General features: G+C 71.2%; 49 protein-coding genes and 1 pseudogene. 14 read left to right on the forward strand and 36 right to left on the reverse strand.

Annotated elements, in window-relative coordinates; all coding sequences use genetic code 11:
• Positions 1-446: 446 nt before the first annotated feature.
• From ACFXOA_RS20450 to ACFXOA_RS20475, 6 genes are all read right to left on the reverse strand, one after another.
• Positions 447-1,022, reverse strand: coding sequence for a SigE family RNA polymerase sigma factor (locus ACFXOA_RS20450; protein ID WP_362546175.1), 576 nt, complete (start codon positions 1,020-1,022; stop codon positions 447-449).
• A 359-nt stretch (positions 1,023-1,381) separates the two neighbouring features.
• A complete protein-coding gene (locus ACFXOA_RS20455; protein WP_385030160.1) occupies positions 1,382-2,446 on the reverse strand; it encodes an aspartate-semialdehyde dehydrogenase in 1,065 nt (354 codons plus the stop codon).
• Entirely contained in the window at positions 2,443-3,714 is a 1,272-nt protein-coding gene (locus ACFXOA_RS20460) for an aspartate kinase (RefSeq protein WP_385030163.1), read from the reverse strand. The genes ACFXOA_RS20455 and ACFXOA_RS20460 overlap by 4 nt, the downstream gene beginning before the upstream one ends.
• Before the next feature lie 261 nt (positions 3,715-3,975).
• On the reverse strand, positions 3,976-4,635 hold the full coding sequence (locus ACFXOA_RS20465; RefSeq protein ID WP_385030166.1) for a DUF5063 domain-containing protein: 660 nt from the start codon (positions 4,633-4,635) through the stop codon (positions 3,976-3,978).
• Positions 4,636-4,719: 84 nt separating this feature from the next.
• Complete coding sequence (recR, locus tag ACFXOA_RS20470; RefSeq protein WP_385030169.1) at positions 4,720-5,319, reverse strand: recombination mediator RecR; 600 nt, start codon at positions 5,317-5,319, stop codon at positions 4,720-4,722.
• 60 nt (positions 5,320-5,379) lie between these two features.
• Positions 5,380-5,715 (reverse strand): YbaB/EbfC family nucleoid-associated protein, encoded by a 336-nt coding sequence (locus ACFXOA_RS20475; protein ID WP_385030289.1) that lies wholly within the window; start codon positions 5,713-5,715, stop codon positions 5,380-5,382.
• A 360-nt stretch (positions 5,716-6,075) separates the two neighbouring features.
• Between ACFXOA_RS20475 and ACFXOA_RS20480 the strand changes: the two genes are divergently transcribed.
• Positions 6,076-6,864, forward strand: a complete 789-nt coding sequence (locus ACFXOA_RS20480; protein ID WP_385030172.1) for an SLATT domain-containing protein — start codon at positions 6,076-6,078, stop codon at positions 6,862-6,864.
• Between the two features lie 132 nt (positions 6,865-6,996).
• Here the strand turns inward: ACFXOA_RS20480 and ACFXOA_RS20485 are convergent, their stop codons facing one another.
• The 3 genes from ACFXOA_RS20485 to ACFXOA_RS20495 form a co-directional block, all read right to left on the reverse strand.
• The gene (locus ACFXOA_RS20485) at positions 6,997-7,647 is read right to left on the reverse strand and encodes a hypothetical protein (protein ID WP_385030175.1); all 651 of its coding nucleotides are present in this window, start codon (positions 7,645-7,647) and stop codon (positions 6,997-6,999) included.
• Positions 7,648-7,842: 195 nt separating this feature from the next.
• Complete coding sequence (locus ACFXOA_RS20490; protein WP_385030178.1) at positions 7,843-8,550, reverse strand: GntR family transcriptional regulator; 708 nt, start codon at positions 8,548-8,550, stop codon at positions 7,843-7,845.
• Between the two features lie 87 nt (positions 8,551-8,637).
• A complete protein-coding gene (locus ACFXOA_RS20495; protein ID WP_385030181.1) occupies positions 8,638-10,011 on the reverse strand; it encodes an aspartate aminotransferase family protein in 1,374 nt (457 codons plus the stop codon).
• A 194-nt stretch (positions 10,012-10,205) separates the two neighbouring features.
• Here ACFXOA_RS20495 and ACFXOA_RS20500 point away from each other — a divergent pair, with 194 nt between their 5' ends.
• From ACFXOA_RS20500 to ACFXOA_RS20515, 4 genes and pseudogenes are all read left to right on the forward strand, one after another.
• Positions 10,206-10,817 (forward strand): DJ-1/PfpI family protein, encoded by a 612-nt coding sequence (locus tag ACFXOA_RS20500; protein ID WP_385030184.1) that lies wholly within the window; start codon positions 10,206-10,208, stop codon positions 10,815-10,817.
• Positions 10,814-11,329 (forward strand): annotated as a pseudogene (locus ACFXOA_RS20505) (MarR family winged helix-turn-helix transcriptional regulator); the annotation flags it as partial. The gene ACFXOA_RS20500 and the pseudogene ACFXOA_RS20505, both read left to right, overlap by 4 nt.
• 286 nt (positions 11,330-11,615) lie before the next feature.
• Entirely contained in the window at positions 11,616-13,670 is a 2,055-nt protein-coding gene (locus ACFXOA_RS20510; RefSeq protein ID WP_385030187.1) for a protein kinase, read from the forward strand.
• An 82-nt stretch (positions 13,671-13,752) separates the two neighbouring features.
• Entirely contained in the window at positions 13,753-13,947 is a 195-nt protein-coding gene (locus ACFXOA_RS20515; RefSeq protein ID WP_385030191.1) for a hypothetical protein, read from the forward strand.
• A 33-nt stretch (positions 13,948-13,980) separates the two neighbouring features.
• On the opposite strand, the gene ACFXOA_RS20520 is transcribed toward ACFXOA_RS20515, so the two are convergent.
• The 3 genes from ACFXOA_RS20520 to ACFXOA_RS20530 all read right to left on the reverse strand — a co-directional run bounded on the left by ACFXOA_RS20520 (position 13,981) and on the right by ACFXOA_RS20530 (position 17,733).
• Positions 13,981-15,702, reverse strand: a complete 1,722-nt coding sequence (locus ACFXOA_RS20520) for a helix-turn-helix domain-containing protein (RefSeq protein ID WP_385030194.1) — start codon at positions 15,700-15,702, stop codon at positions 13,981-13,983.
• Between the two features lie 551 nt (positions 15,703-16,253).
• Positions 16,254-16,748 (reverse strand): hypothetical protein, encoded by a 495-nt coding sequence (locus ACFXOA_RS20525; RefSeq protein WP_385030197.1) that lies wholly within the window; start codon positions 16,746-16,748, stop codon positions 16,254-16,256.
• 97 nt (positions 16,749-16,845) lie between these two features.
• On the reverse strand, positions 16,846-17,733 hold the full coding sequence (locus ACFXOA_RS20530; RefSeq protein ID WP_385030200.1) for a glycoside hydrolase family 19 protein: 888 nt from the start codon (positions 17,731-17,733) through the stop codon (positions 16,846-16,848).
• 395 nt (positions 17,734-18,128) lie between these two features.
• Between ACFXOA_RS20530 and ACFXOA_RS20535 the strand changes: the two genes are divergently transcribed.
• Both ACFXOA_RS20535 and ACFXOA_RS20540 read left to right on the forward strand, forming a co-directional pair.
• Positions 18,129-19,673 carry a substrate-binding domain-containing protein gene (locus tag ACFXOA_RS20535; RefSeq protein ID WP_385030203.1) on the forward strand — a complete coding sequence of 515 codons (1,545 nt, stop codon included), beginning with the start codon at positions 18,129-18,131 and terminating at the stop codon, positions 19,671-19,673.
• 63 nt (positions 19,674-19,736) lie between these two features.
• Positions 19,737-20,309, forward strand: a complete 573-nt coding sequence (locus ACFXOA_RS20540; protein ID WP_385030206.1) for an NUDIX hydrolase — start codon at positions 19,737-19,739, stop codon at positions 20,307-20,309.
• A 234-nt stretch (positions 20,310-20,543) separates the two neighbouring features.
• On the opposite strand, the gene ACFXOA_RS20545 is transcribed toward ACFXOA_RS20540, so the two are convergent.
• Positions 20,544-21,827 (reverse strand): adenylosuccinate synthase, encoded by a 1,284-nt coding sequence (locus ACFXOA_RS20545; protein WP_385030209.1) that lies wholly within the window; start codon positions 21,825-21,827, stop codon positions 20,544-20,546.
• 186 nt (positions 21,828-22,013) lie between these two features.
• Here ACFXOA_RS20545 and ACFXOA_RS20550 point away from each other — a divergent pair, with 186 nt between their 5' ends.
• A complete protein-coding gene (locus ACFXOA_RS20550) occupies positions 22,014-22,850 on the forward strand; it encodes a diacylglycerol kinase (protein ID WP_385030212.1) in 837 nt (278 codons plus the stop codon).
• Between the two features lie 148 nt (positions 22,851-22,998).
• Here the strand turns inward: ACFXOA_RS20550 and ACFXOA_RS20555 are convergent, their stop codons facing one another.
• Complete coding sequence (locus ACFXOA_RS20555; RefSeq protein WP_385030292.1) at positions 22,999-23,565, reverse strand: GbsR/MarR family transcriptional regulator; 567 nt, start codon at positions 23,563-23,565, stop codon at positions 22,999-23,001.
• A 92-nt stretch (positions 23,566-23,657) separates the two neighbouring features.
• Between ACFXOA_RS20555 and ACFXOA_RS20560 the strand changes: the two genes are divergently transcribed.
• Genes ACFXOA_RS20560 through ACFXOA_RS20570 form a run of 3 tightly spaced genes read left to right on the forward strand, consistent with a single transcriptional unit; the run spans position 23,658 to position 26,674 of the window.
• Positions 23,658-24,590, forward strand: a complete 933-nt coding sequence (locus ACFXOA_RS20560) for an ABC transporter ATP-binding protein (RefSeq protein ID WP_385030214.1) — start codon at positions 23,658-23,660, stop codon at positions 24,588-24,590.
• Positions 24,587-26,245, forward strand: a complete 1,659-nt coding sequence (locus tag ACFXOA_RS20565; protein ID WP_385030217.1) for an ABC transporter permease — start codon at positions 24,587-24,589, stop codon at positions 26,243-26,245. The genes ACFXOA_RS20560 and ACFXOA_RS20565 overlap by 4 nt, the downstream gene beginning before the upstream one ends.
• Before the next feature lie 42 nt (positions 26,246-26,287).
• Positions 26,288-26,674 carry a hypothetical protein gene (locus ACFXOA_RS20570; protein ID WP_385030220.1) on the forward strand — a complete coding sequence of 129 codons (387 nt, stop codon included), beginning with the start codon at positions 26,288-26,290 and terminating at the stop codon, positions 26,672-26,674.
• Here the strand turns inward: ACFXOA_RS20570 and ACFXOA_RS20575 are convergent.
• The 15 genes from ACFXOA_RS20575 to ACFXOA_RS20645 form a co-directional block, all read right to left on the reverse strand.
• Positions 26,657-27,862 (reverse strand): cytochrome P450, encoded by a 1,206-nt coding sequence (locus tag ACFXOA_RS20575; RefSeq protein WP_385030223.1) that lies wholly within the window; start codon positions 27,860-27,862, stop codon positions 26,657-26,659. The two genes, ACFXOA_RS20570 and ACFXOA_RS20575, sit on opposite strands and share 18 nt — an antisense overlap.
• Before the next feature lie 163 nt (positions 27,863-28,025).
• A complete protein-coding gene (locus ACFXOA_RS20580; protein ID WP_385030226.1) occupies positions 28,026-28,694 on the reverse strand; it encodes a response regulator in 669 nt (222 codons plus the stop codon).
• Positions 28,691-29,983 (reverse strand): sensor histidine kinase, encoded by a 1,293-nt coding sequence (locus tag ACFXOA_RS20585; RefSeq protein WP_385030229.1) that lies wholly within the window; start codon positions 29,981-29,983, stop codon positions 28,691-28,693. Before ACFXOA_RS20585 ends, ACFXOA_RS20580 begins: the two co-directional genes overlap by 4 nt.
• A gap of 74 nt (positions 29,984-30,057) precedes the next feature.
• Complete coding sequence (locus ACFXOA_RS20590; RefSeq protein WP_385030232.1) at positions 30,058-30,933, reverse strand: alpha/beta hydrolase family protein; 876 nt, start codon at positions 30,931-30,933, stop codon at positions 30,058-30,060.
• 117 nt (positions 30,934-31,050) lie between these two features.
• A complete protein-coding gene (kynU, locus tag ACFXOA_RS20595) occupies positions 31,051-32,238 on the reverse strand; it encodes a kynureninase (RefSeq protein ID WP_385030235.1) in 1,188 nt (395 codons plus the stop codon).
• Positions 32,231-33,079 carry a tryptophan 2,3-dioxygenase family protein gene (locus ACFXOA_RS20600; protein ID WP_385030238.1) on the reverse strand — a complete coding sequence of 283 codons (849 nt, stop codon included), beginning with the start codon at positions 33,077-33,079 and terminating at the stop codon, positions 32,231-32,233. The genes kynU and ACFXOA_RS20600 overlap by 8 nt, the downstream gene beginning before the upstream one ends.
• 156 nt (positions 33,080-33,235) lie before the next feature.
• A complete protein-coding gene (locus ACFXOA_RS20605; RefSeq protein WP_362546098.1) occupies positions 33,236-33,649 on the reverse strand; it encodes a DUF3151 domain-containing protein in 414 nt (137 codons plus the stop codon).
• 3 nt (positions 33,650-33,652) lie between these two features.
• Complete coding sequence (locus ACFXOA_RS20610; protein WP_385030241.1) at positions 33,653-35,218, reverse strand: MFS transporter; 1,566 nt, start codon at positions 35,216-35,218, stop codon at positions 33,653-33,655.
• A gap of 84 nt (positions 35,219-35,302) precedes the next feature.
• A complete protein-coding gene (locus ACFXOA_RS20615) occupies positions 35,303-36,478 on the reverse strand; it encodes a MalY/PatB family protein (protein WP_385030244.1) in 1,176 nt (391 codons plus the stop codon).
• A 79-nt stretch (positions 36,479-36,557) separates the two neighbouring features.
• Positions 36,558-37,589 carry a class II fructose-bisphosphate aldolase gene (fbaA, locus tag ACFXOA_RS20620; protein WP_362667638.1) on the reverse strand — a complete coding sequence of 344 codons (1,032 nt, stop codon included), beginning with the start codon at positions 37,587-37,589 and terminating at the stop codon, positions 36,558-36,560.
• A gap of 167 nt (positions 37,590-37,756) precedes the next feature.
• Positions 37,757-38,296 (reverse strand): orotate phosphoribosyltransferase, encoded by a 540-nt coding sequence (gene pyrE / locus ACFXOA_RS20625; RefSeq protein ID WP_385030247.1) that lies wholly within the window; start codon positions 38,294-38,296, stop codon positions 37,757-37,759.
• Positions 38,297-38,328: 32 nt separating this feature from the next.
• Positions 38,329-39,162 carry an aldose 1-epimerase gene (locus tag ACFXOA_RS20630; RefSeq protein ID WP_385030250.1) on the reverse strand — a complete coding sequence of 278 codons (834 nt, stop codon included), beginning with the start codon at positions 39,160-39,162 and terminating at the stop codon, positions 38,329-38,331.
• A gap of 29 nt (positions 39,163-39,191) precedes the next feature.
• Complete coding sequence (locus tag ACFXOA_RS20635) at positions 39,192-40,208, reverse strand: carbon monoxide dehydrogenase (protein ID WP_385030253.1); 1,017 nt, start codon at positions 40,206-40,208, stop codon at positions 39,192-39,194.
• 76 nt (positions 40,209-40,284) lie between these two features.
• Positions 40,285-41,883 (reverse strand): polyamine aminopropyltransferase, encoded by a 1,599-nt coding sequence (locus ACFXOA_RS20640; RefSeq protein ID WP_385030256.1) that lies wholly within the window; start codon positions 41,881-41,883, stop codon positions 40,285-40,287.
• 204 nt (positions 41,884-42,087) lie between these two features.
• Positions 42,088-42,609: a DUF2617 family protein gene (locus tag ACFXOA_RS20645; protein ID WP_385030259.1), complete on the reverse strand. Its 522-nt coding sequence runs from the start codon at positions 42,607-42,609 to the stop codon at positions 42,088-42,090.
• A gap of 695 nt (positions 42,610-43,304) precedes the next feature.
• Here ACFXOA_RS20645 and ACFXOA_RS20650 point away from each other — a divergent pair.
• Positions 43,305-44,486 carry a pyridoxal phosphate-dependent aminotransferase gene (locus ACFXOA_RS20650; RefSeq protein ID WP_385030262.1) on the forward strand — a complete coding sequence of 394 codons (1,182 nt, stop codon included), beginning with the start codon at positions 43,305-43,307 and terminating at the stop codon, positions 44,484-44,486.
• 74 nt (positions 44,487-44,560) lie between these two features.
• Here the strand turns inward: ACFXOA_RS20650 and ACFXOA_RS20655 are convergent, their stop codons facing one another.
• From ACFXOA_RS20655 to clpB, 3 genes are all read right to left on the reverse strand, one after another.
• Positions 44,561-45,115, reverse strand: a complete 555-nt coding sequence (locus ACFXOA_RS20655) for a YbjN domain-containing protein (RefSeq protein WP_385030264.1) — start codon at positions 45,113-45,115, stop codon at positions 44,561-44,563.
• 70 nt (positions 45,116-45,185) lie between these two features.
• Positions 45,186-46,454, reverse strand: a complete 1,269-nt coding sequence (locus ACFXOA_RS20660; RefSeq protein ID WP_385030267.1) for an MFS transporter — start codon at positions 46,452-46,454, stop codon at positions 45,186-45,188.
• Between the two features lie 391 nt (positions 46,455-46,845).
• Complete coding sequence (clpB, locus tag ACFXOA_RS20665) at positions 46,846-49,446, reverse strand: ATP-dependent chaperone ClpB (protein ID WP_385030270.1); 2,601 nt, start codon at positions 49,444-49,446, stop codon at positions 46,846-46,848.
• 138 nt (positions 49,447-49,584) lie between these two features.
• Here clpB and ACFXOA_RS20670 point away from each other — a divergent pair, with 138 nt between their 5' ends.
• Positions 49,585-49,986, forward strand: a complete 402-nt coding sequence (locus tag ACFXOA_RS20670; protein ID WP_362546057.1) for a TIGR03618 family F420-dependent PPOX class oxidoreductase — start codon at positions 49,585-49,587, stop codon at positions 49,984-49,986.
• A 170-nt stretch (positions 49,987-50,156) separates the two neighbouring features.
• On the opposite strand, the gene ACFXOA_RS20675 is transcribed toward ACFXOA_RS20670, so the two are convergent.
• Both ACFXOA_RS20675 and ACFXOA_RS20680 read right to left on the reverse strand, forming a co-directional pair.
• Positions 50,157-50,477 (reverse strand): (2Fe-2S)-binding protein, encoded by a 321-nt coding sequence (locus ACFXOA_RS20675; protein ID WP_362546054.1) that lies wholly within the window; start codon positions 50,475-50,477, stop codon positions 50,157-50,159.
• Complete coding sequence (locus tag ACFXOA_RS20680; protein WP_385030274.1) at positions 50,474-50,842, reverse strand: hypothetical protein; 369 nt, start codon at positions 50,840-50,842, stop codon at positions 50,474-50,476. Before ACFXOA_RS20680 ends, ACFXOA_RS20675 begins: the two co-directional genes overlap by 4 nt.
• Positions 50,843-50,994: 152 nt before the next feature.
• On the opposite strand from ACFXOA_RS20680, the gene ACFXOA_RS20685 reads away from it, so the two are divergent.
• Positions 50,995-51,978: a helix-turn-helix transcriptional regulator gene (locus tag ACFXOA_RS20685; protein ID WP_385030277.1), complete on the forward strand. Its 984-nt coding sequence runs from the start codon at positions 50,995-50,997 to the stop codon at positions 51,976-51,978.
• 100 nt (positions 51,979-52,078) lie between these two features.
• On the opposite strand, the gene ACFXOA_RS20690 is transcribed toward ACFXOA_RS20685, so the two are convergent.
• Positions 52,079-52,525 carry a hypothetical protein gene (locus ACFXOA_RS20690; protein ID WP_385030280.1) on the reverse strand — a complete coding sequence of 149 codons (447 nt, stop codon included), beginning with the start codon at positions 52,523-52,525 and terminating at the stop codon, positions 52,079-52,081.
• Positions 52,526-52,715: 190 nt separating this feature from the next.
• A partial coding sequence (locus ACFXOA_RS20695; protein WP_385030283.1) for a transposase occupies positions 52,716-52,899 on the reverse strand: 184 nt, incomplete at its 5' end.

Genomic DNA, 52,899 nt, shown 5'->3' on the forward strand with positions numbered 1-52,899 from the left:
GACAGCCCGGTCGGACGCGTCAGCCCCGTCGGACACGACATCCCCGTCGACTGCGCCGGTTCGCCCAGCTGTCTCCGCAGGCCCACCGTCGCGACCCACGATCGCCCCGTCCCGCTCCGCGGTTCCGGGTCCCGCTGTGTTCGCTCCTGCCGCATTCGCTCCCGCCACCTCGGGTTCCGATGTGGCCGGCACGGATACCTCGGGTTCCGATGTGGCGGCCTCGGATGCATCCGGTTGCGGTGCGGACGCCCCGGATACCTCGGGTTCCGGTGCCCCGGATGCGGAGGCGTCAGGTTCTGAGGCCGCGTCCGCGGCTGCGGCCGCCTCACCCACCTCGCGCTCGGTTTCAGCCTCCTGCCCCGACTGGGCGTCCGGGGAGGTCTCCGGCCTGTGGTTCACCATTCCGCTTCCAGTCCGGTCATCGTCGTGCCTGCGTTCGGACCCGCTCATGCCTGCGCCTCCATGACAACGCGCAGTGCCGCGATGCCCCGGGAGCCGTACGCCTTCACCGAGCCGAGCGATATCCCCAGGGTCTCCGCGACCTGGGACTCCGTCATGTCCGAGAAGTAGCGAAGCACCAGCACCTCGCGCTGACGGCGCTGCAGCCCCTTCATCGCCCTGATCAAGGCGTCGCGCTCGAGCTGGTCGTAGGCGCCCTCTTCCGCACTCGCCATGTCGGGCATGGGTTTCGAGAGGAGCTTCAGGCCGAGGATGCGGCGCCGGAGCGCGGAGCGCGACAGGTTGACCACGGTCTGCCGGAGATAGGCGAGCGTCTTCTCCGGATCACGCACCCGGTTCCGTGCCGAGTGCACCCGGATGAACGCCTCCTGCACCACGTCCTCGCAGGACGCGGTGTCGTCCAGCAGCAGCGCGGCGAGCCCGAGCAGCGAGCGGTAGTGGGCCCGATAGGTCTCGGTGAGATGGTCGACCGTCGTCCCCGCCGCCACCGCCTCCTCAGCGCCCTCGCGCTGCGAGGGCAGCCTGGCGGGACGCGCAGCGGGCATGGGCGCAATCACCGGCATGCCGCCGGCTGCGCGGGGCCTCCGGAGCGGGCGCACCGAAGCGCCTCGCAACGGGCCCACCACTGTGATGTCGAGAACCTCTGCCACGCCAGTTGGACACGCTTCCCCCCGCCAGGGTTGTACGCGTCAGGCATCCCGTTCGATGCCGTGCGACATGCCCTCATTCGTACCCGCTCTTCCCCAAATGCCCTGAACCCGCATCCAGTCACGCAAGAAGTGACGGCAAAGACGCGCCGCAACCGCCCAGCGGTTGCAAGGAACCAGGAGATCATCGTCGGACATGACAACACCGCAGCTCAAGAGGTTCAGACCGGCGAATCACTCACAGGGTGTGCACAGATCCTACAAAACTGGTTCGATCAGTTACGAGGAAATTCTCCGGCCACCGACTCCGCGATCTGGGCAACATTGAGAGCCGCGCCCTTTCGGAGATTGTCGCCGCAGATGAACATGCTCACGGCATTCGGGTCGTCCATCGACTGCCGTACCCGGCCCACCCAGGTCGGGTCCGTGCCGACCACGTCGGAGGGGGTGGGGAAGTCTCCCGCGGCAGGGTTGTCGAAGAGCACCACGCCGGGCGCGGTCGCCAGTACCTCGTGGGCCCGGTCCACGGGGACCTCGTTCTCGAACCGCGCGTGCACGGACATCGAGTGTGCCGCGACGACGGGCACGTAGACGCAGGTAGCCGTCACCTTCAGGCCCGGCAGCCCCAGGACCTTGCGGCACTCCGCGCGGATCGCCAGTTCCTCGGACGACCAGCCGTCTCCGGCATCGGTACCGGCCCAGGGCACCACGTTCAGTGCCACCGGCGCCGCGAACGGGCTCCCGTCCCCTTCGCCCAGCGCCCGCCGCACGTCTCCCGGCCGCATGCCCAGGTCCGTGCCCGCGACCAGGGACAGCTGCTCCCGGAGCACGCCGACACCGTCCCGTCCCGCCTCGCTCACCGCCTGGTAGGACGAGATGATCAGTTCTCGCAGCCCGAACTCGGCGTGCAGCGCCCCTACGGCGACGATCAGCGACAGCGTGGTGCAGTGCGGGGACGCGACGATGCCGCGTGGCCTCAGCCGCGCGGCATGGGGGTTGATCTCCGGCACCACCAGGGGCACGTCCTCGTCCAGCCGGAAGGCCGACGAGTCGTCCACGACCACGGCTCCCCGGGCGGCGGCGACCGGTCCCCACTGGGCGGACACCTCGTCCGCCACCAGGAACAGGGCCACGTCCACCCCGTCGAAGACGTCCTCGGACAGCGGAAGGACCTCGGACTCCTCTCCGCGTACGACCAGCTTGCCGCCGGCCTCACGCGGAGAGTCGATCAGTCTCACCTCGCCCCAGACGTCCGCGTGCTGCGACAGGATCTGGAGCATGACGCCGCCGATCGCACCGGTCGCACCGACGACCGCGAGCGAAGGGCGGCGTCCGGTCATCGGCCGGTGCCCCCGTAGACGACGGCCTCGTCGGAGTCGCTGTCGAGACCGAAGGCGGTGTGCACGGCGCGCACGGCCTCGTTGACGTCGTCGGCGCGGGTGACCACCGAGATGCGGATCTCGGACGTCGAGATCAGCTCGATGTTCACGCCGACGTTGGACAGCGCCTCGAAGAAGCCCGCCGTGACGCCCGGGTTGGTCTTCATGCCCGCGCCGACGAGGGAGATCTTCGCGATCTGGTCGTCGTAACGAAGCGAGTCGAACCCTATTCCGGCGCGGCTGCGCTCCAGGGCGTCGATGGCCTTGCGGCCCTCGGCCTTGGGGAGGGTGAACGTGATGTCCGTCAGGCCGGTCGCGGCGGCGGAGACGTTCTGGACGACCATGTCCATGTTGATCTCGGCGTCCGCGATGGCACGGAAGATCGCTGCGGCCTCGCCCGGCTTGTCGGGGACACCGACGACCGTGACCTTTGCCTCGGAGACGTCGTGAGCGACTCCGGAGATGATGGCGTGCTCCACCTGCTGGTCCCCTTGCGGTTCGTTGCTGACCCAGGTGCCGCGCAGTCCGGAGAAGGACGAGCGGACGTGGATCGGGATGTTGTAACGGCGCGCGTACTCGACGCAACGGTGCAGCAGCACCTTGGAACCGGACGCCGCCAGCTCCAGCATGTCCTCGAAGGAGATCCAGTCGATCTTCCGGGCCTTCTTCACGACCCGGGGGTCGGCGGTGAAGACACCGTCGACGTCGGTGTAGATCTCACAGACCTCCGCGTCCAGCGCGGCGGCCAGCGCGACGGCGGTCGTGTCGGAACCACCGCGACCGAGGGTCGTGATGTTCTTGCCCTCCTGGCTGACCCCCTGGAACCCGGCGACGATGGCGATGTTGCCCTCGTCGATCGAGGTCCGGATGCGCCCGGGCGTGACATCGATGATGCGCGCTTTGTTGTGGACCGAGTCGGTGATGACACCGGCCTGGCTGCCCGTGAACGACTGGGCCTCATGGCCCAGGTTTTTGATCGCCATGGCCAGCAGGGCCATGGAGATCCGCTCTCCGGCGGTCAGCAGCATGTCGAACTCACGCCCGGCAGGCATCGGGGATACCTGCTCGGCGAGATCGATCAACTCGTCCGTCGTGTCGCCCATCGCGGACACCACGACAACCACCTGGTTGCCGTTCTTCTTGGCGTCGACGACTCGCTTGGCAACACGCTTGATGCCTTCGGCATCGGCTACGGAGGAGCCTCCGTACTTCTGCACGACAAGGCCCACGTGCGCTCCTCGCTCAATAATGGTGCGGTCGGCTCAGTCTAACGAGCAGCCCGGAATCGACCCGTCGGTACCGGATGATGAGATGTCCCGCCCACCACCCGGTACGGCGCGTCGCCCCGAACTGCTCGTGCCGGACTGCTTCCCGATCTCTCACGCCACAAGCGCGTTTGTGTCCCAGGCCACAGAGACGCCCCGGGCCGGGGAGACGTGCCCGCCGGCCCTGTCCGGGGCCCGGGCGCCCACCGGATCCGGGTGGGTCGCCTATAGGACCGGCCGCAGTCCCAGCGGAAGGCCGATCTCCTCGGCCATCACGCGCCCCGCCTCCTCCGCCAGGTCCCCCTCCCCGGGGTCCTGGTCGGTGTCGAGGCCGTCGAGCTCCTGCAGCGGCTGGTTCAGCCGGATGTGGGCGATCAGGGACTGGAGGGCACGCAGGGCGGCCGAGGCGGTGGAACCCCAGTTGGAGAAGTACGAGAACTGCCACCACCACATGGCCTCCGCCGTGCGGTCCGCCTCGTAGTGGGCGAGGCCGTGGCTGAGGTCCGTGACCAGGTCGGCCAGGTCGTCGGAGATCCGGTGGGGCACGGGTGCCTTGCGGGGCTCGTACGGGTCGAAGACCTCGGAGTAGACGTCGATGGGCTCCAGGAGCTCCGCGAAGCGCTCGCGCAGGCCGTCGGCGTCCGGCTCGGCTCCCAGGTCCGGCTCGTAGCGCTCGTCCGGGAGGATGTCCTCGTAGGCCCCGAGCCGGCCGCCCGCGAGGAGCAGCTGGGAGACCTGGAGCAGCAGGACCGGTACGGCCTCCTCCGGCTCCTCGGCCTTGGAGACCTCGGTGACCGCGACGATGAACGTCTTGATCTGGTCCGCGATCTGCACCGCGAAATCGTCCGGGTCCTGCGTGACGGAGTTCAGCGTGGCGTCAGACATCGAGGGTGACCTCCCGTGGGCACGGTCGCGAACGGTGGGTAGAACATAGCGCCGCCGGGCGTAAGGAGGCCGTCAGGCGCCGGATCAGACATCGAGCAGCCGCCTCCCCTCGAAGGCGCGGCCGAGAGTCACCTCGTCCGCGTACTCCAGGTCGCCGCCCACGGGCAGCCCACTGGCCAGCCGCGTGACCCGCAGGCCCATCGGCTTGACCATCCGGGCGAGGTACGTCGCCGTGGCCTCGCCCTCCAGGTTGGGGTCGGTGGCGAGGATCAGCTCCGTGATGGAGCCGTCCGCGAGACGGGCCAGCAGCTCCCTGATCCGCAGGTCGTCCGGACCGACACCCTCGATGGGGCTGATCGCCCCGCCGAGCACGTGGTAGCGGCCCCGGAACTCACGGGTCCGCTCGATCGCGACGACGTCCTTGGGCTCCTCCACGACGCAGATGACCGAGCGGTCGCGGCGGGCGTCCCGGCAGATGCCGCACTGCTCCTCCTGCGCGACGTTGCCGCAGACCTTGCAGAAGCGGACCTTGTCCTTGACCTCGAGGAGTGCGTGGGCGAGACGGCGCACGTCGGTGGGCTCGGCCTGCAGCACGTGGAAGGCGATCCGCTGCGCGCTCTTGGGACCGACGCCGGGCAGCCTGCCCAGCTCGTCGATCAGCTCCTGGACCACGCCTTCGTACAACGGAACGCCTCTCGTTTTTCCTGTTCGTACCGTATCCGGTACGCCCGGGTAGCTACAGGGTCAGAACGGGAGACCCGGCATGCCGCCCAGGCCCTGCGCCAGCGGTCCCAGCTTCTGCTGCTGGAGCTGCTGCGCGTTCTCGTTCGCGGCCTGGACCGCGGCGACCACGAGGTCGGCGAGCGTCTCGGTGTCCTCCGGGTCCACCGCGCCCGGGTCGATCACGAGCCCGCGGAGCTCTCCGGAACCGGTCACCGTGGCCTTCACCAGGCCGCCGCCCGCCTGTCCCTCGACCTCGGTGTTCGCCAGTTCCTCCTGGGCCACGGCGAGGTCCTGCTGCATCTTCTGGGCCTGCTGGAGGAGCTGCTGCATGTTGGGCTGGCCACCACCGGGAATCACGGTCACTCCTGGCATCTTCGACGACGGATTGTTTCGGTACGCCGAGCCTACGTGCTCCGCGGAAACCATGCCCCACGCACCGGGGACCAACTCTTTCGAGTGAGTTCTCAAATCCGTCTGCCGTGCTCCTATACCTGACCAGAGGCCGTACCCACCCGGGAATCCCGCGATTTCGCCCCCGCGGCCCACCATTCGGCGGTAGGAAGAGCATGCGTATCCGTACCCGTACGCATATCGCAGGTAACGCAGAGTTACACGGATGGGGCTTCGGTCATATGCCGGTCGTCGCCCCGCAGTGACCGAGAGCCGTGCCGATCCGCTTCGATACGCGCCGAACGCAGAGTGCAGAGGAGTGCCCCGGTGAGTCAGCCGGAGATGCAGCCCGACGGGCCGCCCCGCAAGGAGTCCGGCGCGGGTTCCGGTACAGGTACCGGAACCGAGCGGTCCGGTACGCGTGACGGTTCGGGCCCCCGTGACCTGACCGGCCGCGCCTTCCCCCTCGGGGACTGGGGCGAGCCCGCCGAACGGCTCGACGAGCTGTACCGCTGGGTGGAGGCCGGCGCCCTGGAGACAGCCGACTGGTATCTGCGCGACCGTGTCCGCAAACGCCGCACGGCTCGGCTGCTCAGGTTCGGCACGGCGTCGGGGGTGGTCGCCGGGGCGGCGCTCCCCCTGCTCGACCTGACAGGGCAACTGCACGGGTCCGCGGGCTGGGGCTACCTGTCCCTGCTGCTCGGGGCGGCGTGCATGGCCTGCGACCGCTACTTCGGGCTGACCTCCGGGTGGATAAGGAACCTGGCCACCGCCCAGGCCGTGCAGCGGCGGCTGCAGGCGCTCCAGTTCGACTGGTCGTCCGAGTGCGTCAGGGAGGTGCTGGGGCCGACGGAGGGCACCGCGAGCGAGGCGGCGGAGCGGTGCCTGGGGGTGCTCCGCCGGTTCTCGGAGGACATCACCGAGCTCGTCCGGATGGAGACGGCGGACTGGATGGTGGAATTCCGGGCCGGCCCCGCCCCCATGGGCATGCAGTCGCTGCTCTCGGGCGGGCCGGGCGGACGCCCCGAGCCGGGCACCCCGCCCGGACGGCTGACGATGCCCTCGGTGACCAGGCCGAACATGCCGCGCCAGCGGCCACCCGAGCCGCCTCGGTGATGCCGCCGGCCCTCCGGGCCGGTAGGGGCCGTTCTCCGCGCCGCGCCGGCCCGCCCCCGGCGCGGTGCCACGGTGGCTCGACCGACGGGCTCCGCGGCCCTGCCCGTGCCCTGGACTCCGGCCTCCGCCCCGTCAGCTGAAGATGATCATCGACCCCTGGGCGAGACTCCGGGTGGCCGCCACGTGCAGTCCGAGCCAGACGTGACGCTCCTTGGAGAAGGGGCTGTCGTCGTGGGGGGCCGGCGCGGCAGGCTCCTCCAACTCGGTCGGTCCGGAAGGGGGGAGGGGCGTCGGCGGCGGGTTCGTGGGGTCGATGCCGATCGACGGTGCGACGAACTCGAGTTCCCTCAGCAGGCCGTGGGAGGACCCCAGCGGCCCGCCACCCTCCAGGAGCTGGTCGTCGGAGAGCGGGTGCGGGAAGTCCAGAGGGATGTACGCACCGGCGTGGTCGTAGTGCCAGACGAGATGGGACGCCTGCGCGCTCTGCTCGAACATCTCCAGCAACTGCTCGTAGTCCCCGCCGAGTTCGTCCACGGGCGTCACGGCGAGGCCGCTCAGCTGGAGCAGGTAGGCGCGGCGCAGGAAGTGCAGGGCCTCGTAGTCGAAGCCCGCGACCGGGGCGACGTCACCGGTGAGGCCCGGCATGTAGGCGTGTACGGGGACGGGCGGCAGGCCGGCGTCGTTCAGCGCCTTGTCGTAGACGGCGATCTCTTCGGCGAACGGATTGTCGGGGCTGTGGCACAGCACATCGACGAGGGGGACCAGCCACAGGTCACAGGCCACGAAGTCTCGCTCTCCAACGGGTTCGTGCGATGGTCGGGACAGCGTAATGCGGCCCGGGACCCGACGCACAGGGTGCGGACCCGCGGACCGCGCCCCGCACGGACGGGAGGGACGTCCGGCGTACGCGGGCGGGGCCGCGCGGCCGGAGCGTCACGCGTACGGCGCCTCCGGCGGCCACCTCGCGCACGCGGGCGCTCAGCCGGGGCCGGGGCGGCCTCCGGCCTCCAGGCGGTCCGCCCAGTCCAGCCCGTGCGCGTAGTAGGCGTCCAGCACGGCGCGTACCGCCGGACCGTCGGCGGCCGCGATCGCCTCGACCAGGTCCTGGTGACCGCTCCACAGGTCCTCGCGCAGCGCACCGTCCCCGCGCAGGTAGGGGACGGCGAAGGCCCAGGCCTGCATGCGCAGCCGCTGCAGGAAATCGTTGATGTAGGCGTTGCCGATGACCGCGCCGAGCTCTTTCCAGAACCGCAGGTCGTAGCCGATGAGGATGTCGAGGTCGCCGCAGCGCGCCGCCCGTGCGGCCTCCTCGGCGCGGCGGCGCACGGATACGAGCGCGGCATGGTGGGCGCCGAGGACGGTGGGCGCCGATCCGCTCCCGTCGAAGATCACGCGGAAGACCCCGTCGATGACCAGGGCCCGGGCCTCCACCATCGAGCGGTAGTCGGCGACGGCGAACTCACGGACGCGGAAGCCTCGGTGCTGGTCGGACTCGAGGAGACCCTGCGCGGAGAGGTCGAAGAGCGCCTCGCGGACCGGCGTGGCGGAGACACCGTACTGTTCGGCGATCTGCTTGACGGTGAACTCCACCCTCGGTTGCAGACGCCCCGCGAGCACCTCGTCACGCAGTGCGTCGGCGATCTGCTGCCGCAGCGTACTGCGGGTCACACCACCGCTCGCACCCATGACGCCCTCCCGTTCCTGGCTTGGGTCACCTTAAGCCAGGGCGCTGCCCGGTTCCGGGCACGGGGAGGGCGTCCTGTCGGATGGCCCCTACACGGTGTGCTGGTCGGCGACCGCGAGAGCGGCGTCCAGGGCCGCCAGCCCTTCCTTCGCCTCGGCCTCCGTGATGTTGCAGGCGGGGACGACGTGGGTCCGGTTCATGTTGATGAAGGGCCAGAGACCGTTCTTCCTGCAGGCCGCCCCGAAGGCCGCCATGGGGGCGTTGGCCTCGCCGGTCGCGTTGTACGGGACGAGCGGCTCGCGGGTCTCCCTGTCACGGACCAGGTCCAGCGCCCAGAACGCACCGGTCCCCCGGACCTCGCCCACGGACGGGTGGCGCTCGGCGAGGTCGCGGAGCGCGGGGCCGATCACGTGCTCGCCGAGGTGGGCGGCGTGCTCCACGACCCGCTCCTCCTCCATGACCCGGATCGTGGCGACCGCGGCCGCGCAGGCCAGCGGGTGGCCGGAGTACGTGAGTCCGCCCGGGTAGGGCCGGGTCTCGAAGGTCGCGGCGATCTCCGCGTTGATCGCTACGCCCCCCAGCGGGACGTAGCCGGAGTTGACCCCCTTCGCGAAGGTCATCAGGTCCGGCACCACATCGTGGTGTTCGGCGGCGAACCACTTCCCGGTGCGCCCGAACCCGGCCATCACCTCGTCCAGCACGAAGACGATCCCGTACCGGTCGCAGATCTCCCGGACGCCCGCGAGATAGCCGGGCGGCGGCGTCATGATGCCCGCCGTGCCGGGGATCGTCTCCAGGACGACGGCGGCGACGGTCGCCGGCCCCTCGAAGGCGATCGTGTCCTCGAGGTGCTGGAGCGCCCGGGCGCACTCCTCGGCCTCGGTCCGTGCGTAGAAGGGGGAGCGGTAGAGGAACGGCGCCCAGAAGCGCACCACTCCTGCCGCGCCGGTGTCGGACGGCCAGCGCCTGGGATCACCCGTGAGGTTGATCGCGGTGGCCGTGGCGCCGTGGTACGAGCGGTAGGCCGAGAACACCTTCGGACGTCCCGTGTGCAGCCGTGCCATGCGGACGGCGTTCTCCACGGCCTCGGCACCGCCGTTGGTGAAGAAGATCTTGTCCAGGTCACCGGGGGTGCGCTCGGCGATGAGGCGCGCCGCCTCGGAACGCGCCTCGACCGCGAACGCGGGAGCGAAGGTGGCGAGACGCCCCGCCTGCTCCTGGATCGCGGCGACGACTGCAGGGTGCTGGTAGCCGATGTTGGTGAAGACCAGGCCGCTGGTGAAGTCCAGGTAGCGGTTTCCGTCATAGTCCCAGAAGTAGGCCCCCTCGGCGCCGGCGACGGCGAGCGGGTCGATCAGGCCCTGGGCGGACCAGGAGTGGAAGACGTGTGCGCGGTCGGCGGCCTTCACGGCCGCGCCCGCGGCGGGATCGGCGAAGGGGGCGCGGGAGGCATCTGAGCTCATGGCGCGAGCGTATGCGGCTCCATGGCCCCTCCTCCATGGCCACTGTGTACGGCTTGAGCCGCGCGGCTCGGCAGGCTGTCGGGTCTTCCCGCCGGAACCGGATCGCCCATTGACAGCATGCTGCCTTGATGACAGGATGTTGTCATAAGCCTCGTCATCAGCCCTGGATCCGCACTCAGCGACCGGAGGTCACCATGGCCCGCAGGACAGTCCACCTCGCCGTCTACGACACGTTCGCCGACTGGGAGCCCGGTTTCGCCACGTCCCAGCTCACCCAGCACGGCCACACCGTGCGCACGGTCGGCCTCACCACAGCCCCTGTCACCACCATGGGCGGCCTGCGTATCCAGCCGGACCTCGCGCTGGCCGATCTGGATCCCGGTGACAGCGCCCTGCTCCTCCTCACCGGCGCCTCCCTCTGGGACACGGGCGACACCCTCGCCCCGTTCGCCCGCGCGGCGCGGACCTTCCTTGAGGCAGGAGTCCCGGTCGCGGGCATCTGCGGAGCGACCGCGGGGCTGGCGCGCGAGGGGCTGCTCGACGACCGCGCGCACACGAGCGCTGTGCCCTTCTACCTCGACGCCACCGGGTACGCCGGCGGCGGGCACTACGTCGACACCGACGCGGTGACGCATCGGGGCGAGGGTTCGCAGGGGGCCCTCATCACGGCCGGACCGACCGAACCGGTCGCCTTCGCCCGCGAGATCCTCGGACTCCTCGAGGTGTTCGAACCGAAGAGACTCGACGCCTGGTACCGGCTCTTCCACGACTCCGACCAGAGCGCGTACGAGGTGCTTCAAGGATGACGGACGACCTCACCGGTGACACGGATCGTGCGGGGCGGACCCCGCCTGACGACCATGTCGGCCAGCACGACGGCAGGGCGGCAGAGCTCCTGAGCCGCACCGCGCTCGGGGTGTTCCGCCTCAACGGGAGGTTCCTCTCCGTGGCCGAGGAACTGGCGGATCCCGCCGGGCTCACCGCGGCCCGGTGGCAGGTCCTCGGCGCGGTACTGTCCGAGCCTCTGCCGGTTTCGGGGATCGCCCGTGCGATGGGGATCACCCGACAGAGTGTGCAGCGGATCGCCGATCTTCTGGTCGGTCTCAGCCTTGCCGAGTACGTGCCCAATCCGGCTCACCGACGGGCCAAGCTGCTTCGGCCGACCGCTGAGGGCCGTGCGGCTGTGAGCCGCATATCCCCTGCCCACGCGGAGTTCGCGACGAAGCTGGCCGAAGAACTGGGTGAGGAGCAGTTCACGCAGACCGTTCACGTGCTGGAGCGGCTCTCCGCCGCCATGGACAAGCTCACGGCCCCGGCGCCCGTCGGCACGTCACGCACCTCGCCTCCAGGGCCTGTCGGCACGTCACGCACCTCGCCTCCGGAGCCTGTCGGCACGTCACCCTCCCCGGCTCATCCCGCGACGCCTTCGCCCTCACCATCGCCGGAGGCGCCGTCGTCACCGGTGACGACGCCGTCCACACCACCAGCCGTCGGACCGCCGGAACCGCCGGAACCGCTCAAGGAATGAGGGAGTCCGCCGGAGCCTGCCCGCCGCTATTCTCGATCCACGGTCCGACACGGCCGTACGGGGGAGGAAGCGCACCATGGAGAAACTGGGCTCCGGTGATCCGCAACGCATCGGAAGCTACCGCTTGTTGGGACGCCTCGGGTCCGGGGGGATGGGGCAGGTCTTCCTGGCGCGGTCCGACCGGGGCCGCACCGTCGCCCTGAAACTCGTGCGCCCCGAGCTTGCGGCACAGCAGCACTTTCGCGACCGGTTCCGGGCCGAGGTGCAGGCCGCGCGGCGGGTGGGCGGATCCTGGACCGCCCCGGTCCTGGACGCCGGAGTGGATGCCGCAGTGCCGTGGGTGGCCACCGGCTACATCGCCGGCCCGTCCCTGCACACCGTCGTCTCCGGACGGACGAACACTGCGGCACCGGCGCCGGCGCCGGCCGCGTACGGCCCGCTTCCCGAGCGTTCCGTCCGCATCCTGGGCGCGGGGCTGGCGGAAGCCCTCCAGGACATCCAGCGCGCCGGGCTGATTCACCGTGACCTGAAACCGTCCAACGTGCTGATGACGATCGACGGCCCCAGAGTCATCGACTTCGGCATCGCACGCGCGCTGGATCTTGTCTCCGACGGAGGCCTCACGCGCACCGGTTCGATGGTCGGCTCCCCTGGGTTCATGGCACCTGAGCAGGTACGGGGCGACCGCCTGACACCTGCGTGCGATGTGTTCTGTCTGGGCTCGGTGCTGGTCTACGCGGCGACCGGACGGCTTCCTTTCGGTACTGCGGAAGGCGGGGCCCATGCCCTGATGTTCCGCATCGCGGAGGGAGCCCCGGACCTCACCGGTGTCCCCGTCGGCCTGGCGGAGTTGATCGAGGAGTGTCTCGCCAAGGATCCGGCTGCCCGGCCTTCGGCGGACACGCTCCTGGAGGAGTGGCACGACCCGGACGTGTCCGAGCCGTGGCTGCCGGGAGTGCTGATCGCCCAACTCGGCAGGCATGCTGTGGAGCTGCTCGACTACGAAGACCCTTCCGACGAGGTCTCCGAAGTGCCCATGGGGGATGGCGGGACCGTCGCGGACCATGACCGCCGAGCCCCGTCCGAACCGCCACCTGCCGCCTCCCCTCACCCGTCCGCGTCCCGCACGGCCACGCCTCACCCGTCCACCTCCCGCACGGCCACGCCTCACCCGTCCACGCCTGCCGACTCATCGGCTCCCGAGTCCACACCCCCTGTGCCCGCACAGACCGTGGCTGGGTCGGTAGCCGCACCTTCCGCGTCCGCCACCGAATCCGTGTCCGCACCCGGATCCACACCCGCACCCGCACCCGCACCCGCCGTACCCATACCCATACCCGCATCCGCACATCGCGGCGTCGAGCCCGTGCCCGCATCCACGCGCGCCATTCCGACGGCACTTCCTGCGCCGCATGATCGGACAGCGCGAGCCCCATGGCCCGCAGGGCCCCACGGGCATCCGCAGCCCTTGGGCAGCACCCACAGCATGAGCACGGCGGCCCCCTGTCCGCCTGGCACACAGGAGCCGGAACGCCCGGCCCCGCCCGGAGAGGGTGACCGTCGTGGGCGAGCGGGCTCCGTGCTGGTGCTGGCCATGGTGGCTCTGCTTGTCGCGCTAGGTACCGGCTGGGGGGTCTACGGCCTCCTGAGCGGCGGGCACGACGACACCACGGGATCGCACACCGGTGAGGCATCCCCGTCGGAAGTCGGGTCCTCCGGGGATTCCGGCGGTTCAGGAAAAGGGTCCTCCGGCGGCGTCATACCCTCAGGCTTCCTGGGGTCCTGGACCGGGACGGTGCAGGGTGACGGAGGTGCTTCCGCCCGCCGGCTCAGTCTGTCCCAGGGCTCGGTGGGAGATCCGGTACTCACGCTGACCGCCGAGGGTCCGCTCGCCGGAGGCGGATCGTACCGCTGTGTCTTCCGGGCCTCCCTGGCGAACGAGCCGTCCTCGGCGGGCCCTGTCCGGATCGGCCCGTCACGGGTCGTGGAGGGCGAACCGATGTCCTCGTGCACCCCGGGGGAAGCCACGGTTCTGGCTCTGCTGCCCGATGGCACCCTGCGCCGGGAGATCACGTCCACCGGCCAGAGCCTCACGTACGAGAAGTCCGGCCAGGACGCGGCCGGACGATGAAGGTGCTCACCTCTCAAGGCCACCGGCAGCGACTCCCGGAGAGTCTGACCGAGCTCCTGGATCGAGTGCAGCGGTGGTGCCCATGAACGATTCCGACTGGGAGGACGACAGCGGGTACCACGACGCACTCCGACGCGCCGGTCGAGCAACGCGCCTCGGCTGGGGGGTCGTTGCCGGCACGGTCGGAGCCTTGGGCTGCGCGCTGACCGTCCTGGCCGCGCTCTGCGTCGTCGCAGTCGTGTCCGGCGTGTACGTGGTGATGGTCATGCATTCCTAGGCAAGGAGGGAAGGGCCAGGGAAGAGCCGTGGATCAGGCCGCTGCCACATCCGTCGCCCGGAAGGCGAGCCAGAGGTCGTACCGCGCGCTCGGCGTCCGGAGGAGCGACCGGCGCAGCAAGGCCTCCAGCCGGGTGAGCCGCTTTCGGGCGCCGGGTACGGAGATGCCCAGCTCGGCTGCTGTCAGGCTGAGTTGGGCCTCACAGCGCAGCCACGTCCGCAGGGTCTCCTCACCCGTGGGGCCGGCCTCGGCGATGAGGCGCAGCTGTTGTGCGGCCCAGTCCTGGACGCCGGGGGCCCTCAGCACCGTGTCCAGTTCCTCGACGTCGCGGCCTGCCGCCGGTGTGCCGGGAGCGGACCGGTTGAGCGAGGGGGTGGCCCGGATGCGGAGGGCAAGGTCGACGACCGCCTGGTCCTCGACGCGTTGGAGATCCAGGTCGAGGAGTTCCCCGACGAACTTCAGACGGGCCGCGAGGGTGTTGCGGTGGATCTTCAGGTGCTGGGTGGCGTGCGAGGCGAACGCCAGCCAGGATGCGACGGTCGCCGACAGCTCCTGGCTGTTCGGGTCCTGCGAACGGCGCGGGAGATGGCTGAGGAGCGGCGCCAGGAGCGCGTCGGCCCATCGTGCCCCGGCAGCACCGACGACCAGTGCGGGCTCGACGGCAGCCCCGAACCGGGCGTGGCGCCCGGGGAGTCCACGCGCGACGGCGAGCGCGTGGAACGCCTGCTGGTACGCCGTCGCCGTGTCCGGCAACCGCACCTCCTCGCTGACCCCCACGACGCAGTCGTCCACGAGCCCCGTCACCGCAGAACCGAGTGTGCGTCCGCTCTCCGGGACCCGCTCCTCGGGCTCTTCGTCCACCGGCGCGATCAGGATCAGATGGCGCGCGTAGACAGGGCAGCGCACGATCCAGGTCCGGCCGCCCGAGGCTTCGGCGCAGATGCGGGCCACCTCGTCCCGCCGGCCCCCGGAGCACTCGACGACACAGACGCGGACCGGGTCGGGCAGCCTGGGCCTCAGCGCGCCCGCCACCTGATGGGCGATGGAGAGCTGGCCCGTCATGAGCAGATGCAGTACCGCCTCGCGGCCGCGTGACTCCGCCAGGTCCACGCGGCGCCGCTTGCGTTCGACGCTCTCCGCAGCCCATGAAAGCCCCAGGGGCATCACGGCGTCGGCCAGCAGCGTCGGCAGCCCCTTCGGCATGGGGCCGGGTGCGACCACGGCCACAACAGGCCCGCGCTCCCCGGTCACCCCGACAGCGGGGGTACCGGTGTGCGGGATCCCGTCGGGGGAGGCGTCTTCCTCAGCGATGCCGAAGAAGGAAGTGCCGTCGTGCGGGGTTTCGTTGTGGGAGGTGTGGACGCGAGTTGCGCCGGTGCGGGCGTCGGTTTCCCGGGCGGACGGGTTCTGGTAGGCCGGATTCTGGTGAGTCGCGTTCCGGTAGGCCGGGTTCCGGTGAGTCAGGTTTCGGTCGAGGGGGAAGAGCAGTAGCGCACGGCCTTCGGCATCGAGGGCGTACGAGCCCGCTCCACGCGCAGTCAGTTCCTTTGCGGCCCGGGACGCGAGGTCCACAGCCTCGTGGGCCGGCATGCGGAGGTTCCCCGAGACGGCCTGGAGTACCGTCCCGTCGGTGTCGAGGATCCCCGCCCAGCCGTCCGCTCTTCGGGCCAGGCTGCGGAGTAGTTCGGGGGTTCCGCCTGTCCGGGCCAGCCGGTACATCAGCAGTACGTCGTCGGCCCTTTCACGGACGCCCACGTCCTCACCTCCCCGAAACCGGAGTGCAGAGTACCGGTCCGGTTGTGCTCTTTGATACCCGTCGGGAGTCACACGGTGCGAATTGATTCTCCCCTCGGACCGCGGACTCCACCTAGAGTCCACAGGGTGTTCCGGGACGTCCGGGGGACGTCGGGGGACGTCGGGACGTTTCGGATCCGGGGACCGGAGGACGTCGCGAACGTCCGGAAGGTGCACATCCCGGGGTCGGAAAGGCGTCACGTGTCAGCCTTGCGGCGTCCCGCGGGGAGCCTGAGGACATCGGGGATGTCCGGACGGCACGACGGCAGCGGCTCACGGGGGTGGTCGCTGTCGTCGCCCGCCGTCACCGCCCACGGAAGCCGCCGACGTCGAGTGGCCCAGGCCCCACCACGCCGACACCCGAACCGCGGCCGAACCGCGGCCCGAGCACCGCCACAGCGCCACACCGCCACACCGCCACACCGCCACAGCACCATGGGCCCGACAGGGCCACCTCAACCTGGCAGGACCACCTCACCCCGGTAGGGCCACCTCAACCTGACAGGACAGCCTCACCCCGGCAGGACCGCCTCCTCCCCCACGGCCGCCAGCAGCCAGATCGGCCATTCCGGGTCAGCCTGCCCCACGGCGAGTCCGATCCATCGCGCCCCTCCAGGCAGGTGCCAGACCTGCATGCTGCCCGCCAGGTTGCAGAGCTGTGCCATGGGCTCGGGCACTACGGCACCGCTCTCCTCGTCCTGCTCCAGCCAGGGCCAGAGGTCCACGGTCCTCGGTTCCCCCCACCGTCCGCTCAACTCGGTGGCCAGGAAGCTGAAGCCGTCCTCGATCTCCTGCTCGGCCGGCTCCACGGTCTCCGGCGAACGGCCGTCCCAGTAGTCCGGGCCGGCGCGCAGGATCAGCAGGTGGTGGCCGGGGCCGCTGCTGCGCCCGTCGTCGTCCTCGCTCCCCTCCTCCCCTGCCGGGAAGGGCAGGTCCAGGAGGTCGTCGACCCGGGCGAGAAGGGCCGCGTGCGTGTGGTCCGGTGCGCTACTGCCGTCCGTGCTCATGACACCAGATCCTGCCAACGGCCGGCACCGGGACACGAAGCGGGGGCGCCCCCGGCCCAAGGCCGGACGCGCCCCCGCTTCCCGTGACCGGGCAGGGTCAGCAGCTCAGGTTCGAGCCGGGGGTGGTGCCGAGGATCTGGACGAACGCCTGGTACTTGTCGATTCGGCTCTGCACCTGGGCGGGGTTCCCGCCGTTGCACTCCAGGCTGCCGTTGATGGAACGGATGGTCTCGCCGAAGCCGGACCCGTTGACCATCGCGTTGTGCGGCGTCATGGTGCCGGGGCCGGACTGGGTGTTCCAGTACCAGAGGCCGGTCTTCCAGGCCACGGCGGCGTCCTGCTCGACGAGGTAGGGGTTGCCGAGCAGGTCGATGCCGAGGGCGTCGCCGGCGGCCTTGTAGTTGAAGTTCCAGCTGAGCTGGATGGGGCCGCGGCCGTAGTAGGCGGCCTGACCGGCCGGGCAGCCGTAGGGCTGGCCGGCGTCGCAGTAGTGCGGGTAGTTGGCCTCGTTGATCTCCTTGATGTACACCAGCCCTCCGGTCTCGTGGCTGACGTTGGCGAGGAAGGCGGCGGCCTCCTGCTTCTTCACCGTGTCACTGCCGGTGCCGGCGAAGCCCGGGTAGGCGCTGAGGGCCGCGGTGAGACCGCTGTAGGTGTAGAAGGAGTTCCTGTTCGGGAACATCTGGTTGAACTGCGCCTCGCTGACGACGAAGCCCGAGGGATCCGGATCCGGGTCGGTCTCACCGCCGCTTCCGCAGGCACCCTGATCGGCCCAGACGTCGGCGGACCCGGGCCGCTCGTTCTGCGTCCACCACTTCGCGGACCAGTTGTGACCGTTGTACGAGACGAACCCGCCGCCGACGTAGACGGAGGAGGCGCTCCACGCGGGTGCGCACGCGGCTGCCGATGCGGTGGTGGGGAGGAGGACGAACGTCGCGATGACCGCGCCCAGCGCGGCAATCAGGCTCATGACACGTTTGAACACGTGATCACTCCTTCGGCGCGGCGCTCGCGCCGAGCGTGCGCCGCCATGGGGGGTACGGCCACCCAAGCGCTGATGGTCTGGACCTGTCAAGGTCTAGACCAGAACTCGAACTCCACCCCCTGCCCCAACTGGGCTTCACAACTGCCCTGTTGAACGAAGGACGAACTTCACCGGAAGGAAACCGCCACCCGCCCCACCACACGACTCCCCGCCCTACGGTGTCCGGCACACGGCCGGCACACGACCGGCGCCCGGGCAGCGCGGCGCGGCAGCCGCACAGGCATCACAGGCACGCAGGCATCACGGGCACGCAGGGATCACGGGCACGCGGACAAGCGGGCGACACGGGCAAGCGGGCGACACGGGCACGCGGGCGCAGGGGGAGCACGAGGCACATGGAGTGGGTCAGCGCGGAGAACGTCATCGCGGTCCTCACCGCCCTTCTGGGCGTGGCGACCTCGGCCGGCGTGCTCTGGTACGAACGCCGCGTCCCGCGCCGCAAACGCATCGGCTACCGCGTGCAGATGGACACACCGATAGGCAGCGAGGTCAGCCAGGGCAGGGCCAACGTCCGGCTCGGTCTCTTCAACGAGACCCCTGACATGGCCGACGCCACCCTCGTCCTGCTGCGCATCGAGAACGACGGATCACAGTCGATCGGCTACGAGGACTACACCGGCCGCGGCGAGTTGAACGGCCTGACCGTCGAGTTCACCGGGCGGTCGGTCCGCGGCATCGCCGTGACCCACTCGTCCGACGCCGACCATCTGACCGACCACTTCACCCCGTCGGCAGGGCTGCGTCACGACGGCTCGGTCATCCGGCTGCCGCGCGTCCCGCTCAACCGCAACGAACACTTCAAACTCCTGGTCCTGCTCACCGGATCCCACGTCGGCGGGCCGATCAGGATCACCGGAGGCATCCGGGACGGAGTGGTCGCACGGAACAAGGCGGCCCGCCCCGACGAGAAGCCCCCGCTGTTCGGCCCGGCGTCGAGGATCATCACCGTGGCCCTCACCTGCTGCGTCGTCGCGCTCGCCGGCATCATCGTCGTGCGGGACGACTCCCCTCCTCCGATGGACTGCGCCGAGGGCACCCTGACGATCACCGGGTCGACCGCCTTCAAGCCGGTCGTGGAGGAGCTCAGGCGGAAGTACGAGCAGGAGTGCGAGGGCGCCACGATCCGCCTGGACATCCACGGCAGCAACGCCGGTGTACGGAAGCTCGACGGAGAGGGCGCCAAGTCCTCCGGCTCCCCGTCCATGATCGCGCTGTCCGACGGCCCCCGGCCGGCAGCGCTGACCGCGTTGCACGGCAAGGAGGTGGCGATCTCACTCTTCTCACTCGTCGTCAACGACACCGTGCCGGTGAAGGACCTCTCCCTGGACCAGATCAGGAAGATCTACCGCGGCGAGATCCGGAACTGGAACCAGCTCATTCCGGGCGGCCCCGACATGGATGTCCGACTGGTCAGCCGGGACGCCAATTCCGGCACACGGGAGGTCTTCCAGCGCCGTGTCCTGGACGCCAACGAGCCTGCGGCATCCTCTCGCGACTGCACCACGAAGGACTACGCCGACGCCCCGGTCCTGCGCTGTGAACTCGACGGAACCGACCAGGTCCTGACGGAGGTCGCCAGGCTGGAGGGGGCGATCGGTTACACCGAGCTGCGCGGCGGAGCCGTGCCGGACGGCGCACACCGGACCGCGATCGACGGCACCTTCCCGTCCGTCGACGCCATCGGCACCAGCGACTACCCGTACCGGGAGATCGAATACGCCTACACCTACGGTTCTCCGCCCGCCGACTCCCTGGTGGCCGGCTTCCTGAACTACCTGGACAACTACGGCGAGGAGATCATGCGCGCCAACGGCCACCTGCCGTGCGCGACTCCGAAGGGGACGCGGCTGTGCGGCGCGGACGACCCCCTACCCGGGTAGGGGCCCTGAACAGCACCTCGGTATCTCGCTCGCTGACGTGGCCCGGTCGTAGCGTCCACGCCCATGGACACCTCGTGGAAGCGCTCCCCCCTGGCCACACCCACCGCCCCTTCCACCGCGGCGCGGCACATCGCCCTGCGCGCCCTGGCCGCCGTCGCCCTGCTGCCCCGGGGCGCGGCCGCACTCGTGATGGCCGCCGCGGGCCGCGGGGGTTTCGCCCGCGCTCTCCTGGGCGCGGGACCGGCGGCCGGTTCCGGGACTCCGCGGCCCGGCGGGACACGGACGGCCGCCCATGCCGGGGCGACGGCGCTGCTGGGTGTGCTGTCCCTGCTCCTCACCGGGGTGCTGCTGACGGGGGTGGCCCGCGGGCCGTTCTACGGGCTCGTGGAGCACGGGCCCTACGAACACTCGTGGGGCGGTCCCGGCAGGACGGGTGCGTGGGTGGCCCACTTCGCCGTGTCCGTCCCCGTCGTGCTCGCGGCGATGGCGGCGCTGTACGGGGTGGCCGGCCTCCAGTGCCGGCTGACGGCGCCCCTGCGCGGAGAGCGCAGGGGTCGCTGGGTCGTGCCGGCGGTGCTGGTCTGCTGCGCCGCCGGGGCGCTGTTCGCGGTCGCCTTCTCCCGGCAACTGCCCTGACCGGGGCCGTCACCGGTCCACCGGCCGACCGCCGTGTCCCCACTGCCGACGAAGACGGCGGCGGCCGGACCCCCGATGTGAGGGTCCGGCCGCCGCCGTGGTCGTCCCAGGCCCCGGAGGCCCAGGCCCACCACAGGCCCGACAGGGCTCCGGGCCTGTAGGGCTCCGGGCCTGTAGGCGCCCACAGGGCTCCGGACCCTGAAGCGCCTACAGGCCCCTACAGGCCCTACCGGCCTACAGGAACGAGTTGATCTCGATGGTCTCGGTACGGCCGGGGCCGACGCCGATCGCGGAGATCGGGGCGCCCGACATCTCCTCGAGCGCCTTCACGTACGCCTGCGCGTTCTTCGGCAGGTCGGAGAAGGTCTTCGCCTTGGTGATGTCCTCGGACCAGCCCGGCAGCGTCTCGTAGATCGGCTTCGCGTGGTGGAAGTCGGTCTGGCTGTAGGGGAGTTCCTCGACGCGCTTGCCGTCGATCTCGTACGCCACGCACACCGGGATCCGCTCCCAGCCGGTCAGCACGTCCAGCTTGGTGAGGAAGAAGTCGGTGAGGCCGTTGACCCGGGTCGCATAGCGCGCGATCGGGGCGTCGAACCAGCCGCAGCGACGGTCACGGCCGGTGGTCACACCGCGTTCGCCGCCGATGCGGCGCAGCGCCTCGCCGTCCTCGTCGAGGAGCTCCGTCGGGAACGGGCCGGCGCCGACACGGGTGGTGTAGGCCTTGAGGATGCCGATGACCCGGCTGATCTTCGTCGGGCCCACCCCGGCCCCGGTGCAGGCGCCGCCCGCGGTCGGGTTCGAGGAGGTGACGAAGGGGTACGTGCCGTGGTCGACGTCGAGCAGGGTGCCCTGGCCGCCCTCGAAGAGGACGACCTTGCCTTCGTCGATGGCGTCGTTCAGGATCAGCGTCGTGTCCGCGACGTACGGCTTGATCTGCTCCGCGTACTGGAGCATCTCCTCGACGATCTTCCCGGACTCGATCGCGCGCCGGTTGAAGACCTTGGCCAGGAGCTGGTTCTTCTGCTCCAGCGCCGCCTCGACCTTCTGCTCCAGGATCGACTCGTCGTAGAGGTCCTGGACGCGGATGCCGACACGGTTGATCTTGTCGGCGTAGGTCGGGCCGATACCGCGCCCGGTCGTGCCGATCTTCCGCTTGCCGAGGAAGCGTTCCGTCACCTTGTCGACGGTGACGTTGTACGGAGTGATCAGATGAGCGTTGCCGCTGATCAGGAGCTTGGACGTGTCGACGCCTCGCTCGTTCAGACCGCTCAGCTCGGAGAGCAGGACCGCCGGGTCGACGACGACACCGTTACCGATGACCGGGGTACACCCCGGCGAAAGGATTCCGGAGGGGAGGAGATGCAGTGCGTACTTCTGGTCGCCTACGACGACCGTGTGACCGGCGTTGTTGCCGCCCTGGTAGCGCACCACATAGTCAACGGATCCACCGAGCAGGTCGGTGGCCTTCCCCTTGCCCTCGTCACCCCACTGAGCACCGAGCAGCACAAGTGCGGGCACAGGCGTACACCCCTTCCGGGCGGGGCATGTCCAAGGTCAGGGGGCGTACGTAAAGGTCGTACCTGCCGCACGACGATGTACGGCAAAGCCTGAGCCGTCGAACCGGGTGCCCCGGAATAGACGAAGCCCCTGGCGCAATAGCGCAAGGGGCTCTTGCACCAAGATGCTACCCGAGGAAGGACCGAGGTGTCGGCTGCAGAGCCCCCCGGCGACGGCGACCACCAGCTACTCGTGCTGATCGACCCCCTGGCGCGCCGCTACGACGGCGAGTCCGTGCGCATCGCGAAGGACGTGCTGAGCGCGGGCGCGCACGCCAAGATCTGCCTTCCGGACAGCCCGGACGAGTTCGCCAGGGCCTTGTCCCGGCGGGGTTCCAGGAGGCCCGTCGTCGTCGGCGACGACCATGCGCTGCTGCGCGCGGTGTCCCAGCTGCACCGGGAACGCGAGCTCTCGGACAGCACGCTCGCCCTGATCCCGGTCGGCGCGGCACACACCCTGGAGGTCGCCCACGGACTCGGCGTGCCCAGGGGCGCGGTCGCGGCCGCGCGCACGGCCCTCGACGGGACCGCGCGCCGGCTGGATCTGCTCGTGGACGACAGCGACGGCGTGGTCCTCGGAAAGCTCCGCATACCGGCGGCCGGCCCCGCCGCGGGCCGGCACCAGACGGTCTGGGACACCTGCCGGACCCTCGTGACCTCATGGGTCCGCCCCGTTCCGGCCCCGCCCGCCGGTGCCGCACACACCCACCGGTTGCGGATCGAGGCGGACGGGGTGCTGCTGAACGACCTGGACCGGCCCCTCGAGGACGTCTCCGTGGCCGCCCAGGGCGACGGCGGCCTGGCAGCCGTGGTGATCCGCACGGCGGGCGGGGAGACCCGTGCCGCGGAGGCCAAGGCCGTCACCGTGGCCGGACCGGACTTCCGCTACCGCGCGGACATACAGATCTCCGGCCCGGTCAGGACGCGCACCTGGACGGTACGGGCGGACGCCTGGGGCCTGATCCTGCCCACCACGGCGGCCTGAGGCCGCCCCGGGCGGAGCGGGCCGTGCCCCACCAGGACGCCTGAACCCACTCGGGCGTGAACCGCCAGGGCGCCCGAACCGCCCGGGCGCCGCGCAGCATCCACCCGGACCTGCCGTCACCCGTACCGGCCGTCACCCGGACCGGCCGTCACCCGGACTTCGTGCGGCTCTCGCGCCACCGGTCCAGGACACCCACCAGTTCCGCCTGGAGGAAGGCGAAGAACTCCGCCGTCTCCATGAGCCGCGCACCGGCCGGGGTGTCCTCGCCCAGGGAGCGCGCGCCGTCCTTCAGGGTGCGCTCCCAGCGGGTCAGCACCTGGTCACGGCTGGCGAAGGTCGCGTACCAGAGCTCGTGGTGCAGGCGGTACCGGTCGCGGCGTGAGCCGGGGTCGCGCTCCCTGCCGACCATGCTGACCTGGGTGAGGTAGCTGACCGCGCCGGAGACCGCGGCGGGGCTGATCCGGAGCTGACGGCCGAGTTCCGCGGAGGTCATGGACCCGTCGTCGGCGGCGAGGAGCGCGGCGAAGACGCGTGAGGCCATCCGCTGCATCCCGGCCTCGGTCATCTCCGCCGCGAAACGCTCGACGAACCGCGACACCGCGTCCTCGTCCCTGCCGGCGACGGGACCGGAATCCTCCTCGGCGGCGATGACGGGCTCCCGCTCCGCTTCGGCGCCCCCGTCCGCCCTTCCGCCGCCCCCGGTCTCGCCGGTCATGGGCTCCGCCGCCTTCCCCGCTCCGATCATCACCCGACTTTATACGGTTCCTTAACTTCACAACTTTGTGAAACCAGCGTACGTTCCAGGACATGACGACGGCAATCAGCGTCTCCGGCCTGCACAAGTCGTTCGGGCGGACACGTGCGCTGGACGGCCTCGACCTCGGCGTCGAGACGGGCGAGGTGCACGGTTTCCTCGGGCCCAACGGTGCCGGGAAGTCCACCACCGTCAGGATCCTGCTGGGCCTGCTCCGCCCCGATTCGGGTACCGCCCGGCTGCTGGGGAAGGACCCCTGGCAGGACTCCGTGGAACTGCACCGGCGCCTGGCGTACGTCCCCGGCGACGTCGAGTTGTGGCCGGGACTCACCGGCGGCGAGGCGATCGACCTGCTGGCACGCCTGCGGGGTGGGACCGACCGGCGCCGGCGGGACGAGCTGACCGAGCGCTTCGATCTCGACCCCACGAAGAAGGGCCGGGCCTACTCGAAGGGCAACCGGCAGAAGGTGGCCATCGTCGCCGCCCTCAGCTCCGACGCCGAACTCCTGCTGCTGGACGAGCCGACCGCCGGGCTCGACCCCCTGATGGAGGTGGTCTTCCAGGACGTCGTCCTGGAGGCGAAGGCAGCCGGCCGCACGGTGCTGCTGTCCAGCCACATCCTGGGGCAGGTCGAGAAGCTGGCCGACCGGGTGAGCATCATCCGGCAGGGCCGGACCGTGCAGTCCGGGTCGCTGAGCGAGCTGCGGCATCTGACGCGTACGACGATCGAGGCCGAGACGGCCAGGCCACCGGTGGGGCTGGAGTCGATTCCGGGGGTGCACGACCTGGAGGTCTCCCGGGACGGCAGCGGCAGGGTGCGGTTCGCCGTGGACGGCGGCCATCTCGACGCGGCGGTCGGCAGGCTCGCCGAGAGCGGTGTGCGCGGCCTGGTCAGCCACCCGCCGACCCTGGAGGAGCTCATGCTCCGGCACTACGGCGACGAACTCGCCGCCAACGGCCACGGCCGGGCGGGGAACCCCCGGTGAGCGCCGCCGCCACCGCCGGGGCCCCGGCGACCACCCGGTCACCCGCGGGCTCCGGTGCCCTCGCCGGGACCCGGACCCTCGTCGCGTTCGCCCTGCGCAGGGACCGCGTCCGGCTGCCCGTGTGGGTCCTCGCCCTGTGGGCGGGCACGCTGGCCACGGCGGACAAGTACACGACGCTGTACGCAGGTCCGGAGGCCCGCGCCTCCCTCGTCGGCACCATGGGCAGCCCCGCCGGACTCGCGATGACCGGCCCCCGGCACTATCTGGACGACTACACCTTCGGCGCGATGCTCGGCCACCAGATGCTCGGCTTCCTGGCCGTCCTGGTCGGCCTGATGAACGTCCTGGTCATCACCCGTCACACCCGTGACGAGGAGGAGACCCGTCGCGCCGAGCTGGTCCGCTCCACCGCCGTCGGACGTCACGCGCAGCTCGCCGCCGCGCTTTCGCTCGCGCTGATCGCCGACCTGGCTCTCGCCGTCCTGCTCGCCGTGGGACTCGGGTCCATGGACCTGGCCCCGGGCGGCGTGGAGGGCCCCGTGCTGTACGGGGTCGCGCACGCGGCCGTCGGTCTCGCCTTCGCCGGTGTCGCGGCGATCACCACCCAGCTCACCGCGCACACCCGGGGCGCCACCGGCACCGCGCTGGCGGTCGTCGGGCTCGCCTACGCCCTCCGGGCGGCCGGGGACGCGGGCGGCGAGGGCAGCGTCTCGTGGCTGTCCCCGATCGGCTGGGTCCAGCGCACCTACCCGTACGTGGACGACCGCTGGTGGCCGCTGCTGCTCTGCGGCGGGTTCGCCGCCCTCTGCGCCGGCACCGGCTTCCTCCTGTCCACCCGGCGGGACGTGGGAGCGGGCCTCCGCGCGGCCGGGCCCGGACGTCCGGCGGCGTCCCGCGCGCTGCTCGGACCACTGGGTTTCGAACTCCGGCTGCACCGTGCCGTGCTGGCGGGATTCGCCGCCGGGCTGTTCGTCATGGGTGCCATGTACGGGTCGGTCCTCGGCCAGGCGGAGGACATGCTGGGCGGCATCGACCAGGTCCAGGAGGCGCTCCGCAGGATCGGCGGCGCGAGCGTGGCCGAGTCCTTCGCCTCGATGATCATGGTGGTCCTCGCCGTGGCGGCCTCGGTGTTCGTGGTCATGGCGGCCCTGCGGCCGCGCGCCGAGGAGAACGCCGGCCGCGCCGAGGCGCTCCTGGCGACCGGGCTGTCCCGCGGCAGGTGGGCCGGCGGGCATCTGGTGGTCGCGCTCGCGGGCGGCACGGTGCTGCTGCTCGCCGGCGGGCTCGGCATCGGCGTACTGGGTGCCCTCTCGGCCGGCGACGCCGGGCTCGTCCTGACCCTGACGGGCGCGGCCCTGGCCTACGCCCCGGCCCTGTGGGTCACGGCCGGGGTGGCCGCGGTCCTCTTCGGCTGGGCTCCCAGGGCCGCTCAGGCGGCGTGGGCGGTCCCGGTGTACTCGTTCGTCACCGGCTACCTGGGGCAGCTTCTGCGGTTCCCGGACTGGGCGAACGGCCTGTCCCCCTTCGGCCACGTGCCCAGGCTTCCGGCGCAGTCCATGGACTGGACGCCCATGGCCGCCCTCACCCTGGTCGCCGCCGTCCTGATCCTGCTCGGCCTGGAAGGCTTCCGCAGGCGTGACCTGCTGACCAAGTAGGCGCGGGGAACCGGTCACCGGCGCCATGCGTCGTGATCACACATGGAGCAAAGGGATGTGACGGGATACGGCGGGTGCGCGGCGGCGCTGTCAGGGGTGGTCACCGCCCTGTACGTCTGGGGGTCGTCCAGGAGGACGCGGGTCCACGCGGGCGCCGGCTTCGAGGGGCAGGGCAGGGACCTCTCCGCGCTCTTCACCGACCTGCCCCTCGTCCTCCTCGCGGGGCTCCTGATCCCCACGGCGGCATGGCTGCTGACCCTGCGTCTGCTGTCCCGGCCAGGGGCCCCACCGGTACGGGTCGCCCTCGCGGCCGTCTGCACGGCCGGAGTGCTCGTCATGTCCGCGTGGGCCCTGCACAGCTGGGCGAACCCGCACGACCCGGATCACATCCGCCTGTCCGGTCCCGCCGCCTCAGATCTCGGCCTCTAGCCGGGCGAGCCCTCTCATCACGTAGCCCGGCTTCCACTCCGGTTCGGCCACCAGCCGCATCCGGGGCGCCCTGCGCAGCAGTTCACCGAAGGAAGCCGCCAGTTCGACCCGTGCCAGCGGGGCCCCCAGGCAGTAGTGGATGCCCGCCCCGAACGAGATGTGCGGGTTGTCCTGCCGGGAGAGGTCCAGCGTGTCCGGGTCGCTGAAGCGCTCCGGATCCCGGTTGGCCGACGCGAGGAGGAGGGCGACCTGTGCCCCGCGCGGGATGAGGGTGCCGCCGATCTCGACGTCGTCCAGGACCCAGCGGGTGAACATGGGCGCCGGGGTGTCGTAGTGCAGCAGTTCTTCGAGAGCCGTGGGGAGCAGGGCGTGGTCGGCCCGGAGCGCTTCCAGCTGTCCGGGGTGCTCGAAGAGCACCCGCCAGCCGTTGACGGTGGCGTTGACGGTCGCCTCGTGGCCGGCGTTGAGCAGCAGCACGCAGGTGGAGACGATCTCCTGTTCGCTGAGCCGGTCCTCGTCGTCGTGCGCGGCGATGAGCCCGGAGATCAGGTCCGTCCCCGGGGCGGTGCGCCGGTCGGCGATGAGTTCCCGCAGATACGCGGAGAACTCGGCCGATGCCTGTACCGCCGCGCGTGCCGTCTCCTCGGGCGGATTCAGCTCGAACATCGCGCAGATGGCGGCCGACCACGGCCTCAGCAGGCCCCGGTCGGCCTGCGGGATCCCGAGCATCTCGGCGATCACGGCCACCGGCAGCGGCTCGGCGACCGCGCCGAGGAGGTCGCCGCCGCCCGCCGCGACGAAGTCGTCGACGAGGCCGGCGGCCAGCCGCTCCACGGTCGGCGCGAGCGTCTCGACCCTGCGGGGGGTGAACGCCTTGGCGACCAGCCGCCGGATCCGGGTGTGGTCGGGTGCCTCCAGGTCGAGGATCCCGTGGCCGTTGAGGGTGTGGAACGGCTCGTGCTCGGCGGGCGGGGCGGCCACACCGAACTCCTCGTGGCCGAAGCGGTGCAGATAGGTCCGTCCCAGCCGTCGGTCGCGCAGCAGCCCGGACACGTCGGAGTGGTGGGGGACGAGCCACTGCCGTGTCGGCTCGAAGTAGTGCGCCCTGCCGGTGGCCCGCAGCGCGGCGTAGGCGGGGTACGGGTCGGCGACGAACGCCGGGGACCAGGGATCGAAGGACACGTGCATGGACCGACGCTACGGCCTCGCACGCCTCCCGTACGCGCAGACGCCGCACGCGTCCCGCGGCCCCCCGCACGCGGACGCCGCACCCAGCCGCCCCCGACGCACGCGGACGCCGCACCGCGCCCCGCGCCCGGGCACGCGCGGCCGCTTGCCCGCGCCCCGGGCGCTATCCGGGCGTCACCAGCCGTGCCTCGTAGGCGAAGACGGCCGCCTGGGTCCGGTCGCGCAGCCCGAGCTTGACCAGGATCCGGCTGACGTGTGTCTTGATCGTCGACTCGGCCACCACCAGGTGCGCGGCGATCTCCAGGTTGGACAGCCCCTGCGCGATCAGCACCAGCACCTCCGTCTCCCGTTCGGTGAGGTCGCCGATCCGCGCCATGGCGGGCGGCCTCGGCGCCTCGGCGAGTTTCGAGAACTCGGTGATCAGTCGCCGGGTGACCGTCGGCGCGAGCAGCGCCTCGCCGGACGCGACGACCCGTACCCCCTCGGCGAGCTGCCGGGCCGAGGCGTCCTTCAGCAGGAAGCCCGAGGCGCCGGCCCGCAGGGCCTGGTACACGTACTCGTCGAGGTCGAAGGTGGTCAGGACGAGGACCTTCGCGTCCGCGTCGGCGGCGACGATCTCCCGGGTCGCCTCGATGCCGTTGAGGTCCGGCATCCGGATGTCCATCAGCACGACGTCCGGCCGCAGGGCCGCTGCCTGCGTGACGGCCTGGCGTCCGTCGACGGCCTCGCCGACGACCTCGATCCCGGGCATGGCGTTGAGCAGCACGGTGAAGCCCTCGCGGACCATGATCTGGTCGTCGACGATCAGCACCCGTACGGGCGGTGCGCTCACGCGTCCTCACCTCCGTCGTGCCTTGCGGGCACCGGCAGGAACACGGCGATCTCGTATCCGCCGTCCTCGGTCTCCCCGGCGGTCATCTCCCCGTTCAGCATCGCGACCCGCTCCCGCATCCCGGTGATCCCGTGTCCGGCGCCCGGCGACGGCTTGACCAGCCCCTTCGCCGGCCCGTTGACCACCCGGAGCCCCAGACCGCCCAGGACGTAACCGATCTCCACCCGCGCCGCGGCACCAGGCGCGTGCCGGAGGGTGTTGCTCAGCGCCTCCTGCACGATCCGGTAGGCCGACAGCTCGATGCCCTGCGGCAGTTCCCGTACGGCCCCGGTGACGGTCTTCTCCGTCTCCAGGCCGGTCTCCCGGACGTTGGACAGAAGCCGGTCGAGGTCGGCCAGGGTGGGCTGCGGGGCGTCCGGGACCTCGTAGTCGTCGGCGCGTACGACGCCGAGCACGCGGCGCAGTTCGGTGAGCGCGGCCACCGCGTTCTCCCGGATGGTGGCGAAGGCCTGCTCCAGCTCGGGCGGCGGGTTCTCCACCCGGTACGGGGCGGCCTCGGCCTGGATGGCGACGACGGACATGTGGTGGGCGACGACGTCGTGCAGTTCGCGGGCGATGGTGGTGCGCTCCTCCAGGAGGGTGCGCCGGTCACGCTCGACGGCCGTCACCGTGCGCTGCACCGTCACCTCCTGCTCGGCGTCACGCCGCACCCGCACCATGGCGACGAGCAGCAGGGCGAACGCGGAGGCCACGGCCATGGGCATGATGTCGGAGTATCCGGGGCCGATCTCGCTGAGGAAGCTGCCCACGACCACGGTGACCACCCACATCCAGGCCGCGGCCCGCGGCCTGGTCCGCGCGGCGACCACGACCAGCACACCCAGGTGGCAGACGAACGCGCTCGGCCCCCACGGCCAGTCACCGCCGCCCAGGAGCGCCACCACCGGGGTGCTCGCGATCGAGCCCCAGAACGCCAGCACGGGGCGGACCAGCGTCATCAGCAGCGCGGCGACGGGCAGCAGGGCGGCAACGAGGCCGAAGAACTGCCCGTTCTGCTGGATGACCCCCTCGAGCAGGGCGATCCCCGCGACCGCCGCCACCACCGCGTGCGGGAACCAGACCGCCCACCGCCGTATCCCCTCCGGCAGCCGGCGCATCACCGGCCCCCCGGTACCGAGCGGGCCGAGCGGCCGGTAGGCGAACACGTCGTGGAAGAGGTCCTGCCTCAGGCCGCCTATCGCGTCGGCGGCCAGCCGGAACTCCGGGCTACTGGTCCTGGTGTCGGTCACACCCACACGGTAGGGGCGGGCCGGGACCCCGGGCGTCCGCAGTGGTGAGGATCCTGAGGCGTCCGTCGCAAGTACTACCAGGCCAGCTGGGCGATCTCCTCGGCCACCACCGCGCAGGCGTCCGCGGCGGGGTCGATCAGCGGGAAGTGCCCGACGCCGTCCAGCAGGGTCAGCCCCACCAGCTCGCCGGCCTTGGCGGCCGCGTCCACGAAGGCGTCCGGGACGGCCGGAGGCACGGTGGTGTCCTCCACCCCCTGGACCACCGTCGTCGCGATGCCCGTCGGCAGCAGCCGGGCCGGATCGGTGTGTGCGCTCCGCTCCTCGAAGTCGACTCCTGTACCCAGGAGTTGGTGCAGGGCGCCGCCGCACACGTCCAGCTTCACCGCGCTCGCGAAATCGGCGACCGGCGCGAGGGCGACCACCCCGCGCAGCGGCGGCGACGCGGGCAGCCGCCAGGGCGAGCCCTCGGGGAGCACGTGCCGGGCGGCGGCCCACAGGGCCAGCTGCCCTCCCGCCGAGTGCCCGGTGAGGACGGTCCTGCGCACGTCCGCCTGGGGCAGCTCCCGTGCGGCGAGGGCCGGCAGGGCGTCCATCGCGGCGGCGACGTCGTCGAAGGTGTCGGGCCACCGGCCCGCCACGGGCGCCGAGCCCTCCTGCCGCGGGGAGCCGTCGCCGCGCCGGTACTCGACGCTCGCCACCGCGAAGCCGCGCCGCGCGAGGAAGCCGGCGAACGGGGAGACGTGGAGCCGGTCGTAGGGTGCCCGCCACGCCCCGCCGTGCAGTACGACGACGAGGGGCGCCCCGTCCCGGCCGTCTCGCGGCGCGTAGAAGTCGATCATCTGGTCGGGGTGGCTGCCGTAGGCCGCGGACCGGTCGGGGGCGACGGCTGGATGGGCGAAGGCCGACTCTTCCTCGACGACGTCCTGTGCACGCCCGGCAGATTCCGACATGGATGCTCCAACCGCCCTACGCCTGTGCCCGACTGGACTGACCTGCGGGGACGGTACCAGGAGGGCGGTGTGCCGCCGCACGGGCCCGGAGCACCGGGTCCGCACGGCGGCGGGAGGTCAGACCGCCAGCACCTCGGCGAGGATCCGCGCCGCCCGCTCCGCGTCGGCGAAACCGACGTAGAGCGGGGTGAAACCGAAGCGCAGGACGTCGGGGCGGCGCAGGTCTCCGACCACACCGCGCTCGATGAGTTCGCCCATCACGGCCTCCGCGTCGGCGCACCGCAGCGAGACCTGGCTGCCGCGTTCGGCGTGCGCGGCGGGGGTGGCCGAGGTGACCCGCCCCTCCGGGACGTAGGCGGCGACGCACTCCAGGAAGAAGTCCGTCAGGGCGAGGGACTTGGCGCGTACGGCCTCCACCTGGACGCCGTCCCACACCTCCAGCGCCGCTTCCAGCGCCAGCATCGACAGGATGTCGGGGGTCCCGACCCGGCCGCGCGGGGCACCCTCGGCGGGCACGTGGCCGGGGGTCATCGCGAACGGGTCCGCGTGCGAGGTCCATCCGGGAAGCGGCGAGTCGAAGGCCGCCTGGTGCCGCTCGGCGACGTACAGGTACGCCGGCGAACCGGGGCCGCCGTTCAGGTACTTGTACGTGCAGCCGACGGCCAGGTCGACGCGGTGCGCGTCCAGGCCCACCGGGAGGGCGCCCGCGCTGTGGCACAGGTCCCAGACGGCGAGCGCGCCCGCGTCGTGCGCCGCCGCGGTCAGGCCGGGCAGGTCGTGGAGCCGGCCCGTCCGGTAGTCGACGTGGTTCAGGAGGACGGCGGCCGTGCGCGGCCCGAGCGCGCCGGGCACGTCGGACGGGGCGACCGGGACGACCCGGTGGCCCGTCATACGGGCCGCCGAGGCGGCGATGTACCCGTCCGTGGGGAACGTCGTCGCGTCGACGAGGATCTCGTCCCGGCCCTCGTCCGCGAGCCGGGTCGCCGCGACCACCGCCTTGAAGACGTTCACGCTGGTCGAGTCGCCCACCACGATCCGGCCCGCGGCGGCGCCGACGATCGGGGCGATCCGGTCGCCGATCCGTTCGGGCGCGGTCCACCAGCCGCTCTCGCCCCAGGAGCGGATGCGCAGGGATCCCCACTCCCGGGTGATCACGTCCTGCATCCGGGCCGGAACGTGCCGGGGCAGCGCGCCGAGCGAGTTGCCGTCGAGGTAGACGGTGTCGTCGAGGAGGAACAGCTCACGCAGCGGAGCCAGTTCGTCACCGGAGTCGAGCGCCTCTGCGCGCTCCTTGAAGTCAGACATGACTGCGCGCCGTCCACAGTTCGGGGAACACGTTCTTGGTGGCCCGCTTCTCGAGCCAGGCGACCCCGGCCGACCCGCCGGTGCCGGTCTTCGACCCCATCGCCCGCCGGGTGGCGGTCAGATGGTCGTTGCGCCAGCGCCACACCAGCTCACCGACGTCGGTGAGCACCTCACCGAGGCGCACCAGCTCGTCGTTCTGGTCCGGGGCGGAGTAGATCTCCGCCCAGACGGCCTCGACCGCCGCCGACGGCTCGTACCGCTGCGCCAGGTCGCGCTCCAGCACCGACTGTGGTACGGGGTACCCGCGCCGGGCGAGCAGGGCGAGCGTCTCGTCGTAGAGCCCGGGTTCGTGCAGCGCCTTCTCCAGCTCGGCGTGGACGCGGGGCGCGCCCCGGTGCGGCACGAGCATGGACGCGGACTTCTCGCCCAGCAGGAACTCCATCCGCCGGTACATCGCGGACTGGAAGCCGGACCCTTCGCCGAGCGCGCCCCGGTAGGAGTTGAACTGGGCGGGGGTGAGCGCCGCCAGCGGCTTCCAGGAGGCGTTCAGGGCCTCCAGCTCACGCAGTGAGCGCTTCAGCGCGTCCCTGGCCGCCGGTATGCGGTCCTCGCGCAGGGCGTGCGCCGCGGTCTCCCACTCGTGGACGATGACGGTGAACCACAGCTCCATGACCTGGGTGGTGACCAGGAAGACCATCTCGCCGGGATCGTCCGAGCGGAGGTGCTGGAGGTGGGTCAGGACATCCGCCTGGACATAGTCCTCGTACGGAGTCGTGCCCGCGAAGTCCAGGTGCGGGGTCTCCGCACCGGTGGCTTCGGGGTCGGGGTGGAACGTCGACATTTCTGTCTCCTCGACACGAGCTTCCGGGTAGCGGTCCGCCCCTTCCTCTGAGGTGGGTGGAGCTCCGGTCCCCTGCCCGGCATCCTAACGGCCCTCCCGGAGACACGCCGGGCCCCGCCGGACCGTGCCCGGCGGGGCCCGTGGAACGGGGGCCGCTCAGCCCAGGGTGTCCGCGGCGGTCTGCGAGGACTCGCGCAGGAACGTCGAGCAGCGCTCGTACTCCTCCTGCTCACCGATCGCCTGCGCGGCGCGCGCGAGGGCGTGCAGCGCCCGCAGGAAGCCGCGGTTCGGCTCGTGCTCGAACGGGACGGGGCCGTGGCCCTTCCAGCCCGCGCGGCGCAGGGCGTCGAGGCCCCGGTGGTAGCCGGTGCGCGCGTAGGCGTACGACTCGATGACCCGGCCGCCCTCGAACGCCTCGTCGGCGAGCTGCGCCCAGGCCAGCGAGGACGTGGGGTACTTCGCCGCGACGTCGGCGGGAGCCGTTCCGCCGGCGAGCAGCTCACGCGGCTCCGGGTCGTCGGGCAGATGGGTCGGGGCGGGGCCCCCGAGCAGGTTCTCGTGGATGGACATGGTTCAAGTGTGCCTGGGCCGGGCGTCCGGCTCCAAGGGCGGGGCCGAGACCCCGCAGTGTGTCGCACACGCCGGGCGTGCCGCCGGGACCTTCCGCACGGACCACCAGGCGATCACCGAGCCCGCCACGAGGAGTCCTGCGCACATCGGCATGGCCCTCCGGAACGTCGAGGCGAACTCCCCGGCGTCCCGGTAGGCCTCCGGTCCCATTCCGGCCAGCAGCGGGAGCGCGGCCACGGCGAGCAGCCCGGCGGCCCGCGCCGCCGCGTTGTTGATGCCGCTGGCGAGCCCGGCCCGCCCGGTGTCCACCGCCGCCAGGACGGTCGCGGTGAGGGGGGCCACCAGGGTGACCATGCCGAGGCCGAGCACCAGGACGGCCGGCAGCACGTCCCGCGCGTACGAGGCGCCGGGCCCGACCCGCAGGAACAGCAGCATCCCGGCCGCCGCCAGCAGCGGGCCCACGGTGAGCGGGATCCGGGGCCCGATGCGCCGTCCGAGATCACCGGCGGAGGCGGAGAACAGCAGCATGAGCACCGTCGTCGGCAGGAGTGCGGTGCCCGCGCCGAGCGCCGAGTACCCGGCGACGACCTGGAGCTGGATCGCGGAGAGGAAGAAGAAACCGCCGAGAGCCGCGTACACGCAGAACGTGACGATGTTGACGGCCGTGAACTGGCGTGAGGCGAAGATCGACGGCGGCACCATGGGGTCGGCGCGGCGCCGCTCCACCCGCACGAACCCCACCCCGAGGACGACACCGCCGAGGGCCGCACCGATCACCAGGGCGGACGCCCCCTGCTCGGGCACCTCGATCAGCGCGTAGGTGACCAGTGCGAGCGCGAGGGCGGCGAGGGCCGCGCCCAGCACGTCGAACCGGCCGTGAGCCGTGGGGTCCCGGGACTCGGGCACATGGCGCAGGGCCACCGGTACGCAGACGGCCGCGAGCGGCAGGTTGAGCAGGAAGACCCACCGCCAGCCCGGGCCGTCCACCAGCCACCCTCCCAGGAACGGGCCCACGGCCGCCCCGACCCCTCCGAGCCCGGACCACAGACCCACCGCCCGGGCACGGTCGTCGGGGTGGAAGCTCGCCTGGATGATCGCCAGCGAGCCCGGGGTGAGGAGCGCGCCTCCGGCGCCCTGCAGGGCACGGGCCGCGATGAGCACCTCGGCGTTCGGCGCGATCCCGCAGAGCAGCGACGCGGCGGCGAACCAGACGACCCCGAGGACGAACACCCGCCGGCGCCCGAACCGGTCCCCCAGGGCGCCCCCGAGCAGGATCAGTCCGGCGAGCGTGAGCATGTAGGCGTTGACCGTCCACTGCAGGGCGGCCAGGTCGGTGCCGAGGTCCTCACCGATGCGCGGGAGCGCCACGTTGATGACCGTGGAGTCGAGCAGGGCCATGCTCGACCCGAGCACGGTGGTCAGGACGACCCACCGGCCCACGGGCGACGCGACCCGGATCCCGGCACCGTCCCCACCCGCCGCACCGCCGCCGCCCCCGCCGTTCTCGCCGCCTCCGCCGGTCACCCGGCCCGCACCGCCTTCGCCGTCAGCACCCACCGCGTCAGTCATACGAGCAGCATCACCGCGGCCGGGTCCGGTGGCCATTCAGATCCCGCCCGCCGGCCCTGCCCGCGGGTGCGCGGCACCGGAGTGTCACCCCGCCACGGTGCGCAGCGCGCGTACCAGGGCGGACACCCCCGCCTCGGCCTTGGTCCGGGGGCACCCCACGTTCAGCCGCAGGAAGCCGGGCGCCCCGTACACCGCGCCGGGCATGATCGCGACCTTCTCCCGCTCGATCAGCACCCGCTGCAGCTCCTCGTCGTCCACACCCAGGGGACGCACATCGATCCACGCCAGATAACCGGCCTGCGGGGGCTCCCAGGCGAGCTCGGGGAACGCCGCGTCCAGTCGCTCGGCCACCAGCGCCAGATTCCCCGCGGTGTAGGCGCGGACCGCGTCCAGCCAGGCCGCGCCCCGGCGGTACGCCGCGATGTGCGCGGTCAGCGACAGGACGGCCGGAGAGGCGAGCCCCTCGGCCGTCTCCATGCGGCGCAGATACTCCGTGCGATCGGCCGGGTCGCCGATGAGCCCGTACGAACCGGTGAGTGCCGGGAAGTTGAAGGACTTGGACGCGGAGGTGATGACGGCCCAGCGGCCCTCCCCCGGCCCGTCCCCGGCGATGCGCGCGTACGGGACGTGGGTGTGCCCCTCGTGCACGAAGTCCGCGTGGATCTCGTCGCTGATCACCGCCACCCCGTGGAGCCGCGCGAGGTCCCTCATCCCGCGCAGCTCGGCCTCCGTCCAGACCCGTCCCGTGGGGTTGTGCGGTGAGCAGAGCACCAGGACCTTGGCGTCAGCCCTGGCCAGCTCGCGTTCGAGTGCGTCCCCGTCGCCCACCGGAACGCCCCGCAGCTCACGGCCGAGCCCCAGGACGGCCTTCCGGAAGCCGTCGTACGTAGGGGTGTGGACCACCACGCCCTCGCCCTCGGCGGTCCACATCTGGAGCAGCTGTGAGAGCTGGCTGAGGACGGAGGGGCCGTAGACGAGCCGGCCGGTGTCGACGGGGGTCCCGTACCGGCTCTCGTACCAGTGCGCGACCGCCGACCGGAAGTCGTCCTGCTGCCATGTGGTGTAACCGAGGACCCCGTGGTCGAGCCGGGCCCGCAGGGCGGCGAGGACCTCGGGGGCGGTCTCGAAGTCCATGTCGGAGATGGTGAAGGGCAGCAGCCCGTCCACCCCGAAGCGGTCGGCGACACCGTCCCACTGGACACACCAGGTGCCCCGGCGGTCGATGACGGTGTCGAAGTCGTAGCGCGCGGGCGTGCTCACAGCGGTCCTCTCCTCGGGGCACGGAACGGGCCCGGCCCCCCGAGGGGAGGACCGGGCCCGTCGTACGTCCGTGACGTGGTTACTTCAGCTTGGTGCCGGCGGAGCGCAGGTTGGCGCACGCCTCGGCGACACGCACGGCCATGCCCGCCTCGGCGGACTTGCCCCAGCTGCGCGGGTCGTAGACCTTCTTGTTGCCGACCTCGCCGTCGACCTTCAGCACGCCGTCGTAGTTGCGGAACATGTGGTCCACGATCGGGCGGGTGAAGGCGTACTGGGTGTCGGTGTCGAGGTTCATCTTCACGACGCCGTTCTCCAGCGCGGTGGCGATCTCCTCGGCGGTCGAGCCCGAACCGCCGTGGAAGACGAAGTCGAACGGCTGGCTGCCGGCCGGCTTGCCGTACTTGGAGGAGACACCCTCCTGGAGGTCCTTGAGCAGCTCGGGGCGCAGGACGACGTTGCCCGGCTTGTAGACACCGTGGACGTTGCCGAAGGACGCGGCCAGCAGGTAGCGGCCCTTCTCGCCCAGGCCGAGCGCCTCGGCCGTACGCAGCGCGTCGTCGACGGTCGTGTACAGCTCGTCGTTGATCTCGTGCGTGACGCCGTCCTCCTCGCCACCGGTCGGGGTGATCTCGACCTCGAGGATGATCTTGGCGGCGGCGGCCTTGGCCAGCAGCTCCTGGCCGATGGCCAGGTTGTCGGCGAGGGTCTCGGCGGAGCCGTCCCACATGTGCGACTGGAACAGCGGGTTCAGACCCTTGGCGACACGCTCGGCGGAGACGTCGATCAGCGGACGCACATAGGTGTCCAGCTTGTCCTTGGGGCAGTGGTCCGTGTGCAGCGCGACCGTGATGTCGTACTTGGCGGCGACGATGTGCGCGAACTCGGCCAGGGCCACAGCGCCCGTGACCATGTCCTTGTTGTGCTGGCCGCCCAGGAACTCGGCACCACCGGTGGAGATCTGGACGATGCCGTCGCTCTCCGCCTCCGCGAAGCCGCGCAGCGCAGCGTGCAGGGTCTGGGTCGACGTCACATTGATGGCCGGGTAGGCGAACTTGCCTGCCTTCGCCCGGTCGAGCATCTCGGCGTAGACCTCGGGGGTTGCGATGGGCATCTGTCCGCTCCTTGGGATGTGCGGGTGTGCGTTGCTTGGTCCCTGACCTGGGGGCGACGTCATCGTCGCCCTTATCTTCCCAGACTCTCGCTCCGGCTCCACGCTGCCCGTCGCACTCGTGCTCCCCGTTTCACGTGAAACGGGGAGCACGGCGGAGAATGCGCAGGTCAGGCCAGTTCGAGGTCGGCCACCGAGTACACGTGGACATAGGGCAGACCGGCCTCGGCGATGGCCGGAGCCGCGCCGCGCTCCACGATCACGGCGACCGCGACGACCTCGCCGCCGGCCTCACGGACCGCCTCCACCGCGGTCAGCGGCGAGCCACCGGTCGTCGAGGTGTCCTCGACGACGAGGCAGCGGCGGCCCTTGACGTCCGTGCCCTCGATGCGGCGCTGCATCCCGTGGGCCTTCTGCGCCTTGCGGACGACGAAGGCGTCCAGGCTCGTGCCGCGCGCCGCCGAGGCGTGCAGCATCGAGGTGGCGACCGGGTCGGCGCCGAGCGTCAGACCACCGACGCAGTCGTAGTCCAGGTCGGCGGTGGCGTCGAGCATCACCTGGCCGACCAGCGGCGCGGCCTTGCCGTCCAGCGTGATCCGGCGCAGGTCGATGTACCAGTCGGCTTCAAGACCCGAGGAGAGGGTCACCTTGCCGTGCACCACGGCCTTGTCCTTGATCTGCTGGAGCAGCTCAGCACGTACGTCAGTCATGTCCACGAGGGTAAGCGCTGACGGCCGACGGTTCAGAGCCGCACCCAGCTCCAGGTCGTCGCGATCTCCAGCGGCTCGATCGGTGTGACCAGCCGCGGAGCGGTGTTCAGCCCGTTCGGCGGGCCGGACTGCGGCTCCACGCAGACCGCCTCCGCCTGCTCGTCGTAGATCACCACCCACTCGTCCCGGCTCCTCACCGTCAGCTCCAGCTGCTCGGGCCAGGTCAGCTTCACATCGACACCCTCCGGCATCCCGAAGCAGTCGTCCCAGGTGCCGGGGATCGGGTCGCCCGAGCTCGAACGCAGCTGGGAGCTCGGGGAGGGATCGATACGGCGGCCGGTCGGCAGGTGGTTGTCGCCGCGCTCCTCCTGCCAGGCGGGGTCGAAGTCGATCAGCACGTCCTTGGCGCCGAGGTTCCTGAGGAACCAGGGGTGCCACCCGGCCTGGGCGGGGAAGGAATCCCCGTACGTCTCGATGCCGAGGGTCAGCGTGAGCGTCTCCTCGGTGAGTTCGAAGGACTGCGTCACCCGGCCCTCGTACGGCCACGGGTCGGCCAGGTCGTAGAAGAAGGCCACTTCCGCGTCACCCTGGCGGGCGAGCTGCCAGGCGGTGTCCCGGCCCGTGCCGTGAATGGCGTGCGGCGGGGCGTTCAGCGGCATCCGGTGCAGTTCACCGCCGTTGCGGAACAGGCCGTTCTCGGTACGGCCGCACCACGGCACCATGGGGAAGCAGCCGTACCGCTCGCCCTGGCGCAGCAGTTCGGTGCCCCCGATCCGCAGGCTGCTGATCCGGCAGCCGTTCTCGGGGTCAACGGTCAATTCGACGTCGCCGGCGGTCAGCCGGGCGTTCTTCGCAGCTCTGCTCACCCTCCGACACTACTGGCGCCGGGCTCCTCTCAGGGCCTTCGCCGCCGCAGAGCCCGGCTCACCACCACGGCGGAGGCGATCGCCAGGGCGGCAGCTGGCGCGGCCCAGCGCAGCGTGATGCCGGCGGCGCCCGCCTCCGGTGCCGGCACCGGGGCGTACCGGCCGCGCGGCGGCGCGTGGTCGACCTCCTCCGTGCTGCGGCCGATCATGGTGCGCCGCGCGTGCGCGGCCTCGGCGGGCGGCTCGTCCGGCACGGTGAACTCCAGCTCCGCGGAGGGGTCGAGCGCGGGCGGCGGCACGGGGGTGTCGAAAACTGAGCCGCTGTCGGAATCGCTGTCGGAGTCGCCTGCGGAGTCGCTTTCGGAGTTGATTTCGGAGTCGTCCGCAGAGCTGCCGGCCGGTTCCCGCCCCGCCTGTGCCCCCTCCCCCGACGACAACTCCTGCTCCGAGGAAGGCTCCTGCTCCGAAGGCGGCTCCTCGGATTCCGCGACGGGATCCGTTCCGTCGGCGGAGGTCCGGGCCCGCGTACCGTCGGCCCCCTCGGAAACCACCGGACCGGCGGCGGGCGCGCCGGGGCCGGACGCGCCGGACTCCGGCTTTCCGTCCCCCGTGGCCAGGGACTCCGTCACCAGTTGCTGCGTGAAGCGGTCCAGCAGCCGGGTCGCCGCCGCGAGGGCCGCCGCGTCCTCGAGCTCCACGATGCGCCCGTCACCGCTCGCCGTGCCGCTGAAGGCGAGCGTCGTCCCGCCGTCCGTCTCCCTGAGACCGATCGTCAGCGCCAGCTTCGCCGAGCCCGTGCCCCGCGCCTCCGTGCCCTCTCCGTTCACCGAGAAGGAGTCGTCCTCTGCCGAGGACCGTACGGTCAGTACGCCCCGGTACGTGATCGTGTGGCCGTCGGCGCGAAACTTCAGCCGGCCGGCCAGCGGGCCCGCCGACGTATCGGCGTCCTGCTGGAGTCCCGGTACGCAGCGTGCGAGACGGGCGGGGTCACCCAGCGTCCGCCGAAGGGACGGGGCCGGTACCGGAACGAACACCTCATGCTCCATACCGACCGAGCGTACTCAGCCCGGGCCGTCCCCGCCTCCATACCCCGGACACCGCGCGTGGCCGGCGCCGCGAGGCTCAGTGGTCCTCCTGGTATCGCGGGTGGACCAAGGTCGACGGCGGGACCTCGCGGGGCCGGGCCCTCTCCATCGCCCGGCTGCCCGCGGACAACTCCCGCGCCCCGAGAGCCCGCGGAGCCGGTGCGCCCGGACCCGCGCCCGGCACGCGCGGCGTCTGCCGGCCCGCCAGCACATAGCCCCAGTCGCGGGGTGCGTCCGTGCCGCCACCGGGCCCTTCCGGTCCTGCGGCGAAGCCGGTCAGCCGCCCGTCGACGCGGTACGGCAGGGTCCGCAGGCCCGCGGCCCTGACGGACGCCTCCACCGTCCAGAACGTCTCCGGTCCGCTGCTCGGCGAGCCCGCGTGCACCACCAGGCGCCCGCCGGGCTCCAGTGTCCTGGCGACCAGACCGTAGAACTCGGCCGCGTACAGCTTGGCGCCGGACGTGATACCGGGGTCGGGCAGGTCCGAGACGACCACGTCGAAGCGGTCACGGTTGTGCCGGAGCCAGGTGAAGGCGTCCGCCGTGACCGGCGTGAGCCGCGGGTCCCGGTAGGCGTGCGCGTTCAGCTCGGAGAGCGCCGGGTCCGCGCGGGCCAACCGGGTGACGGCCGGATCGAGCTCGACCACCACCAGCGTCTCGACGTCCGGGTGGCGCAGCACCTCCCGGGCGGCCAGCCCGTCGCCCCCTCCCAGGATCAGCACCCGCCGGTGGCTGCCTCTCATCGCCGGCTGCACGAGCGCCTCGTGGTAGCGGTACTCGTCGCGCGAACTGACCCGGAGCCGGCCGTCGAGGTAGAGGTCGAGCGGGCCGTGCCGGGCACCCGTGAGGACCACCTCCTGGACCCCGGTCCGCACCGCGACCCGGACGCTCTCCCCGTACACCGCACGGCGGGCGGCCCGCTCGAAGTCGTCCACCAGGACCGAGGCCGTGGCCAGCAGGGCGATCACCAGCCCGTTCACGGCTATCAGCAGCCAGCGGGAGCGGCGGGTCAGGTCGCGCCGGAACACCCACAGCACCAGCGCGCCGCCCGCCGCGGCGTTGACCGTGCCGGTGAACAGCGCCCCGGTGAGCTGCCCCATCATCGGCAGGAGCAGGAAGGGGAAGGCGAGCCCGCCCACCAGCGCGCCCACGTAGTCGGCGGCGAAGAGGTCCGCGACCGCCCCTCCGGCGTCCTGCCGGTCGACCCGCTGGATCAGCGTCATGAGCAGCGGGATCTCGGCACCGATCAGGACTCCGATGACGAACGAGAAGCCGACCAGCGCGTGCCGCGACTCCCCGAACCACGCGAAGCAGGCGTACAGGACGATCGCCGACGTGCCGCCGGCCAGCGCGAGAGCCGCCTCGATCAGCCCGAACCCGACGGCGGGACGGCCACGCAGGCGCTTCGCCAGGAGCGACCCGACCCCCATGGCGAACACCATCACGGACAGCACCACGGATGCCTGTGTGACGGAGTCCCCGATCAGGTACGAGGCCATCGCGACCAGTTCGAGCTCGTACACCAGCCCGCACGCCGCGCAGACGAACACCGCGGCCAGCACGAGGAGACGGCCGGTCCTCGGCCGTACGGGGAGCGGAGCCGCGCTCCCCCTCAGCGGTATCTGCTGGTCGATCATGAAATGAACGCTACGTGACCGATCCGACACTTCTTGTCACCCACACGGGTGTAAGTGACTCCGCCCGCGGACACCCTCCGCCTGCCGCGCCCCACCTCACGGGCCGGCGCACGCGTGGCCGCGCGGCCGCCCCGCGGCGCCCGGCACGCGACGGCCCCCTCCCGACGACCGCCCTCGGCCTCCGGCGCTACGCGCCGCCCGCCCCTAAGCGACCGCCGCGGGCACCCGCGCGCGCACGGACGTACGGGTCACGACCAGCTGCCCTTCCTGCGGATACGCGTGCCAGGTCCGCCAGCGCACCTGCCCCTCCGCCCGCTGAGCAAGCATCGCCGTGAACGCGTGGGGGCTGCCGGGGAACGTCCCCGCGAGCCCCTGAGGGTGGTCGGCGACGAGCGCGAGCAGCTCCTGCGCCCGCCCGGCGAACGAGCCCTCGGACAGCGTCTCCACCCGTGCGGCGAACTCGTAGTCCCAGTCGCCCACGCTCTCGGCGACACCCAGCGGCAGCGGGGCGCTGCTGCCCGGCAGGCAGGCGACGGTCTCCGAGCACGTGCGGCGCTCCTCCTCCAGCAGGACCTGGTGCGAGGCGCCGAGCAGCCGCAACTGGACCTTCGCACCGGACAGTTCGAGATCGAGGACGGCGAGGGCCGGGAGCGGTTCACGGCCCAGTGTCCATGCGAGATCAGCGGCTCGGGTGTCGGAATAGGAGGTCTGAAGGGTCGTGAGCATGGATCGGCTCCGCAGGGCACACAGGGACACAGGGACAGGAGGTACCCCCGCGCGGCACGCACCATGGGGGAAGGGAGCCCGATCCGGCCCAACTGGTGTCCGGGGGCTGAATGTTCTCTACATCGATGCAATCACGAAGTACGTCGCGCTCACAGCGCTTTTACCCAACTTGCCGTGGTTTCCATCCCTCAGGGGGCGGCACGGTTCATCTGTTCCAGGTGGCTCAACGAAAAGGTGTCCGGGGGGAGTTCATCCCACCGGACACCTCAGGTCCGCCCGCCCCGCCCCCCGTACGGGGCGGGCGGACCCGTCTCGGACGAGGCGGGCTCAGTCGCCTCCGCCTCCGCAGCCGCCACCACCGCACGAGTGCCCGCCACCACAGGAGTGGTGACCGCCCCCGCTGTCACCGCCGCTGTCGCCGGCCCACCAGCTGCCGCCGTCGGAGCCGCCGCCGCTCCCGCGCCGCCCGCCGCGACCCGACGGCCTCTTCCGGCCGGCCGATCCCGAGACGACGGCGACGGTTCCCGCCGCGACTATGCCCAGGACCACGATCAAGACGACCAACACCATCGACCTCACGCCCTTCCGTCCCCCGAAGCGAGGTCACGCTTCTCGACTGACGGGTGGATTCCCACGCCCCGCCGGGGCCAAAGCAGACTTGAGCAACTCCAGAGCTTCGGCACAGGATGGCGCGCATGACACAGGGACGACCGTTGCTCAACCGCAGCCTCGCCGAGTTCGGCACGACGATCTTCGCCGAGATGTCGGCGCTGGCCGCGCGGACCGGATCGATCAATCTCGGCCAGGGATTCCCCGACACCGACGGCCCCGAGGAGATCCGGGAGGTCGCCGCCCGGGCCTTGCTCTCCGGCCTCGGCAACCAGTACCCGCCGGGTCCCGGCATCCCGGAACTGCGCTCCGCCGTCGCAGCGCACCAGACCCGCCACTACGGCCTGGAGTACGACCCCGACGCCGAGGTCCTCGTCACCACGGGAGCCACCGAGGCGGTCGCCGCCTCCCTGCTGGCCCTCCTGGAGCCCGGCGACGAGGTCATCGCCCTGGAGCCGTACTACGACTCCTACGCGGCCTGCATCGCCATGGCGGGCGGCGTCCGCGTCCCTGTCACGCTCCGGCCCCATGAGGGCGTCTACCGGCTGGACCTCGACGAGCTGCGCGCCGCGGTGACGCCCCGGACCCGGCTGATCCTGCTCAACACCCCGCACAACCCCACCGGCACTGTGCTCACCCGCGAGGAGCTGGCGGCGGTGGCCGAGCTCGCGTGCGAGCGGGACCTGCTGGTCGTCACCGACGAGGTCTACGAACACCTCGTCTTCGAGGGCGAGCACATCCCGCTCGCGTCCTTCCCCGGCATGCGCGAGCGCACCGTCGCCATCAGCAGTGCCGGCAAGACGTTCTCGCTCACCGGCTGGAAGATCGGCTGGATCACCGCGAGTCCGGATCTGGTCGCCGCGGTCCGCTCCGCCAAGCAGTTCCTGACGTACGTCTCCGGCGGCCCCCTGCAGTACGCCGTCGCCGAGGCCCTCCGGCTGCCCGACAGCTACTTCGACGGGCTGCGCGAGGATCTGCGGGCCAAGCGCGACCTGCTGGGCGCGGGCCTGGCCGAGGCGGGCTTCGAGGTGTACCGGCCGGCCGGGACGTACTTCGTCACCACCGACATCCGTCCGCTGGGCCTCCGCTCCGACGGATTCGCCTTCTGCCGGGCGCTCCCGGAGCGCTGCGGGGTGGTCGCCGTCCCGAACGCCGTGTTCTACGACCACCGCGAGCAGGGCGCCCCCTTCGTGCGCTTCGCCTTCTGCAAGCGGACGGAGGTGCTGGAAGAGGCGGTCAGCCGCCTGAAGGGCCTGAGGGGGGCCTGACCCCGCCCATGCGAAGGCCCGGTGCGGAGCGTGGACCGCGCTCCGCACCGGGCCTTCGTGGTCCGTCCACCGGATCAGCCCTCGGACTGCTCCGTGGCGGCGTCGCCCTCGGAGGGCTTCTCCTCGGGCGCCAGGCCCAGGCGCTCGACGAGCCACTTGTCGAACTCGATGGACGCGCGCACCCAGCTGACCGTCGAGGAGACGAAGTGCTCCAGGCTCACGCCGGTACCGATGAGCATCTGCGCCTCGCCGACCAGCCGCACGGAACCCGCGGCCCCCTCCTCGCCCTCGTGGGCGTGGGTGTAGACCTTGGGCCACAGGGTGCGGCGGTTCCAGTCGTCGATCGCGTCGAGCAGGACGGGGCGCTGGTCCAGCACGTGGGGGCGGTCGTAGAAGGTCCGCACCGAGAAGACCTGCTGCTCGTCCTCACCGCGGAACATGAAGTACGTCCGGAAGTCTTCCCACGGGGCGGCGAGGTCGCCCTCGTCGTCGACGACGAACTTCAGCTCCATCTGCTCGAGAAGCTGCTTGACGAGGTCCTGGTCGGGGACCACGGGGCCCTCGGGTCCGGTCGCCTGCGGTTCGGGCTGTCCTCCGAAGTTGGGGATCGAGGACGGGTCGATAGACATCGCTGGGTACTCCTGTGGATCGCACGTGGTTTCCTGGCTCCGACCCTAGCCGCGATCGCGGCCGGCGGTCCTACGCGCTCAGGGGAATCGTCCCCGCGCTCGTTCCCCTGGCCCGCGACCACGAAACCGCGACGAGCACGGCGCACAGCGTGCCGACGAGTCCGGCGATGCCGATCGTCCGGGCCGACGAGTCGGTGAGCTCGGCGACGAGGCCGCCTCCCGCGACCCCGATGCCCTGCATGGCGGTCAGCCCCGACCTGGCCAGTCCGAGGGTCTGCCCCCTCTGGTCGGGCGGTGTGAGCAGCACGAAGGTCGCCCCCGCGGTCACCTGGTACGCCGAGCAGATACCCGAGACCAGCAGCACCAGCAGAGCGAGTCCCACCCCCGGACCGGCCCAGTAGACGACCAGCGGGAGGTTGGCGCCGACGGCGAGCGGTCCGAGCAGCCTGCGGCGCCGTTCGGCGTCGAAGCCCGGACGGCCCAGGAGTGCCGCCCCGAGGACCATGCCGGCCGGATGGGCCGCGAGCAGCAATCCCACCGACGCGGCGCCCGCTCCCGCCTCCTCCGCGAAGGGCGCGGCCAGGCCTTCCGGCAGCACGATGAACCCCGCCAGCCAGCCGAGGGCGATCAGCGAGCGCAGCCGGGGGTCCGACCAGATGAGCGCGGCGGCCTTGCCCACCTGGGTGTGCATCCGCTTGGGTGCGGCACCGGCCTCCCTGTCCAGGGGCCGGGACTTCACGCCCAGTCTGATGAGGGTCGCCGAGATCAGGAAGGTCAGGGCGTTCAGCCCGAGGGCGAGGTGGCTGCCCAGCCAGACGACGATCACCCCGCCGAGCGCGAACCCGATCAGCTGGCCGGTCTGATGGGTGATCATGATGGCCCGCTGGCCGCGCTCGTAGAGCCGCTCCCCCAGGACGGCGGGCATCAGGGCCCCCTGCGACGCCCCGAACGGCGCCTCCGCGAGCTGGGCCAGCACCAGCAGCCCGGCGAGCAGCGGCAGCGGCATGCTCGGAAGCGCCATGAGTCCGACGAGTACGGCGCGCACCAGGTCGCAGCCGATCATGACCGAGCGCCGCGGGAAACGGTCGGCGAGTCCGGTCAGGAGCACCCCGGAGAGCAGGGCGGGCAGGCTGGTCAGCGCGTAGGTGGCCGCGGTCCAGCCCGCCGACTCGGTGCGTTCGAACACGAGGAGTGAGAGCGCCACCCGGGCGAGCTGGTCGCCCAGCACGGACTGAGCGAAGGCCGCCCACATGGCACGAAATTCACTCTGCTGAATGAGATTGCCGCTTCCGTGCTCCTCCGGTTCCGTGCCCGCCTCGTCAGGTATCCGCTCAGTCATGCAGGCACCTTACCGTTATCCGAATTCCGGACGAACGCCGTCGGGTGCAAAATAAAATGCCCCGGAGTGTCCGAAGACACGCGGATCACGAAATACCGCCCCGGGCGTTCCGGCACCCAGACGAGGGCGTAGATATGTATCGCCCCGGCACAAAGAGCGTCGATCAAGACGGAGTCATCGCATCATTCGGCCAAGGCCGGGAAATTTTCGGCTCAATTTGGTGGACGGACTCCGCCAAAGGTGCATGCCTGATGCACGCATGAAAGCGGGGTGACGCTGACACATGCGCTTCACATGTGTCAGCGTCACCCCGCACCGCGCGGAGGGGGCCGGCAGCGCGGCCGACGGAGCCGTGGCCCGCCGCGCGCCCCGCCGGCCCGGGACGGGTCCCCTACAGGGTCTTGGCCTCTGCCACCGGCCCCACGACAAGGCCGTCACCCGCGCGGTCGACCCGCACGGTTTCGCCGTCCCTGACCTCGCCCGCGAGGATCTCCCTGGCGAGCCGGTCGCCGATCGCCGTCTGGATGAGCCTGCGCAGCGGCCGGGCGCCGTACGCCGGGTCGTTGCCTTCCTGGGCCAGCCAGGCCAGCGCGTCCGGGGTGACGTCGAGGTGGATACGGCGGTCCGCCAGCCGGGCGGCGAGACGGGCGACCTGGAGCCCCGCGATGTGGGCGAGCTCGTCGCCGGAGAGGGCCGAGAACACCACCAGGTCGTCGAGCCGGTTCAGGAACTCCGGCTTGAAGGAGACGCGTACGACCTCCAGGACCCGCTCCTTCTTGGCCTCCGGCTCCGTCGACGGGTCGACGAGGAACTGGCTGCCGAGGTTGGACGTCAGGATCAGGATGGTGTTGCGGAAGTCCACCGTCCGCCCCTGCCCGTCGGTGAGCCGGCCGTCGTCGAGCACCTGGAGCAGGATGTCGAAGACCTCGGGGTGGGCCTTCTCGACCTCGTCCAGCAGCACCACGCTGTACGGGCGCCGGCGCACCGCCTCGGTGAGCTGACCGCCCTCCTCGTAGCCGACGTAGCCGGGCGGGGCACCGACGAGCCTGGCGACGCTGTGCTTCTCGCTGTACTCGCTCATGTCGATGCGGATCATGGCCCGCTCGTCGTCGAACAGGAAGTCGGCGAGCGCCTTGGCCAGCTCCGTCTTGCCGACCCCGGTGGGGCCGAGGAACAGGAACGACCCGGTGGGCCGGTCGGGGTCGGCGATGCCCGCACGGGTACGGCGTACGGCGTCGGAGACGGACCGGACGGCCTCGGTCTGGCCGATCAGCCGCCTGCCCAGCTCGGACTCCATGCGCAGCAGCTTCTGGGTCTCGCCCTCCAGCAGGCGTCCGGCCGGGATGCCCGTCCAGGCGCCGACGACGTCAGCGATGTCGTCGGGGCCGACCTCCTCCTTGACCATGGTGTCCCGGGAGGCCTCCCGCTCCTCCTCGTCCGCCTCGGCCAGCTCGCGCTCCAGCCCGGGGATCTCCCCGTACAGCAGCTTGGAGGCGGTGTCGAAGTCGCCGTCGCGCTGGGCGCGCTCGGCCTGGCCGCGGAGCTCGTCGAGGCGTTCCTTGAGCTCACCGACGCGGTTCAGGCCCTGCTTCTCCTTCTCCCAGCGGGCGGTGAGCCCTCGCAGCTCCTCCTCCTTGTCGGCGAGGTCGCGGCGGATCTTCTCCAGGCGCTGCCTGGAGCCCTCGTCGCTCTCGTTCCTGAGCGCGAGCTCCTCCATGTGGAGCCGGTCGACCGACCTCTGGAGCTCGTCGATCTCCAGGGGCGAGGAGTCGATCTCCATACGCAGCCGGGAGGCGGCCTCGTCGACGAGGTCGATGGCCTTGTCGGGGAGGAACCGGGAGGTGATGTAGCGGTCGGAGAGCGTCGCCGCCGCCACCAGGGCGGAGTCGGCGATCTGCACCTTGTGGTGCGCCTCGTAGCGGCCCTTCAGCCCACGCAGGATGGCGATGGTGTCCTCGACGGAGGGCTCGGCGACCAGGACCTGCTGGAAGCGGCGCTCCAGGGCGGGGTCCTTCTCGATGCGCTCGCGGTACTCGTCGAGCGTGGTGGCGCCGACCATGCGGAGTTCACCACGGGCGAGCATCGGCTTGAGCATGTTGCCCGCGTCCATCGCGGAGTCGCCGCCGGCGCCCGCGCCGACGACGGTGTGCAGCTCGTCGATGAAGGTGATGATCTGCCCGTCGCTCTCCTTGATCTCGGAGAGGACGGTCTTCAGGCGCTCCTCGAACTCACCGCGGTACTTGGCTCCCGCGACCATCGCGCCGAGGTCGAGCGAGACCAGCCGCTTGTTCCTCAGGGACTCGGGGACGTCCCCCTTGACGATGCGCTGGGCGAGCCCCTCGACGACGGCCGTCTTGCCGACGCCGGGCTCACCGATCAGGACCGGGTTGTTCTTGGTGCGGCGCGACAGCACCTGCACCACGCGGCGGATCTCCTGGTCACGGCCGATGACCGGGTCGAGCTTGCCCTCCCGGGCCGCCGCCGTGAAGTCCGTACCGAACTTCTCCAGCGCCTTGTACTGGCCCTCGGGGTCCGGAGTGGTCACCCGGCGCCCTCCCCTGCTCTTCTCGAATGCGTCCAGCAGCTTCTTCGCGCCGGCTCCCTGCCCGTCGAGGATCTCACCGGCACGGCCGCCCTTCGCCGCGATGGCGATCAGCAGGTGCTCGGTCGACAGGTAGTCGTCGCCGAGTTCCTTGGCCCGCTGGTCGGCGTCGGCCAGCACGGCGAGCAGTTCCCGGCTCGGCTGGGGCGGGGCGACGGTCGACCCGGTGACGCTGGGGAGCGCCCCGAGGACCCGCTCGGTCTCCTGCCGTACGGCGACCTGGTCGGCCTCGACCGAGGCCAGCAGATCGGTGATGTTCGCGTTGTCCTCACCCGCGAGCAGTGCGAGCAGCAGATGCCCGGGGGTCAGATCGGCGTGGCCGTCCTTGACGGCCCTGCTCGTGGCCGCGTTGAGGGCGTCGCGGCTCTTGTTGGTCAGCTCGGCGTCCACGGGCGCTGTCTCCTCCTCGTGCTGGTGGTCCGACGTAACTATGACTCGATCAACGAGTACAAAGTTGAGTCTATTCCACTCAAGGCTGGTCCGGGGACCCCACCGGCCCGAAGACACCGCTGTATCTAGGCTGAACCCATGCCTGACGTACGCAACCCCGGCACCGGATATCTCGCCTTCTGGCGTGAGCGCCATGTGTGCACCCTGACCACGCTCCGCCCCGACGGAACGCCGCACGTGGTGCCCGTGGGGGTGACGTACGACCCGGAGACCCGGATCGCGCGGGTCATCACCGGCAGGAACACGAGGAAGACCGCGAACGTCCTGGCGGCGGGCCCTGAGGGCGCCCGGGTCGCGGTCTGCCAGATGGAAGGGCGCCGCTGGGCGACCCTGGAAGGCGTGGCGGTGGTCCGCACCGAGGCCGCACAGGTCGAGGACGCCGTACGCCGCTACGCCGAGCGCTACGAACGGACGCCGCGCCACAACCCGGAGCGCATCGTCATCGAGATCGCCGTCGACCGGGCCCTCGGGAACGCCTGACCGGCGCCCGGGCACTTCGGGGCTTCGGGGTCTTCGGGGAATTCAGGAATTCTCCCCGTCCCGGAAAACGAATAATTCCGGGCAGCACAACGGCGCCATCGTGTTCAGGTCACGATGGCGCCGTTGTGTGGGGGAAGTGCCGGAACGATCGGTAACGACGGGGGAATCGTTCAGGCACTGCGGGGGGTGGCGGAAATGGCTTCTGGTTCGAACAGCTCGTGGTCGCGCTGATCGAGATTCACGAAAATCATGCCGTACCTCACGGCACAGCGGACGGGCTGCGGAGCTCCACGCGGCCGGCGAAGACACCGATAGGCGCGAATATCGTCCTCGGTTTCCATCACGACGACGATCGGCTCTCCGAACAGGGTGACCATCAACGAATCGCCCTGGCGGGTCAGTGCCGTGAGCAGATCGATGAAATGCCACCCTGAGCGGTAGGCCGTGGCCATCTCCCGCCGGAAGGTGCGGTCGTCCGGTGGGGTGGTCATGCGCTTACTGCACCCGTCGGGGCACTCCAGCTGATCTCGCCGGGAGCGGCGGCAGCAGGTGCCACCCAGCTGATCTCACCAGGCGCCGATGCCTGCACGGACCAGCTGATCTCACCGGGAGCGGCGGCAGCAGGTGCCACCCAGCTGATCTCACCGGGAGCAGAAGCCTGCACGGACCAGCTGATCTCGCCGGGAGCGGCCGCCGGCATCCCCCAGCTGATCTCACCAGGCGCCGACGCCGCCTGCACGGACCAGCTGATCTCACCAGGCGCCGACGCCTGCTCGGACCAACTGATCTCGCCGGTTCCGGCCGCCCCGCCCGCCACGCCAAGGCCCAGGGCCCCGACGAAAGCGGCGGCAAGCACCGAGCGAAGCATTCGCTTATACATAGTCGGCTTCGTCCTCACTTGTGGATTCTTCTCCCCCGCCTCCACGACGATGTCTCACCTGGCCCCCCCAACGCCACTGGGACGATGCATCATGTTCCTGCATGTTCAGGAACCTGGGGGGTGGAGATATGACCACAAGTGACACAACACAGACACATCCTCACGGGATCACCGAACTGTGCGATGAGGGAAAGCGCCTCTACGCCGGCGCACTCCGCTCCGGAAGGATCTCCCGCGCCGAGGCCGCGTCCGCACCCTGCCTGATGGATTTCGCGCTCCTGCACCCGGACCCGGACGATACGACATGGCTGCGGCCCGTCCCACCGTCCGCCGCGCTGGCGCAGCGTCTGCACCCCCTGGAGCGGGAGATCAAGGAGCGGCGCCGGCGCTCGGTCGAACTGGCCGAATCGTTCGAACCGTTCATGGACATCAGCGCACAGGACCCGCCGACCACCCACGCCATCACGGTGCTGGAGGGCGGCAACAGGATCAACGCCGCGCTGGATCTCGCCACGGCCGAGTGCCGCACCGAGGTCCTCACCGTCCAGCCGGGCGGGGACCGGGGCGAGGACCGTCTGAGCGAGGGTCTGGAACGCGCGCTCTCGGTCGTCAACCGGGGTGTCGCCATGCGCACGCTGTACCAGCACACCGTCAGGCACAGCCAGGGCACACTCGCCTACGCCGCGCGCCTGTCCCAGGACAAGGTGGAGATACGCACCCTGGAGGAGCTCATAGAACGCCTCCTCGTCTTCGACCGTACGGTGGCCTTCATCCCCGCGCAGAACGACGACCAGGTCGCCCTGGAACTCCGGCACCCGGGGCTCGTGAACTATCTGGTGAAGGTCTTCGAGCAGTTGTGGAGCCGCGCCTCGCCGCTGCTGGGGGAACCGCGGTACGACCCGCCCACCAAGGGTGTGAGCGGCGTTCAGCGCTCCATCGCCCAACTCCTCGTCGAGGGACATGTGGACGACTCCATAGCCCGCAGGCTCGGCATGAACGTCCGCACCTGCCGCGCCCACGTCGCGAAGCTGTCCGCCACGCTCGGAAGTACGAGCCGGGCCCAGCTCGGGTATCTGATCGCCCGCTCGGGGATCCTGGACCAGGACTCCTGACGGCGTGAGCCGCCCGACCGGGACGGTCCAGTGCCACTCTCTCCCAGGAGTGGCGTCCGCGCCACGGTCATGATCGTGCACTGCATGAAGTGAGGGGGCGTCACATCACCATCGAAGAGCCGAACGTGGAGCATCCGCACCACCCGGGGAAGCTGTGCGCCACCGGCCTGGAGCTGTACGAGCGGGCGCTGGCCGCGGGAGGCATCCCCCGCTCCGGCCTGACGGCCGCCCCCTGCCTGGTGGACATGGGTCTCCTGCGGCCTGATCCCGGTGACACCGACCGGATGCGCCCCATACCGCCGTCCGCCGCTCTGGCGGATCTGCTCCAGCCGCTCACCCGCGAGCTGGACGAGCGCGTGCGGCTGGCCTCGGCCCTGAGCCGCTCGCTCGTCCCCCTGACCTCTGCGGCCAGCGCCGACCCGGACCTGGCGATCACGGTCCTCGACGGCAGGCCCGCGATCGAGGCGGCGCTGCGGGAGGCGAGCGCCTTCGTCGACGAGCAGGTCCTCACCGCCCAGCCGGGCAGCGACCGGCCCACGAGCCTCATGGAACGGGCCCTCGACAACGCCCGTACGGCCATGGGCCGCGGTGCCCGTCTGCGGCACATCTACCAGCACCCGGCCCGCTACCGGGACTATTCGCAGTGCACCGGGCTTCAGCCCGGTGGTGAAGCGAATCTGAGAGCTGCTCTGACGTCGGCTGTGGGCGCGGATCCGCACTGTTCACCTCGGCCCGGGTCAGTGCGGCCGGTTCTGCTGCTCGATGTACTGCTTCACGATGCTGAGCGGTGTGCCGCCGACGGACCCGGCGAAGTTCGAGCCGGACAAGAGTCGTTGTGCCCGCCAGTAGTGGCGGACGAGGTCGGGGAACTCTTGGCGCAGCCGCCGGGAGGAGACGCCTTTGAGGCTGTTGACCAGTTTG

The organism is Streptomyces sp. NPDC059166 (assembly GCF_042755185.1).
Taxonomy (GTDB): Bacteria; Actinomycetota; Actinomycetes; order Streptomycetales; family Streptomycetaceae; genus Streptomyces.

What these genes read in the sequence shown, in the direction of transcription:
- ACFXOA_RS20450 (WP_362546175.1), bottom strand. Translation starts at nt 1,022, where the DNA reads ATGCCGGTGATTGCGCCCATGCCCGCTGCGCGTCCCGCCAGGCTGCCC.
- ACFXOA_RS20455 (WP_385030160.1), bottom strand. Translation starts at nt 2,446, where the DNA reads ATGACCGGACGCCGCCCTTCGCTCGCGGTCGTCGGTGCGACCGGTGCG.
- ACFXOA_RS20465 (WP_385030166.1), bottom strand. Translation starts at nt 4,635, where the DNA reads ATGTCTGACGCCACGCTGAACTCCGTCACGCAGGACCCGGACGATTTC.
- ACFXOA_RS20490 (WP_385030178.1), bottom strand. Translation starts at nt 8,550, where the DNA reads ATGGGTGCGAGCGGTGGTGTGACCCGCAGTACGCTGCGGCAGCAGATC.
- ACFXOA_RS20495 (WP_385030181.1), bottom strand. Translation starts at nt 10,011, where the DNA reads ATGAGCTCAGATGCCTCCCGCGCCCCCTTCGCCGATCCCGCCGCGGGC.
- ACFXOA_RS20500 (WP_385030184.1), top strand. Translation starts at nt 10,206, where the DNA reads ATGGCCCGCAGGACAGTCCACCTCGCCGTCTACGACACGTTCGCCGAC.
- ACFXOA_RS20510 (WP_385030187.1), top strand. Translation starts at nt 11,616, where the DNA reads ATGGAGAAACTGGGCTCCGGTGATCCGCAACGCATCGGAAGCTACCGC.
- ACFXOA_RS20515 (WP_385030191.1), top strand. Translation starts at nt 13,753, where the DNA reads ATGAACGATTCCGACTGGGAGGACGACAGCGGGTACCACGACGCACTC.
- ACFXOA_RS20525 (WP_385030197.1), bottom strand. Translation starts at nt 16,748, where the DNA reads ATGAGCACGGACGGCAGTAGCGCACCGGACCACACGCACGCGGCCCTT.
- ACFXOA_RS20535 (WP_385030203.1), top strand. Translation starts at nt 18,129, where the DNA reads ATGGAGTGGGTCAGCGCGGAGAACGTCATCGCGGTCCTCACCGCCCTT.
- ACFXOA_RS20540 (WP_385030206.1), top strand. Translation starts at nt 19,737, where the DNA reads ATGGACACCTCGTGGAAGCGCTCCCCCCTGGCCACACCCACCGCCCCT.
- ACFXOA_RS20555 (WP_385030292.1), bottom strand. Translation starts at nt 23,565, where the DNA reads ATGACCGGCGAGACCGGGGGCGGCGGAAGGGCGGACGGGGGCGCCGAA.
- ACFXOA_RS20560 (WP_385030214.1), top strand. Translation starts at nt 23,658, where the DNA reads ATGACGACGGCAATCAGCGTCTCCGGCCTGCACAAGTCGTTCGGGCGG.
- ACFXOA_RS20570 (WP_385030220.1), top strand. Translation starts at nt 26,288, where the DNA reads ATGGAGCAAAGGGATGTGACGGGATACGGCGGGTGCGCGGCGGCGCTG.
- ACFXOA_RS20575 (WP_385030223.1), bottom strand. Translation starts at nt 27,862, where the DNA reads ATGCACGTGTCCTTCGATCCCTGGTCCCCGGCGTTCGTCGCCGACCCG.
- ACFXOA_RS20590 (WP_385030232.1), bottom strand. Translation starts at nt 30,933, where the DNA reads ATGTCGGAATCTGCCGGGCGTGCACAGGACGTCGTCGAGGAAGAGTCG.
- kynU (WP_385030235.1), bottom strand. Translation starts at nt 32,238, where the DNA reads ATGTCTGACTTCAAGGAGCGCGCAGAGGCGCTCGACTCCGGTGACGAA.
- ACFXOA_RS20600 (WP_385030238.1), bottom strand. Translation starts at nt 33,079, where the DNA reads ATGTCGACGTTCCACCCCGACCCCGAAGCCACCGGTGCGGAGACCCCG.
- ACFXOA_RS20605 (WP_362546098.1), bottom strand. Translation starts at nt 33,649, where the DNA reads ATGTCCATCCACGAGAACCTGCTCGGGGGCCCCGCCCCGACCCATCTG.
- ACFXOA_RS20610 (WP_385030241.1), bottom strand. Translation starts at nt 35,218, where the DNA reads ATGACTGACGCGGTGGGTGCTGACGGCGAAGGCGGTGCGGGCCGGGTG.
- fbaA (WP_362667638.1), bottom strand. Translation starts at nt 37,589, where the DNA reads ATGCCCATCGCAACCCCCGAGGTCTACGCCGAGATGCTCGACCGGGCG.
- pyrE (WP_385030247.1), bottom strand. Translation starts at nt 38,296, where the DNA reads ATGACTGACGTACGTGCTGAGCTGCTCCAGCAGATCAAGGACAAGGCC.
- ACFXOA_RS20635 (WP_385030253.1), bottom strand. Translation starts at nt 40,208, where the DNA reads ATGGAGCATGAGGTGTTCGTTCCGGTACCGGCCCCGTCCCTTCGGCGG.
- ACFXOA_RS20640 (WP_385030256.1), bottom strand. Translation starts at nt 41,883, where the DNA reads ATGATCGACCAGCAGATACCGCTGAGGGGGAGCGCGGCTCCGCTCCCC.
- ACFXOA_RS20645 (WP_385030259.1), bottom strand. Translation starts at nt 42,609, where the DNA reads ATGCTCACGACCCTTCAGACCTCCTATTCCGACACCCGAGCCGCTGAT.
- ACFXOA_RS20650 (WP_385030262.1), top strand. Translation starts at nt 43,305, where the DNA reads ATGACACAGGGACGACCGTTGCTCAACCGCAGCCTCGCCGAGTTCGGC.
- ACFXOA_RS20655 (WP_385030264.1), bottom strand. Translation starts at nt 45,115, where the DNA reads ATGTCTATCGACCCGTCCTCGATCCCCAACTTCGGAGGACAGCCCGAA.
- ACFXOA_RS20660 (WP_385030267.1), bottom strand. Translation starts at nt 46,454, where the DNA reads ATGACTGAGCGGATACCTGACGAGGCGGGCACGGAACCGGAGGAGCAC.
- ACFXOA_RS20670 (WP_362546057.1), top strand. Translation starts at nt 49,585, where the DNA reads ATGCCTGACGTACGCAACCCCGGCACCGGATATCTCGCCTTCTGGCGT.
- ACFXOA_RS20675 (WP_362546054.1), bottom strand. Translation starts at nt 50,477, where the DNA reads ATGACCACCCCACCGGACGACCGCACCTTCCGGCGGGAGATGGCCACG.
- ACFXOA_RS20685 (WP_385030277.1), top strand. Translation starts at nt 50,995, where the DNA reads ATGACCACAAGTGACACAACACAGACACATCCTCACGGGATCACCGAA.
- ACFXOA_RS20690 (WP_385030280.1), bottom strand. Translation starts at nt 52,525, where the DNA reads ATGAGGCTCGTGGGCCGGTCGCTGCCCGGCTGGGCGGTGAGGACCTGC.